Source organism: Thauera sp. SWB20 (assembly GCF_000831325.1).
In the GTDB taxonomy this organism is placed as follows: Bacteria; Pseudomonadota; Gammaproteobacteria; order Burkholderiales; family Rhodocyclaceae; genus Thauera; species Thauera aminoaromatica.
The window spans coordinates 847,264-904,707 of sequence record NZ_JTDM01000021.1 but is presented as its reverse complement, the minus strand read 5'-3'; the positions used below and the strand labels follow the sequence as shown (position 1 = coordinate 904,707).

47 protein-coding genes and 8 tRNA genes (2 of these 55 cut by a window edge) are annotated in these 57,444 nt (G+C 66.6%); 46 read left to right on the top strand and 9 right to left on the bottom strand.

Annotated elements, in window-relative coordinates; translation table 11 throughout:
• From tnpB (PO78_RS21455) to PO78_RS21395, 13 genes are all read left to right on the top strand, one after another.
• A protein-coding gene (gene tnpB / locus PO78_RS21455) for an IS66 family insertion sequence element accessory protein TnpB (protein ID WP_052484476.1) crosses the window boundary here: on the top strand, positions 1–289 show its 3' portion. 14 nt of this gene lie to the left of the window's left edge; only the last 289 of its 303 coding nucleotides appear in the window; its start codon lies off the left edge, out of view; the stop codon is at positions 287–289.
• A gap of 40 nt (positions 290–329) precedes the next feature.
• The gene (gene tnpA, locus PO78_RS21450) at positions 330–647 is read left to right on the top strand and encodes an IS66 family insertion sequence element accessory protein TnpA (protein WP_012584785.1); all 318 of its coding nucleotides are present in this window, start codon (positions 330–332) and stop codon (positions 645–647) included.
• The gene (tnpB, locus tag PO78_RS21445) at positions 647–1,006 is read left to right on the top strand and encodes an IS66 family insertion sequence element accessory protein TnpB (protein ID WP_012584784.1); all 360 of its coding nucleotides are present in this window, start codon (positions 647–649) and stop codon (positions 1,004–1,006) included. Before tnpA ends, tnpB (PO78_RS21445) begins: the two co-directional genes overlap by 1 nt.
• Before the next feature lie 22 nt (positions 1,007–1,028).
• Positions 1,029–2,774 (top strand): IS66 family transposase, encoded by a 1,746-nt coding sequence (gene tnpC, locus PO78_RS21440; RefSeq protein ID WP_012584783.1) that lies wholly within the window; start codon positions 1,029–1,031, stop codon positions 2,772–2,774.
• Positions 2,775–2,939: 165 nt separating this feature from the next.
• Entirely contained in the window at positions 2,940–4,754 is a 1,815-nt protein-coding gene (tnpC, locus tag PO78_RS21435; protein WP_043741453.1) for an IS66 family transposase, read from the top strand.
• A 637-nt stretch (positions 4,755–5,391) separates the two neighbouring features.
• A complete protein-coding gene (locus PO78_RS21430; protein WP_082047936.1) occupies positions 5,392–10,500 on the top strand; it encodes a RecQ family ATP-dependent DNA helicase in 5,109 nt (1,702 codons plus the stop codon).
• Positions 10,501–10,564: 64 nt separating this feature from the next.
• A complete protein-coding gene (locus PO78_RS21425) occupies positions 10,565–12,061 on the top strand; it encodes a type I restriction-modification system subunit M (protein WP_004298176.1) in 1,497 nt (498 codons plus the stop codon).
• The gene (locus PO78_RS21420; RefSeq protein WP_043746742.1) at positions 12,058–13,584 is read left to right on the top strand and encodes a type I restriction-modification system subunit M; all 1,527 of its coding nucleotides are present in this window, start codon (positions 12,058–12,060) and stop codon (positions 13,582–13,584) included. The genes PO78_RS21425 and PO78_RS21420 overlap by 4 nt, the downstream gene beginning before the upstream one ends.
• Entirely contained in the window at positions 13,577–15,412 is a 1,836-nt protein-coding gene (locus tag PO78_RS21415; protein ID WP_043746739.1) for an ATP-binding protein, read from the top strand. Before PO78_RS21420 ends, PO78_RS21415 begins: the two co-directional genes overlap by 8 nt.
• Positions 15,405–16,583, top strand: coding sequence for a restriction endonuclease subunit S (locus PO78_RS21410; RefSeq protein WP_004298171.1), 1,179 nt, complete (start codon positions 15,405–15,407; stop codon positions 16,581–16,583). The genes PO78_RS21415 and PO78_RS21410 overlap by 8 nt, the downstream gene beginning before the upstream one ends.
• Positions 16,584–19,586, top strand: a complete 3,003-nt coding sequence (locus tag PO78_RS21405; protein ID WP_043746736.1) for a type I restriction endonuclease subunit R — start codon at positions 16,584–16,586, stop codon at positions 19,584–19,586.
• Positions 19,587–19,754: 168 nt separating this feature from the next.
• Positions 19,755–20,033 carry a VF530 family DNA-binding protein gene (locus PO78_RS21400; RefSeq protein WP_004298167.1) on the top strand — a complete coding sequence of 93 codons (279 nt, stop codon included), beginning with the start codon at positions 19,755–19,757 and terminating at the stop codon, positions 20,031–20,033.
• On the top strand, positions 20,030–20,887 hold the full coding sequence (locus PO78_RS21395) for a PA4780 family RIO1-like protein kinase (protein ID WP_004298165.1): 858 nt from the start codon (positions 20,030–20,032) through the stop codon (positions 20,885–20,887). The genes PO78_RS21400 and PO78_RS21395 overlap by 4 nt, the downstream gene beginning before the upstream one ends.
• 235 nt (positions 20,888–21,122) lie before the next feature.
• Here the strand turns inward: PO78_RS21395 and PO78_RS21390 are convergent, their stop codons facing one another.
• Complete coding sequence (locus PO78_RS21390) at positions 21,123–22,028, bottom strand: pirin family protein (RefSeq protein ID WP_004298163.1); 906 nt, start codon at positions 22,026–22,028, stop codon at positions 21,123–21,125.
• 214 nt (positions 22,029–22,242) lie between these two features.
• Here PO78_RS21390 and PO78_RS21385 point away from each other — a divergent pair, with 214 nt between their 5' ends.
• The 3 genes from PO78_RS21385 (at position 22,243) to PO78_RS21375 (ending at position 24,729) form a co-directional block, all read left to right on the top strand.
• Positions 22,243–22,578: a hypothetical protein gene (locus PO78_RS21385; protein ID WP_040828243.1), complete on the top strand. Its 336-nt coding sequence runs from the start codon at positions 22,243–22,245 to the stop codon at positions 22,576–22,578.
• Positions 22,579–22,822: 244 nt separating this feature from the next.
• Complete coding sequence (locus PO78_RS21380; RefSeq protein WP_004298158.1) at positions 22,823–23,737, top strand: mechanosensitive ion channel family protein; 915 nt, start codon at positions 22,823–22,825, stop codon at positions 23,735–23,737.
• Between the two features lie 71 nt (positions 23,738–23,808).
• Positions 23,809–24,729, top strand: a complete 921-nt coding sequence (locus PO78_RS21375) for a PEP-CTERM sorting domain-containing protein (protein ID WP_231570781.1) — start codon at positions 23,809–23,811, stop codon at positions 24,727–24,729.
• 78 nt (positions 24,730–24,807) lie between these two features.
• On the opposite strand, the gene PO78_RS21370 is transcribed toward PO78_RS21375, so the two are convergent.
• The gene (locus PO78_RS21370; RefSeq protein WP_004298155.1) at positions 24,808–26,685 is read right to left on the bottom strand and encodes a GGDEF domain-containing protein; all 1,878 of its coding nucleotides are present in this window, start codon (positions 26,683–26,685) and stop codon (positions 24,808–24,810) included.
• A 171-nt stretch (positions 26,686–26,856) separates the two neighbouring features.
• Here PO78_RS21370 and PO78_RS21365 point away from each other — a divergent pair, with 171 nt between their 5' ends.
• Entirely contained in the window at positions 26,857–28,485 is a 1,629-nt protein-coding gene (locus tag PO78_RS21365) for a tetrathionate reductase family octaheme c-type cytochrome (RefSeq protein WP_082047934.1), read from the top strand.
• Positions 28,486–28,487: 2 nt separating this feature from the next.
• Complete coding sequence (locus PO78_RS21360) at positions 28,488–29,144, top strand: cytochrome b/b6 domain-containing protein (RefSeq protein ID WP_004298151.1); 657 nt, start codon at positions 28,488–28,490, stop codon at positions 29,142–29,144.
• A 54-nt stretch (positions 29,145–29,198) separates the two neighbouring features.
• On the opposite strand, the gene PO78_RS21355 is transcribed toward PO78_RS21360, so the two are convergent.
• On the bottom strand, positions 29,199–29,531 hold the full coding sequence (locus tag PO78_RS21355) for a hypothetical protein (RefSeq protein ID WP_043746731.1): 333 nt from the start codon (positions 29,529–29,531) through the stop codon (positions 29,199–29,201).
• Between the two features lie 234 nt (positions 29,532–29,765).
• Here PO78_RS21355 and PO78_RS21350 point away from each other — a divergent pair, with 234 nt between their 5' ends.
• Entirely contained in the window at positions 29,766–30,224 is a 459-nt protein-coding gene (locus PO78_RS21350; protein WP_004298148.1) for a ProQ/FINO family protein, read from the top strand.
• Positions 30,225–30,236: 12 nt separating this feature from the next.
• On the opposite strand, the gene PO78_RS23280 is transcribed toward PO78_RS21350, so the two are convergent.
• Positions 30,237–30,401, bottom strand: a complete 165-nt coding sequence (locus PO78_RS23280) for a hypothetical protein (RefSeq protein WP_004298146.1) — start codon at positions 30,399–30,401, stop codon at positions 30,237–30,239.
• A gap of 145 nt (positions 30,402–30,546) precedes the next feature.
• Here PO78_RS23280 and PO78_RS21345 point away from each other — a divergent pair.
• Positions 30,547–30,622, top strand: a tRNA-Thr gene (locus PO78_RS21345).
• Between the two features lie 77 nt (positions 30,623–30,699).
• A tRNA-Met gene (locus PO78_RS21340) sits at positions 30,700–30,776 on the top strand.
• Positions 30,777–31,170: 394 nt separating this feature from the next.
• Here the strand turns inward: PO78_RS21340 and PO78_RS21335 are convergent.
• On the bottom strand, positions 31,171–32,103 hold the full coding sequence (locus PO78_RS21335; protein ID WP_043746726.1) for a helix-turn-helix transcriptional regulator: 933 nt from the start codon (positions 32,101–32,103) through the stop codon (positions 31,171–31,173).
• A 374-nt stretch (positions 32,104–32,477) separates the two neighbouring features.
• Here PO78_RS21335 and PO78_RS21330 point away from each other — a divergent pair, with 374 nt between their 5' ends.
• The 6 genes from PO78_RS21330 (at position 32,478) to PO78_RS21305 (ending at position 38,720) form a co-directional block, all read left to right on the top strand.
• Positions 32,478–34,064 carry a benzoate-CoA ligase family protein gene (locus tag PO78_RS21330; protein ID WP_004266041.1) on the top strand — a complete coding sequence of 529 codons (1,587 nt, stop codon included), beginning with the start codon at positions 32,478–32,480 and terminating at the stop codon, positions 34,062–34,064.
• A 61-nt stretch (positions 34,065–34,125) separates the two neighbouring features.
• The gene (locus PO78_RS21325; RefSeq protein ID WP_004266037.1) at positions 34,126–35,313 is read left to right on the top strand and encodes an ABC transporter substrate-binding protein; all 1,188 of its coding nucleotides are present in this window, start codon (positions 34,126–34,128) and stop codon (positions 35,311–35,313) included.
• 113 nt (positions 35,314–35,426) lie between these two features.
• Positions 35,427–36,293, top strand: a complete 867-nt coding sequence (locus PO78_RS21320) for a branched-chain amino acid ABC transporter permease (protein ID WP_004266034.1) — start codon at positions 35,427–35,429, stop codon at positions 36,291–36,293.
• A 4-nt stretch (positions 36,294–36,297) separates the two neighbouring features.
• Positions 36,298–37,266: a branched-chain amino acid ABC transporter permease gene (locus PO78_RS21315; RefSeq protein WP_004266032.1), complete on the top strand. Its 969-nt coding sequence runs from the start codon at positions 36,298–36,300 to the stop codon at positions 37,264–37,266.
• Positions 37,259–38,014 (top strand): ABC transporter ATP-binding protein, encoded by a 756-nt coding sequence (locus tag PO78_RS21310; protein WP_012585823.1) that lies wholly within the window; start codon positions 37,259–37,261, stop codon positions 38,012–38,014. The genes PO78_RS21315 and PO78_RS21310 overlap by 8 nt, the downstream gene beginning before the upstream one ends.
• Entirely contained in the window at positions 38,007–38,720 is a 714-nt protein-coding gene (locus PO78_RS21305) for an ABC transporter ATP-binding protein (protein ID WP_043746721.1), read from the top strand. The genes PO78_RS21310 and PO78_RS21305 overlap by 8 nt, the downstream gene beginning before the upstream one ends.
• A 90-nt stretch (positions 38,721–38,810) precedes the next feature.
• Here PO78_RS21305 and PO78_RS21300 read toward each other — a convergent pair whose 3' ends face one another.
• Positions 38,811–39,206 carry a RidA family protein gene (locus tag PO78_RS21300; RefSeq protein WP_012585822.1) on the bottom strand — a complete coding sequence of 132 codons (396 nt, stop codon included), beginning with the start codon at positions 39,204–39,206 and terminating at the stop codon, positions 38,811–38,813.
• Positions 39,207–39,497: 291 nt separating this feature from the next.
• Here PO78_RS21300 and PO78_RS21295 point away from each other — a divergent pair, with 291 nt between their 5' ends.
• The gene (locus PO78_RS21295; RefSeq protein ID WP_004266022.1) at positions 39,498–41,681 is read left to right on the top strand and encodes a malate synthase G; all 2,184 of its coding nucleotides are present in this window, start codon (positions 39,498–39,500) and stop codon (positions 41,679–41,681) included.
• A 189-nt stretch (positions 41,682–41,870) separates the two neighbouring features.
• Here the strand turns inward: PO78_RS21295 and PO78_RS21290 are convergent, their stop codons facing one another.
• On the bottom strand, positions 41,871–42,680 hold the full coding sequence (locus tag PO78_RS21290) for an outer membrane protein assembly factor BamD (protein ID WP_012585821.1): 810 nt from the start codon (positions 42,678–42,680) through the stop codon (positions 41,871–41,873).
• A gap of 13 nt (positions 42,681–42,693) precedes the next feature.
• On the opposite strand from PO78_RS21290, the gene rluD reads away from it, so the two are divergent.
• Positions 42,694–43,677: a 23S rRNA pseudouridine(1911/1915/1917) synthase RluD gene (gene rluD / locus PO78_RS21285; protein ID WP_012585820.1), complete on the top strand. Its 984-nt coding sequence runs from the start codon at positions 42,694–42,696 to the stop codon at positions 43,675–43,677.
• On the top strand, positions 43,674–44,456 hold the full coding sequence (gene pgeF / locus PO78_RS21280; RefSeq protein WP_043746718.1) for a peptidoglycan editing factor PgeF: 783 nt from the start codon (positions 43,674–43,676) through the stop codon (positions 44,454–44,456). The genes rluD and pgeF overlap by 4 nt, the downstream gene beginning before the upstream one ends.
• A 49-nt stretch (positions 44,457–44,505) precedes the next feature.
• Here the strand turns inward: pgeF and PO78_RS21275 are convergent, their stop codons facing one another.
• Positions 44,506–44,727, bottom strand: coding sequence for a hypothetical protein (locus PO78_RS21275; protein ID WP_004266012.1), 222 nt, complete (start codon positions 44,725–44,727; stop codon positions 44,506–44,508).
• 106 nt (positions 44,728–44,833) lie between these two features.
• Here PO78_RS21275 and PO78_RS21270 point away from each other — a divergent pair, with 106 nt between their 5' ends.
• From PO78_RS21270 to PO78_RS21210, 13 genes are all read left to right on the top strand, one after another.
• On the top strand, positions 44,834–46,579 hold the full coding sequence (locus PO78_RS21270; protein WP_004266009.1) for a PHA/PHB synthase family protein: 1,746 nt from the start codon (positions 44,834–44,836) through the stop codon (positions 46,577–46,579).
• 115 nt (positions 46,580–46,694) lie between these two features.
• Positions 46,695–47,435: an acetoacetyl-CoA reductase gene (phbB, locus tag PO78_RS21265; protein WP_004266007.1), complete on the top strand. Its 741-nt coding sequence runs from the start codon at positions 46,695–46,697 to the stop codon at positions 47,433–47,435.
• 237 nt (positions 47,436–47,672) lie between these two features.
• Positions 47,673–48,413 carry a beta-ketoacyl-ACP reductase gene (locus tag PO78_RS21260; RefSeq protein ID WP_004266003.1) on the top strand — a complete coding sequence of 247 codons (741 nt, stop codon included), beginning with the start codon at positions 47,673–47,675 and terminating at the stop codon, positions 48,411–48,413.
• A 130-nt stretch (positions 48,414–48,543) separates the two neighbouring features.
• Positions 48,544–49,137 carry a polyhydroxyalkanoate synthesis repressor PhaR gene (gene phaR, locus PO78_RS21255; protein WP_004266001.1) on the top strand — a complete coding sequence of 198 codons (594 nt, stop codon included), beginning with the start codon at positions 48,544–48,546 and terminating at the stop codon, positions 49,135–49,137.
• Between the two features lie 54 nt (positions 49,138–49,191).
• Positions 49,192–50,523, top strand: coding sequence for a 30S ribosomal protein S12 methylthiotransferase RimO (rimO, locus tag PO78_RS21250; RefSeq protein WP_004265999.1), 1,332 nt, complete (start codon positions 49,192–49,194; stop codon positions 50,521–50,523).
• A gap of 30 nt (positions 50,524–50,553) precedes the next feature.
• Positions 50,554–51,528: a patatin-like phospholipase RssA gene (rssA, locus tag PO78_RS21245; RefSeq protein WP_004265997.1), complete on the top strand. Its 975-nt coding sequence runs from the start codon at positions 50,554–50,556 to the stop codon at positions 51,526–51,528.
• Between the two features lie 7 nt (positions 51,529–51,535).
• Positions 51,536–52,945 (top strand): FAD-binding oxidoreductase, encoded by a 1,410-nt coding sequence (locus tag PO78_RS21240; RefSeq protein WP_004265996.1) that lies wholly within the window; start codon positions 51,536–51,538, stop codon positions 52,943–52,945.
• Positions 52,946–53,008: 63 nt separating this feature from the next.
• Positions 53,009–53,084: transfer RNA gene (locus tag PO78_RS21235), tRNA-Ala, on the top strand.
• Positions 53,085–53,098: 14 nt separating this feature from the next.
• Positions 53,099–53,174, top strand: a tRNA-Glu gene (locus PO78_RS21230).
• A gap of 60 nt (positions 53,175–53,234) precedes the next feature.
• Positions 53,235–53,311: transfer RNA gene (locus PO78_RS21225), tRNA-Asp, on the top strand.
• A 99-nt stretch (positions 53,312–53,410) separates the two neighbouring features.
• Positions 53,411–53,486 (top strand) — tRNA-Ala (locus tag PO78_RS21220).
• A 28-nt stretch (positions 53,487–53,514) separates the two neighbouring features.
• A tRNA-Glu gene (locus tag PO78_RS21215) sits at positions 53,515–53,590 on the top strand.
• A 59-nt stretch (positions 53,591–53,649) separates the two neighbouring features.
• Positions 53,650–53,726 (top strand) — tRNA-Asp (locus PO78_RS21210).
• A gap of 113 nt (positions 53,727–53,839) precedes the next feature.
• On the opposite strand, the gene PO78_RS21205 is transcribed toward PO78_RS21210, so the two are convergent.
• The gene (locus tag PO78_RS21205) at positions 53,840–55,507 is read right to left on the bottom strand and encodes a sigma-54-dependent Fis family transcriptional regulator (RefSeq protein WP_043746713.1); all 1,668 of its coding nucleotides are present in this window, start codon (positions 55,505–55,507) and stop codon (positions 53,840–53,842) included.
• Between the two features lie 485 nt (positions 55,508–55,992).
• On the opposite strand from PO78_RS21205, the gene PO78_RS21200 reads away from it, so the two are divergent.
• The 3 genes in view from PO78_RS21200 to PO78_RS21190 are tightly spaced (at most 33 nt apart) and all read left to right on the top strand, a layout consistent with a single transcriptional unit that may run on beyond the window.
• Positions 55,993–56,262, top strand: coding sequence for a phenol hydroxylase subunit (locus tag PO78_RS21200; protein WP_043746710.1), 270 nt, complete (start codon positions 55,993–55,995; stop codon positions 56,260–56,262).
• Positions 56,263–56,295: 33 nt separating this feature from the next.
• Positions 56,296–57,291, top strand: a complete 996-nt coding sequence (locus tag PO78_RS21195; protein ID WP_043746707.1) for an aromatic/alkene monooxygenase hydroxylase subunit beta — start codon at positions 56,296–56,298, stop codon at positions 57,289–57,291.
• A 12-nt stretch (positions 57,292–57,303) separates the two neighbouring features.
• On the top strand, positions 57,304–57,444 hold the 5' portion of the coding sequence (locus PO78_RS21190) for an MmoB/DmpM family protein (RefSeq protein WP_004265988.1). 129 nt of this gene lie beyond the right edge of the window; only the first 141 of its 270 coding nucleotides appear in the window; it begins with the start codon at positions 57,304–57,306; its stop codon lies off the right edge, out of view.

Sequence of the window (57,444 nt, the reverse complement as noted above, 5' to 3'; positions counted from 1 at the left end):
CACCATCGGCGCGGTGTATCTGTACCGGTCGGCGATCGACTTTCGCAAATCCATCGGCGGGCTGTCGGCGCTGGTCGAGCAGGAACTGGGATTGAACCCGTTCGGCGACGCGCTGTACCTGTTCATCAACCGCCGCCGCGACAAGCTCAAGGCGCTGTACTGGCACCGCAACGGCTTCTGCCTCTGGTACAAGCGGCTCGAAGCCGAGCGCTTCGCCTGGCCGGCGGCCGAGGCGAGCCAGCCCACCGTAAGCGCTCCACGAACCCCATCCTTACGTAGCCCCCGTTGAGCCCTCATGCTTCGGCTTCCGTTTTTCGGGGAGCACGAGCATGTCGGAGCGCAGTACGTTCTGGTTGTCGCACCTGTCGGCAATCGAAGCCGAGGGCATCACCACGAAGGCGTACGCCGAGCGCGAGGGGCTGTCGCCGCAGGCGCTCTACCAGTGGCGCAAGCGCCTGGTGGCCGGTGGCCGTCGTAGCCGCGCCAAGCTTGGCGGATTCGTCCCGATCCAGATCGAACCCTCGATGACGCCCCGCGCGGGCTGCACGGTGGTGATCGACGCGCAGTTGCGGCTCGAATGCGCGATGCTGCCCGGCGTCGACTGGCTGGCCGCGCTGTCGGTGGCCCTTGCCGAGCGGGGGCGCTGATGCACCCGGGGCATTCGATCGGTGCGGTGTATCTGTACCGGCCGGCGATCGACTTTCGCAAATCCATCGGCGGACTGTCGGCACTGGTCGAGCAGGAGCTGGGGCTGAACCCGTTCGGCGACGCACTGTACCTGTTCATCAACCGTCGCCGCGACAAGCTCAAGGCGCTGTACTGGCACCGCAACGGCTTTTGCCTCTGGTACAAGCGGCTCGAAGCCGAGCGCTTCGCCTGGCCGGCGGCCGAGGCGGGCGAGCCCACCTGCGTACTGACGATGAAGGAGCTCGAATGGCTGCTTGAGGGCTTCGATCTGTGGGCGGCAAGGCCGCATAAAACGCTGCAATACCAATCAGTTACGTAGCGTGATCGGGTATAATTCCGGCATGCCGCAACGTACCGCCGCCCCTCGCTCGAACCCTTCCGTTGGCGTGTGCGCATCCGTCCTGGCCGAGCTGTTGCCCGACGATCCAGCAACGCTCAAAGCCTTGTTGCTGGCACAGCAGCGTGCCTTCGAGACGCGTGAAGCCGAACGGCAGGCAGCCTTCGAGGCCCGTGAGGCCGCACTCCAGAAAGTCTTCGATGCGCGGGAGGCTGAACGCCAAAGAGCCTTCGATGCGCGGGAGGCTGAACTGCAAAAGGCCTTCGAGGCACGCATCCTCGAGCTCTACGAGCAGCTTCGCCTGGCGCGTCGGCGCATGTTCGGGCCCAGCAGCGAATCGCACGCGGGCCAGGCCTGGCTCTTCGACGAGGCCGAGGCGCTGGCCGAGTCCGCACCCGAGGCGCTCGACACCGCAACCTTGCCGCCGCCGGCCACCGAGACGACGGGTGAGGCGTCCGCCGACACCGGCAAGAAGAAGGCGCGTGGTAAGCGCAAGCCCTTGCCCATCGAGCTGCCGCGCATCGACGTCGTCCATGACGTCCCCGAGGCCGAGCGCACCTGCGCCTGCGGCACGCCCATGGTCGAGATCGGCCAGGACGTCAGCGAACAGCTCGACATCGTCCCGATGCAGGTGCGTGTGCTGCGCCATATCCGCAAGCGCTACGGCTGCCCCGAGGGCGACCAGGCGCCGGTCACCGCCCGCGCCCCGGCGCAGGTGCTGCCCAAGAGCAACGCCAGCAACGACCTGCTGGCCTTGCTGATCGTCATCAAGTACGTCGATGGGCTGCCGCTGGCGCGTTTCGAGTACGTGCTCGCTCGCGCAGGCGTGCTTGTGCCGCGCCAGACCCTGGCGCGCTGGGTGATCGGTACCGCCCAGGCGCTGCAGCCGCTCGCCAACCTGATGCGCGACGTGCTGCTCGGGCACGACGTCATCCACATGGACGAAACCCCGGTGCAGGTGCTCAAGGAGCCTGGCCGGGCAGCCACGAGCAAGAGCCAGATGTGGGTGCAGCGCGGCGGACCGCCGGGCAAGCCGGTGGTCCTCTTCGAGTACGATCCGAGCCGCGCGCAGGCGGTGCCCTTACGCCTGCTCGAAGGCTGGAAGGGGCATCTGATGGCCGACGGGCTCGAGAGCTACGGCGCAATTGCCTTCACCGAAGGGGTGACCCGGCTCGGTTGCTGGGTGCACGCGCGACGTCGTTTCGTCGATGCCAGCAAGGTGCTGCCTGCCGGCAAGCGCGGCCGCGCCCACGAAGCGCTGGCCCTGATCGGCAAGCTCTACGCCATCGAGAAGGACGCGCGCGAACTGAACGACGCCCAGCGCCTGGCGCTACGCCAGAGCAGAAGCCGCGCCGTCATCGACGAACTGCGCCGTTGGCTCGACCAAGTGCTCCCCACCGTGCCGCCCACCTCGGTGCTCGGGGGTGCCCTGGGCTACCTGCATCGGCAGTGGCCGCGTCTGACGCGCTACCTCGAGCGCGGCGATCTGCCGATCGACAACAACCCCGCCGAAAACGCCATCCGTCCCTTCGTGGTCGGGAGAAAGGCATGGCTCTTCTCGGACACTCAGGCCGGTGCGCGTGCCAGCGCACTCCTCTACTCGCTGGTCGAAACCGCCAAGGCCAACGGCTTCGAGCCGTATCTGTGGCTGCGCCACGTGCTGCGCGCCTTGCCCACCGCGACCAACGTCGAACATTTCGAGGCCCTCCTGCCCTGGAATCTCAAGGCTGAGCAGTTGATCACGGCGTAAAGAGCCCGGGAAGGATGGGGTTCGTGGAGCGCTTACAGCCCACCTGCACGCTGACGATGAAGGAGCTCGAGTGGCTGCTCGAAGGCTTCGACCTGTGGGCGGCAAAGCCTCATAAAACGCTGCATTACCAATCAGTTACGTAGCGTGATCGGGTATAATTCCGGCATGCCACAGCGTACCGCCGCCCCTCGTTCGAATGCCAATGTCGGCGTGTGCGCGTCCGTCCTCCCCGCGCAGTTGCCCGACGATCCGGCGGTGCTCAAAGCCTTGCTGCTGGCCCAGCAGCGTGCCTTCGAGACGCAACTCAATACCCAACTTACAGTCCAGTTCGAGACGCTTCGACGCGCGCAGGAAGCCACCCTCAAGGCGTACGAGGCCGACCTCCAGAAAGTCGTCCATACCCGCGAAGTCGAACTCCAGAAAGCGTTCGATGCGCGTGAGCTCGAGCTTCAGAAAGCGTTCGATGCCCGCGAGGCCGAACTGCAAAAAGGCTTCGAGGCACGCATCCTCGAGCTCTACGAGCAGCTGCGCCTGGCGCGTCGGCGCATGTTCGGGCCCAGCAGCGAATCGCACGCGGGCCAGGGCTGGCTCTTCGACGAGGCCGAAGCGCTGGCCGCATCCGCATCCGAGGCGGGCGATACCGCGACCCTGCCGCTCTCGGCCACTGAACCGTCTGGCCAGACGCCCGTCGACGCCGGCAAGAAGAAGGCGCGCGGCAAGCGCAAGCCCTTGCCGATCGAGCTGCCGCGCATCGACGTCGTCCACGACGTCCCCGAGGCCGAGCGTACCTGCGCCTGCGGCACCCCCATGGTCGAGATCGGCCAGGACGTCAGCGAACAGCTCGATATCGTGCCGATGCAGGTGCGCGTGCTGCGCCACATCAAGAAGCGCTACGGCTGCCCCAAGGGCGATCAGGCGCCGGTCAGTGCCCGCGCTCCGGCGCAGGTGCTACCCAAGAGCAACGCGAGCAACGACCTGCTGGCGATGCTGCTCGTCACCAAGTACGTCGATGGGCTGCCGCTCGCGCGTTTCGAGTACGTGCTCGCCCGTGCGGGCGTGCTCGTGCCGCGCCAGACCCTGGCGCGCTGGGTGATCGGCACCGCGCAGGCGCTGCAGCCGATCGCCAACCTGATGCGCGACGTGCTGCTCGGGCATGACGTCATCCACATGGACGAAACCCCGGTCCAGGTGCTCAAGGAACCCGGTCGGGCGGCAACCAGCAAGAGCCAGATGTGGGTGCAACGCGGTGGCCCGCCGGGTAGGCCGGTGATCCTCTTCGAGTACGATCCGAGCCGCGCGCAGGCGGTGCCCTTGCGCCTGCTCGAAGGCTGGAAGGGGTATCTGATCGCCGACGGGCTCGAGAGCTACGGCGCAATTGCCTTCACCGAAGGGGTGACCCGGCTCGGTTGCTGGGTCCATGCACGCCGTCGTTTCGTCGATGCCGGCAAGGTGCTGCCCGAAGGCAAGCGTGGTCGCGCCCACGAGGCGCTGGCCCTGATCGGCAAGCTCTACGCCATCGAGAAGGAGGCGCGCGAACTGAGCGACGTCGAGCGTCTGGCGCTACGCCAGAGCCGAAGCCGTGCCGTCATCGGTGAGCTTCGCGCTTGGCTCGACCAGGTGCTCCCCACCGTGCCGCCCACCTCGATACTCGGCGGTGCCCTGGGCTACCTGCATCGGCAGTGGCCGCGACTGACGCGCTACCTCGAGCGCGGCGACCTGCCGATCGACAACAACCCCGCCGAAAACGCCATCCGCCCCTTCGTCGTTGGGAGGAAGGCATGGCTCTTCTCGGACACCCAGGCCGGTGCGCGTGCCAGCGCACTCATCTACTCGCTGATCGAGACCGCCAAAGCCAACAACGTCGAGCCGTACCTGTGGCTGCGCCACGTGCTGCGCGCCTTGCCCACCGCCACCACCGTCGAACACGTCGAGGCCCTCCTGCCCTGGAATCTCAAGGCTGAGCAGTTGATCACAGCGTAGCGAGCCCCGGAAGGATGGGGTTCGTGGAGCGCTTACTGTGAATCGGCTTCATGAAGCCGGTCTTTGCGGCAGATTCCCGGAGCAGGCGCTAGACTTTTTGAGCTTGGTGATAGGCGACCAAACCCAATGGCCACCGAGTGACCTTGGCGCCTGTTTAGAAGCGATCCGGACAGCGGCACCAGCACTGGAAAGCGACCAGCGGTTTGAGCAGTTGATGTCGTATTTGCGTCACCACGGGCGAGGATGAAATTCGATTGTTTGCGGAATTCCGCAGCAACCCTCGCCAGTGCCCATAAGCTCGGGAGGCCAGTCAGCACGTGGTCAACCACCCGCCACCAAGAATTTCTAGCAAAAACAGCGCATTACACTTTGCAGTGTGATGCGCTGTTTTGCTTTGTATGGCAGGTTTTTGCTGAGTCAGTGTGGCAAAGTTGTGCCGGGTAGTGCCTTTGCCAAGTGCATAGCAAAGCCGTGCCGCTATCATGCGGACTACGCCGCAGTGGTCTTCCGTCCCTTCCTGCAGTCGGTTTGTCGTCTGCTGCGTGCTTGACGACCTCATCCAGGTCGCGTTGGCCAAACGCAGCAAGCGACAGATTTCCGGATGGCGCAGACACCGCAAACCCTCCAGCCAAAGTGCTTGATCTTCGATCTTGAGACGGTTCCGCGAGCAAACGGTGGCCGGCAGCAGATCATCAAGATCGGAGCATTGCGACCGGATACCGGTGAAAGGCTCGAGCTGAATACCGGCGCGGGGCTTCGTGCGGCGCTCGTCCGCCTCGATGCGATGTCCGCGGGGGCGAGCTTCGTGCTCGGGCACAATGTGTTGGCTCATGACTTGCCCGTGTTGCGCGAGGTTGCGCCCAACTCTGCGCTGCTGCAGCTTCCGGTGATCGACACACTGCACCTGTCGCCGCTCGCCTTTCCGCAGAACCCCTACCACCGGCTGATCAAGGACTACAAGCTGATCCGCGACAGCCTGAACTCGCCGCTGTCCGACTGCCGCTCGACACTGACGCTGTTCGCCGACCAGCAGAACGCTTTCGACAAGCTGTTCGAGGCGAATCCCGAGGAACTGCTGTGCTACCAGGCCTTGATCGCGCCGCGCACCGGAGCGGGGCTGGGTAATTTCCTGTTTGCGCTGACCCGGCGGGCTCCATTGTCGCTCGAGGACGTTGCCGGTCGTCTGCCGGCCTTGCTGGCAGAATCCGATCCCGGGATCGAGCGTGAGCTCACGGTCTGCCGCACCCGGCTGAAAGGTCTGCTAGAGGACGATCTGCGACGGCCCGAACTGCATTGGCCGATCGCCTACGTGCTGGCATGGCTGCGGGTGTCGGGTGGTAATTCGGTGCTCGCCCCTTGGGTGCGCCACCAGTTCCCGGCGGTGGGGCAGCTGATCGCCGAGTTGCGCGATCGGCCTTGCGACGACCCCGGCTGCACCTACTGCCGCACGACGCACGACCCCCGGCGGGAACTCAAGCGCTACTTTGGCTTCGACGATTTTCGCTACGAGGCGGAAGGCCGCAGCATGCAGCACGACATCGTCCTGGCCGGCATGCGAAGCGAGCCGGTGTTGGCCGTGCTTGCCACCGGTGGCGGCAAGTCGATCTGCTATCAACTGCCGGCGCTGAATCGCTATCACCGCAACGGCAGCCTCACAGTGATCATCTCGCCGCTGCAGTCGCTGATGAAAGATCAGGTGGACGGCCTGCTCGCGCGCAACGTCCAGTGTGCGGCCGCATTGAACGGCTTGTTGACCATGCCCGAGCGGGCCGACGTGCTGGAGAAGATCCAGTTGGGCGATGTGGGCATGCTGCTGGTGTCGCCCGAGCAGTTCCGAAACAACGCTTTTCGCAAAGCGATCGCCAATCGGCAGATCGGTGCCTGGATCTTCGATGAGGCGCACTGCCTGTCGAAGTGGGGCAACGATTTCCGACCGGACTACCTTTACGCGGCGCGTTTCATCCGTGAGTTCACCGGCGAGGGTGAGCTCGCCCCGATCGGGTGCTTCACCGCCACCGCCAAGCAGGATGTGCTGGACGATATCCGCAAGCATTTCCTCGATGAGTTGGGCGTTCGCTTCAAGTCCTTCATCGGCACGCCCGAGCGCCCGAACCTGCATTTCGAGGTCTTTCCGGTAGCGGCCGGCGAGAAGTTTGCGCGCACCCACGACTTGCTCCGCGACGAACTCGAGGGGCGTGAGGGCGGTGCCGTGGTGTTCGTCGCCAGCCGCAAGAAGGCGGAAGAGTTGGCCGATTTCCTCATCGGGCAGAACTGGACCTGCAGGCATTTTCACGCTGGACTGCAGCCACACGAGAAGAAGGACATCCAGGACGCTTTCATTCGTGGCGAGCTGCGCGTGATCGTCGCCACCAACGCCTTCGGTATGGGCGTGGACAAGCCGGATGTGCGCCTGGTCGTCCACGCTGATATCCCCGGCTCCTTGGAAAACTACCTTCAGGAAGCAGGCCGTGCCGGGCGGGACCAGGACGATGCCCGTTGCGTCTTGCTTTACGACCCGCAGGACATCGAAACCCAGTTTGGGCTCAGCGAGCGTTCACGGCTGAGCTATAAGGACATCCAGCAGATCCTGAAGAAGCTCCGATTCGAAGCCGCCAAGCGCAAGGGCGGACAGGTGGTGATCACCGCGGGCGAAATTTTGCAGGACGAGACCGTCCAAACCAGCTTCGAGTCGGATGACCGGGATGCGGAAACCAAAGTCGTTACCGCCATCGCCTGGCTGGAGCGTGGGCAGTTTCTACGGCGACAAGAGAACCACACGAAGGTTTTTCCCGCCAAGCTGTGCCTGACTGAGGAAGAGGCGGCAAAGCGGCTCGACAACGCCCGCCTGCCTCAGCGGCGTCTCGAGGAATTCCGCGCGATCCTGCGCTACCTGTATTCAGCCGACGCAGACGAGCGCATCAATACCGACCAGTTGATGTTGCTGACCGGGCAGACGAACGAGGAGGTCAGCGCTGCGCTCAGGCAGCTCGAGGCGCTTGGCCTGCTGGAGAACGATTCTCAGCTTACGCTTTACCTGCGTCACGGGATTGCCGGGGCGTCGAGCGAGCGCCTGCAGCGCTGCCTGGCGCTGGAGGCGGCGCTGTTCAAGGTCTTGCGCGAGCTCGCGCCGGACGCGGACGACGGGTCGTGGCAGGACGTCAACCTGCCGCCGCTGACGGCTGCCCTGCGCGAGCGCTGTGGCCAGGCCGAGCTGCTGCCCCTGCATGTCTCCCGCCTGCTTCACAGTCTCGCGCTCGATCGCGACGGCGACAGCCAGCAGCGCAGCAGCTTCGAGCTCCGGCAGGTCAACCGCGACCATCTCAAGCTGCGCATCCGCGGCGGATACAGCTGGTCGCAGGTCGAGGGGCTGGGCGACAAGCGGCGGCGCATCGCCGCGGCGGTGCTGCCCTTCCTGTTCGGCAAGTTGCCACCCGGGCAGCGCGGCAAGGACTTGCTGGTGCAGACCACCTTTGGCGAGCTTCAGCATCTCCTCGCAGCGGACCTGGAACTGTCCACCACGATCAAGCCGGAACAGCGTCTCAAGGCGCTGGAGCACGTGCTGCTCTACCTGCACCACCAGGAGGTGCTGACTCTCAACCACGGCATGACCGTGATGCGGCGGGCGATGACGATCGACATCAACCCGGACAAGCAGGGCCAGCGCTATGTGAAGGACGACTTCCAGCGCCTGGACGAGCACTACCGGGAGCGCCGCATCCAGGTGCATGTGATGCGCGAATACGCCGAGATCGCGCTCAGGGAGATGGCCGACGCCTTGCGGCTGGTCATGCATTACTTCACCCGCAGCAAGGACGATTTCCTGCGCCACTACTTTCCGGGCAAGGAAGAGATCCTGCAGCTTGCCACCAGCGAGGGCTCGTGGAAGGCGATCATCGACGCGCTGAACGCCACGCAGAAGGCCATCGTCACGGACCACCGGGACCAGAACCGGCTCGTGCTCGCCGGCCCGGGTTCAGGCAAGACGCGGGTCGTAGTGCATCGCATCGCTTACCTGTTGCGTGTGCGGCGCGTGCCGGCCGCGGCGATCATCGCGCTCACCTTCAACCGGCATGCGGCCAACGAGATCCGCAAGCGCCTGTTTGCCTTGGTCGGCAACGATGCGATCGGGATCACTGTGCTCACCTATCACGCCATGGCCATGCGGCTGACCGGCACCAGTTTCGATCGCCGCGACAAGGTGGAAGAGGGCGAGCTGGATGCCGTCCTCGACCGCGCTGCGGAACTGCTGGAAGGCCGTGCATCGGTCGAAGGCGAGGACGATCTGCGCGAGCGTCTGTTGCAGGGCTATCGCTACATTCTGGTGGACGAATACCAGGACATCGACGACCGCCAGTACCGGCTCGTCAGCGCGCTCGCCGGGCGGCACGACGAACAGGAGGGTGACCTGTGCATCCTCGCCGTCGGTGACGACGACCAGAACATCTATCAATGGCGGGGCGGCAGCAACCGCCACATCGCACGTTTCTGCGAAGAATACGACGCGCAGATCAGCTATCTGGTCGAGAACTACCGTTCCAGCCGGGCCATCATCGGCGCCGCAAATCACCTGATTGGCCAGAATGCCTCGCGGCTCAAGGTGCAGCATCCCATCCGCATCGATCCGGCGCGTGCGACCGGGCCGGCGGGCGGCGCGTGGGAAGCGCTCGATCCCGAGCGGCGCGGCAGCGTGCTCCGGCTTCGCATTCCGGGGGCGGACCGCAACTGCGGCAACCTCCAGGCCCAGGCTGTAATCGCAGAGTTGGACCGGCTCCGGGCACTGGAGGTGCGGGATCACTGGCAGGGTGTGGCAGTGCTGGCGCGCAGTCACCGCTACCTGTGGCCGGTGCAGGCCTTGTGCGAGCGCAAAGGCATTCCGTATTTCCTTGCGGCGGACAAGCAGAACGGCTTGCCGCTCACCCGGCAGCGTCCCTTCGTCCGCCTGGTCGCGCATCTGCGTGCCCTTGCCGTGCCTTCGCTCGCTGCTGCGGCGCTAGCGCAGCACGCCAGCGAGCTGACCGCGGATCCGGTCTGGCGGGATTTCTTCGCGACCGCGCTTGAGCAACTCGGCAGCGAGTATGGCGATTGCCTTCTTGCGCCGGGAACGATGGTCGACTGGCTCTACGACTACGCCCGCGAGATTCGGCAGCAGCCGCGCCCGGGGCTGTTCCTCGGCACGGTGCACTCGGCAAAGGGGCTCGAGTTCCGCCACGTCGCCGTGCTGGATGGAAACTGGGAGGCGTCGGCCGAGCAGATGGAAGAGGCCCGCAGGCTCTACTACGTAGGCATGACACGGGCGGAGGAAACGTTGACGCTGTGCGACTTCGAGCCCGGCAACGCATTCGTCACGACGCTCAGCGCCGCTACGCAGCACCGCCGTTTTGAAGGCGATCATGACCCAGCGCTGGACGTGCAGTATCAGTTGCTGAGCCTCGGCGATGTCGACATCGGCTTTGCCGGCCGGCAGCGTCCCGGTGCATCGGTGCATGAGGCGATCAGCCGGCTCGAGCCCGGCGATCCGCTGGCGTTGCGCGCCGACGGTGATCGCTACGTGCTCCTCGACCTTCGCGGCAACATGGTCGGACGCACTGCAAAGGCCTTCAAGCTGGCGCTCGAGCCCGAGAGGTGCGAGGTCGCCGGCATCGTCGTGCGATACAAGGAGGAAACCGAGCCCGCGTACATGGATGCGGTCAGGTGCGAGCAGTGGGAGGTCGTCGTTCCGCGGTTGCGCGGCAGCCAGAAGGCCTGACCCCCTGCTGTGCGCGTCTCATCTGCGATAATCCAGCCCAGTTTTCCACCTGCGAGTACGCGCCTTGCATCAACCCAGCATCACGCTCGCCCAGCTCGAATCGCACCTCTGGGAGTCGGCCAACATCCTCCGCGGGCCGGTCGACGCGGCCGATTTCAAGACCTACATCTTTCCGCTGCTCTTCTTCAAGCGCATCTGCGACGTCTGGGACGAGGAATACCAGGAGATCGTCGACGAGACCGGCGACGAGCAGCTCGCGTGGTTCCCCGAGTCGCACCGCTTCCAGATCCCCGACGATTGCCACTGGAACGACGTCCGCGCCAAGGCTGCCAACGTCGGCGCGGCGCTGCAGCACGCGATGCGCGAGATCGAGAAGGCCAACCCCGACACGCTCTATGGCGTGTTCGGCGATGCCCAGTGGTCGAACAAGGAGCGCCTGTCCGATGCGCTGCTCAAGGATCTCATCGAGCACTTCTCGAAGCTGCCGCTCGGCAACGGCAACGTCACGTCCGACCTGCTCGGCGACGCATACGAATACCTGATCAAGAAGTTCGCCGACGCCACCAACAAGAAGGCCGGCGAGTTCTATACGCCGCGCAGCGTGGTGCGGCTGATGATCGACATGCTCGACCCGCGCGAAGGCGAGACCATCTACGACCCCGCCTGCGGCACCGGCGGCATGCTGCTGGCCGCGGTGCAGCACGTGCAGGAGATGCACGGCGACGTGAAGCGCCTGTGGGGCAAGCTCTACGGGCAGGAGAAAAACCTCACCACCTCGTCCATCGCGCGGATGAACCTCTTCCTGCACGGCATCGAGGACTTCAAGATCGTTCGCGGCGACACGCTGCGCAACCCGGCCTTCTTCGACGGCGACCGCCTGTCCGCCTTCGACTGCGTCATTGCCAACCCGCCGTTCTCGTTGGAGAAATGGGGCGAGGATCTGTGGCTCAACGACCCCTTCGGCCGCAACTTCGCCGGCCTGCCGCCCTCGTCGAGCGGCGACTTCGCCTGGGTGCAGCACATGGTCAAGTCCATGGCCGACGGCACCGGCCGCATGGCGGTCGTGCTGCCGCAAGGTGCGCTGTTCCGCAAAGGCGCCGAGGGCGGCATCCGCCAGAAGCTGCTCGAGCTCGACCTCATCGAAGCGGTGATCGGCCTGGCGCCCAACCTGTTCTATGGAACCGGTCTGGCCGCGTGCATCCTGGTGCTGCGCAAGAAGAAGCCGGCCGCGCGCCGGCGCAAGGTGTTGGTCGCCGACGCCTCTCGCCTCTTCCGGCGGGGTAGGGCGCAGAACTATCTAGAGGCCGAGCACGCCGCGCAGATCCTCGGCTGGTATCGCGACTTCCAGGACGTGCAGGACGCGGTGAGGGTCGTCGCGCTCGACGAGATCGAGGCCGAGGACTGGACACTCAACATCTCGCGCTACGTGCTGCCGCCGCTGCAGGAAGACATCCCGCCGCTGCCCGAGGCGATCGCCGCCTTCAAGGACGCGCTCCAGCGCTGCCGCGAGGCCGAAGAGCGCCTCGCCCAGGTCATGGCGGAAGGGGGCTGGCTGAAATGAGCAGGCGCATCACCCAGCAAGAACTCGAAAGCTACCTCTGGGGCGCGGCCGTGTTGCTGCGCGGGCTGATCGACGCCGGCGACTACAAGCAGTTCATCTTCCCGCTGCTGTTCTTCAAGCGGGTCTCCGACGTCTGGGACGAGGAGTACGAGGTCGCGCTGGCCGAGTCCGATGGCGACCTGTCCTATGCCAAATTCGCCGAGAACCATCGCTTCCAGATCCCCGCGGGCGCGCACTGGAACGACGTGCGCCAGACGCCGCGCAACGTCGGCGCCGCCATCCAGCAGGCGATGCGGGCGATCGAGTCTGCCAACCCGGACCTGCTCGACGGCATTTTCGGCGACGCGCCGTGGACCAATCGCGAGCGCCTGCCCGACGAAACGCTCAAGAACCTTATCGAGCACTTCTCCACGCAGACGCTCTCGGTCGCCAACGTGCCCGAGGACGAGCTCGGCAACGCCTACGAATACCTCATCAAGAAGTTCGCCGACGACTCCGGTCACACCGCGGCCGAGTTCTACACCAACCGCACCGTCGTCCACCTGATGACGCAGCTCCTCGCCCCGCAGGCGGGCGAGTCCATCTACGACCCCACCTGCGGTACCGGCGGCATGCTGATCTCCGCGCTGGACGAGGTGAAGCGCTCGGGCGGCGAATACCGCACGCTCAAGCTCTACGGTCAGGAACGCAATCTCATCACCTCGTCGATCGCGCGCATGAACCTCTTCCTGCACGGCGTCGAGGACTTTCAGATCATCCGCGGCGACACCCTCGCCGAGCCGCGCCACATCGAAGGTGACCGGCTGCGCCGCTTCGACGTCATCCTCGCCAACCCGCCGTACTCCATCAAACAGTGGGACCGCGAGGCGTGGACGCAGGACAAGTGGGGCCGCAACTTCCTCGGCACCCCGCCGCAGGGGCGGGCGGACTACGCCTTCCAGCAGCACATCCTCGGCAGCCTGTCCGACCGCGGTCGCTGCGCCATCCTGTGGCCGCACGGCGTGCTGTTCCGCAACGAGGAACAGGCCATGCGCAGCAAGATGATCGAGCAGGACTGGGTGGAGGCGGTCGTCGGCCTCGGTCCCAACCTGTTCTACAACTCCCCCATGGAGTCCTGCATCCTGATCTGCAACCGGCGCAAGCCGGCCGAACGCCAGGGCAGGGTGCTGTTCATCGACGCGGTGGGCGAGGTCACGCGCGAGCGCGCGCAGAGCTTCCTCAAGCCCGAGCACCAGCAGCGCATCCTCGGTGCCTTCAAGGCCTTCGCCGACGCGCCCGGCTTTGCCCGGGTGGCGACGCTCGCCGAACTGCACAAGAACGCCGGCAATCTGTCGATTCCGCTGTACGTGAAGCGCCCGTCGGCCAGTGCCGCCGCCGCGGCGGCCGGCGGCGACCAGCCGGCCAGCCTCGCCGAGGCCTGGGACGCCTGGCAGGAGAGCGGGCGGGCGTTCTGGCAGCAGATGGATGCGCTGGTCGAGACGCTGGACGGGCTCGGCGTGGCGAAGGAGGCAAGCGATGCGTAGCGCGCAGGAACTGCTCGACGAGCTCAATGCCAGCGACGAGTCGCCGCGCATCGAGGCCAAGCGTGCGCGGGAGGTCGGCAAGTCGGTGCTGGAGACCGTCATCGCCTTTGCCAACGAGCCCGGCATGGACGGCGGCCACTTGCTGCTCGGCGTCGATTGGTCGATCAACGACAAGGGCGACACCGTTTATCGCCCCGAGGGTGTGCCCGACCCCGACAAGCTGCAGCAGGATCTGGCCTCGCAATGCGCGAGCATGCTTAGTTTTCCATTGCGTCCGGAAATCAGCGTCGAGCGTATCGACGGCAAGACCCTGGTCGTGGTGTATGTGGCCGAGGTGGATAGCGGGCACAAGCCGGTCTATCTCAAGGCCACCGGCCTGCCGCGCGGAGCCTTCCGCCGCATCGGATCGACCGACCAGCGCTGCACCGACGAGGATCTGTGGGTGCTGCGCGGCGACTCCCGCCCGCAGAAGGGGCCGGACCAGAGCATTCTCACCGATGCACGCCTGGACGATTTCGACCCCGCCGCGCTGGCCGAATACCGCCGCGTGCGCAGCCGCTTGAACGCCAGCGCCGAGGAGCTCGGCTACAGCGACGATGATCTGCTCGAGGCGCTCGGCGTGGTGCGCCGCGTCGATGGCGAGCCGCGCCCCACGTTGGCCGGCATCCTGCTGTTCGGCAAACCGATGGCGCTGCGCCGCATGCTGCCGATGGTCAAGATCGACTACATCCGCGTGCCTGGCATCGAGTGGATGGAAGACCCGCACGAGCGCTTCCAGTCCATCGAGATCCGCAAGCCGCTGCTGCTGGCGCTGCCCCTGGCCGAAGCCAGCATCATCGACGAGCTGCCCAAGGGTTTTCATCTGCCCGAGGGCGAACTGCACAGCGTCCAGGAGCCGATCGTCCCGCGCAAGGTGATCCGCGAGGCGCTGGCCAATGCGGTGATGCACCGCAGCTACACGCAGCACAGCCCGATCCAGATCATCCGCTACAGCAACCGCATCGAGATCCGCAACGTCGGCCACTCGCTCAAGCCCGTGGCCGAGCTCGGCATTCCGGGTTCCCGGCTGCGCAACCCCACCCTGGCCGCCGTGCTCCACGACCTGAACCTGGCCGAAGCCAAAGGCACCGGCATCCGCAGCATGCGCAGGCTGGCCGCCGAGGCGGGACTGACGCTGCCCGAGTTTCACTCCAGCCGCGAGTCGGACGAGTTCCGCGTCACGCTTTTCCTGCACAACCTGCTCACCGAGGACGACCACGCCTGGCTGCGCTCGCTGAGCAGCGAGCCGCTGGATGCCGACGAAACCAAGGTGCTGATTTACGCTCGCGCCACCGGTGCGGTGGACAACACGGCGTGCCGCGACTTCAGCGGGCTGGACACGCTGACCGCCAGCCGCGTGCTGCGCCGCCTGCGAGACAAGGGCTTGCTGGAAAAACATGGGGGCGGCAGCCACACGTATTACGAACTGGCCAGCCCAACAATCCCCCCACCGCTTGCAATCCCCCCAAGCTCCAGTGCGCCAGCAGGGGAGGCTTGCAACCCGAAGCATGCAACCTTGCCTCTCGAGCTTGCAACCTTGCTTGCAACCCTACAGGGCCGCGTCAGCACGGAAGCCTTGCGTGGCGCCATTGTGCGCCTGTGCGCATGGCAGGCTTTGGGCGTGGACCAGCTTGCAAGCTTTCTGAACAAAGACCGGCACTACTTGCGCAACAAGCACCTGATTCCAATGGTGCGAGAGGGGCAGCTGCGCTTTCGCTACCCCGAAAGCGCTAAGCACCCGCACCAGGCCTATGTCGCCGCCGGGGCTGAGGACAAGAACAATGGCTGAGAAGCAACTGAAACCCGGCTGGAAGGTGTGGCGCTTCGACCAGATCGCCACCAACGTCAACGAGCGGGTCGACAACCCTTCCGAATCCGGCATGGAGCATTACGTCGGCCTCGAGCACCTCGATTCCGATTCGCTGAAGATCCGGCGCTGGGGCAGTCCGGACGACGTCGAGGCGACCAAGCTCGTCTTCCGCAAGGGTGACATCATCTTCGGGCGCCGCCGGGCGTATCAGCGCAAGCTCGGGGTAGCGGAGTTCGATGGCATCTGTTCGGCGCATGCCATGGTGCTGCGGGCGAAGCCTGACGTCGTGTTGCCGGAGTTCCTGCCGTTTTTCATGCAGAGCGACGTGTTCATGAATCGGGCGGTGGAGATCTCGGTTGGGTCGCTGTCGCCGACGATCAACTGGAGGACTTTAGCGGTACAGGACTTTGCTCTACCACCACTTGATGCTCAGGGTGCAATAGTTGAATTACTCAACGCGTGCGCGGAAAGTACCCGGCGTTCGGAAGATGCACTTAACGCCGCAAGGCATGTCCTCCAAGCGTACAAAGACACTCTGGTTGGCAGAGCAGGGCCCGGCAAGTCAGAGAGTTGCCTATTGAGCGGCCTGTTGCTTCAGTCTCCAGAGAGTGGATGCAGTGCGCCACCGCGGGACGCAGTTACCGGCCACTTTGTGTTGGGCTTGGCATCATTGTCCCGCACCGGATACGTGTCGGGAGACTTCAAATCAGTTGAGCCGACCAGCAGAATGCTCGCTGCGAGGCTTGCTGTCGGCGACCTCCTGATATCTCGATCGAATACAGCAGATCGTGTCGGATACGTGGGGATCTTCACTGACGAACGAAATGACGTTTCTTTCCCCGACACAATGATGCGGTTGAAGCCGAACCCTTTCCTGATCGATCCTCGCTACCTCGAAGCATTGATGCAAGCGACTCCCGCACGGGAATATCTCATGAGGATTGCTGCAGGAACGAGCGCGAGCATGAAGAAGATAAATCGCGCCAATCTGCTCAATATGCCACTGAGGGTGCCACCGCTTGAGGACCAGCGAGTGTTTCTGGCAACTCTGGGTACGCTCAGGAAAGCTATGAATGCGCAGTTGGAACGACTCGAGACGGCGCGTAGTTTTGCGAGAAAAGCTGCGGCAACGGCGCTGGATGGAGGTTAGATGTTCACTGAATCCAACACCGTCGAGGCCTACCTGTCCGACCTCCTGGCGGACTTAGGCAACCCCCTCGCTAATAAGGCCGAAGAGCCCTCTCCCAACTACCTCCGCAAGCCAAGGCGCACTGGTTGGCACTTCGCAGCCCCCGCCGACATCCCCCGCCAGCCGCATGAGCTCCTCGTCGAACCCTGGCTGCGCGACGCCCTCATCCGCCTCAACCCCGAAATCGCGGCCCGGCCCGATCTGGCCGACGAAGTCCTCTACAAGCTGCGCGCCATCGTGCTGTCGGTGCGTTCCGACGGCCTGATCCGCGCCAACGAGGAAATGGCCGCCTGGATGCGCGGCGAACGCTCGATGCCGTTCGGGCCGAACAACGAGCATGTGCCGGTGCGGCTGATCGACTTCGACGACCCGGCGTGCAACGACTTCGTCCTTACCCGTCAATTCACTTTCCGCGCCGGCTCCGCCGAGCGTCGGGCCGATCTGGTGCTGCTGGTCAATGGCCTGCCGCTGGTGCTGATCGAGGCCAAGACGCCGGTGAAGAAGTGCATCAGCTGGGTCGACGGCGCGCTGCAGGTGCATGAGGACTACGAGAAGTTCGTCCCCGAGCTGTTCGTCTGCAACGTGTTCTCGGTGGCGACCGAGGGCAAGGAATTCCGCTACGGCTCGATCGGCCTGCCGGTGAAGGACTGGGGGCCGTGGAACCTGGATGGCGGGGTGGACGACGCGCGCGGCCAGACGCATCCGCTCAAGTCGCTGCGGCAGTCGGTGGAGAGCATGCTGCGTCCGCAGGTGGTGCTCGACATCCTCGCCAGCTTCACGCTGTTCGCCACCGACAAGAAGAAGCGCCGCATCAAGATCATCTGCCGCTACCAGCAATACGAGGCGGCCAACAAGATCGTCGAGCGCGTGCTGGCGGGCCAGCCGAAGAAGGGCCTGATCTGGCATTTCCAGGGCTCGGGCAAGTCGCTGCTGATGGTGTTCGCGGCGCAGAAGCTGCGTATGCACCCGCGGCTGAAGAACCCCACGGTGCTGATCGTGGTGGACCGGATCGACCTCGACACACAGATCACCGGCACCTTCACCGGCGCCGACATCCCCAACCTGGAAAAGGCCGATTCGCGCGAGAAGCTGCAGCAACTGCTGGCGCAGGACGTGCGCAAGATCATCATCACGACGATTTTCAAGTTCGGCGAGACGCCAAACGGGAAAGCCGGGGCGCTGAACGAGCGCAGCAACATCATCGCCCTGGTCGATGAGGCGCACCGCACCCAGGAAGGCGACCTCGGCCGCAAGATGCGCGAGGCGCTGCCCAACGCCTTTCTGTTCGGCCTCACCGGCACCCCGATCAACCGCGCCGACCGCAACACCTTCTACGCCTTCGGCGCCGACGAGGATGAGAAGGGCTATCTGAGCCGCTATGGCTTCGAGGAGTCGATCCGCGACGGCGCCACGCTGCGGCTGCACTTCGAGCCGCGGCTGGTGGACCTGCACATCGACAAGGCCGCGATCGACGAGGCCTACAAGGACCTGACCGGCGGCCTGTCCGACCTCGACCGCGACAACCTCGCCAAGACTGCCGCCAAGATGGCGGTGCTGGTAAAGACGCCCGAGCGCATCCGCCGCATCTGCGAGGACATCGTCCAGCACTACCAGAGCAAGGTCGAGCCCAACGGCTTCAAGGGACAGATCGTGACCTTCGATCGCGAGTCCTGCCTGCTGTTCAAGGCCGAGCTCGACAAGCTGCTGCCCGCCGAGGCCACCGATATCGTCATGTCGGTGCAGCCGGGCGACCGCAAGGAACGCCCCGAATACGCCCGCTACGACCGCAGCCGCGACGAGGAAGAGCGCCTGCTCGACCGCTTCCGCGACCCGGCCGACCCGCTCAAGCTGATCATCGTCACCGCCAAGCTGCTCACCGGCTTCGACGCCCCCATCCTGCAGGCGATGTACCTCGACAAGCCGCTGCGCGACCACACGCTGCTGCAGGCGATCTGCCGGGTGAACCGCACCTATTCCGAGCAGAAGACGCACGGCCTCATCGTCGATTACCTGGGTATCTTCGACGACGTGGCTGCCGCCCTGGAGTTCGACGACCAGAGCGTGAAGCAGGTCATCAGCAACATCCAGGAGCTGAAGGACACGCTGCCTGAGGCGATGCAGAAATGCCTTGGCTTCTTTCCCGGCGTCGACCGCAGCCAGCAAGGCTACGAAGGCTTGATCGCCGCCCAGCAGTGCCTGCCGAACAACGACACCCGCGACGCCTTCGCCGCGGAATACAGCGTGCTCGCGCGCATCTGGGAAGCACTGTCGCCCGACCCGCTGCTTGGACAGTACGAGACCGACTACAAGTGGCTGTCGCAGATCTACCAGTCGGTGCAGCCGTCGAGCGGCCACGGCAAGCTGATCTGGCATTCGCTCGGCGCCAAGACCATCGAGCTGATCCACCAGAACGTGCATGTCGACGCCATCCGCGACGACCTCGACACCTTGGTGCTCGACGCCGACCTGCTCGAGGCCGTGCTGTCGAACCCTGACCCGAAGAAGGCGAAGGAACTCGAGATCAAGCTCAACCGCCGGCTGCGCAAGCACCAGGGCAATCCGAAGTTCAAGGATCTATCCGAGCGGCTGGATGCGCTCAAGGAGCGCTTCGAGTCCGGCCAGATCAACAGCGTCGACTTCCTCAAGCAGCTGCTGCAGATCGCCAAGGAAACCCTGCAGGCTGAAAGGGAGACCCCTCCCGAGGAAGACGAGGACCGCGGCAAGGCCGCGCTGACCGCGCTATTCAACGAGGTGAAGACCCCCGAGACGCCGATCATCGTCGAGCGCGTGGTGACGGACATCGACGAGATCGTGCGCCTGGTGCGCTTCCCGGGATGGCAGGGGACGCAGGCGGGGGAACGGGAGGTGAAGAAGGCGCTGCGGAAGGCCTTGTTCAAGTACAAGCTGCACGCGGACGAGGAGCTGTTCGAGAAGGCGTTCAGTTATATCCGGCAGTATTACTGAGCGACCCGAGCATCAACGGGCAAAACGACACATGACCACGCAGACCCATTTCAGCCTTCTGCCGCCCGTTACACCCCGGATTGACAACGCGCGCCAGCGCGGAGTATCAGTCACTCCCCCTGCAGCAAGCGATCCGCACAACCGTCAGTCTCGACGCGAGAAGACCCGATGACCGCAGCACAACCCAAGAATCCGCTCCATGGCCTGACGCTCGAACGGATCGTGACCGACCTGGTCGCCTGCTTCGGCTGGGCGGGCCTGGGGCGGCGGATCGACATCCGCTGCTTCAACCACGAACCGAGCATCGCCTCGAGCCTCAAGTTCCTGCGTCGCACGCCGTGGGCGCGCGAGCAGGTGGAGGCGCTGTATCTCGATACCCTGCGTGCGGCCGCCCGGCCGGGCGCGGCAACGGACCCCGACACCCCGCGGAGCACCCCGAACACGTGAAGACCCCGAGCAGAATTGAACCGCTGGTGGCCGACGGCCTCGTCGACCACGTCCTGCGCCAGCTCATGAGCGGCAAGGAGGCCATGGTCTATGTCGTGCAGTGCGGCGACGAGCTGCGCTGCGCCAAGGTGTACAAGGAGGCCAACAAGCGCGGCTTCCACAAGGCGGCCGACTACACCGAGGGGCGCAAGGTCAAGAACAGCCGTCAGGCGCGCGCGATGGCCAAGGGCTCGCGCTACGGCCGCCAGGAGCAGGAGGCGGCGTGGCAGCACGCCGAGGTCGACGCGCTGCGGCGGCTCGCCGCGGCCGGGGTGCGCGTGCCCGTGCCCTACGACTTCCACGAGGGCGTGCTGCTGATGGAGCTGGTGGCCGACGAGGACGGCGAGCCGGCGCCGCGGCTCAACGATGTGGTGCTCGACGAGGCGGATGCGCGGCGCTTCCATGCCGAGCTGGTGCGCCAGGTCGTGCGCATGCTGTGCGCCGGCATCGTCCATGGGGATCTGTCGGAATACAACGTGCTGGTCGATCGCGACGGGCCGGTGATCATCGACCTGCCGCAGGCGGTGGATGCGGCGGCCAACAACAACGCCCGCGCCATGCTCGAGCGCGATGTCGGCAACCTCGCCGCCTACTTCGGGCAGTTCGCCCCCGACCTGCTCGACACCGCGTATGGCAAGGAGATCTGGGCCTTGTACGAGTCGGGCAAGCTGCAGCCCGAGAGCGCGCTCACCGGGGTCTTCGAGGTGGAGGCCGGGCACGCCGATGTCGATGAGGTGATGCAGGTGATCGAGGCGGCGCGTCGTGAGGAGGCCGCGCGCCAGGCGGGCCGGGCAGAGGCCGCCGGCCAGCGCTGAGCGGCGAGGCGGACTCCGATGCGCGCTTGCCCGGGCGTCTCGCCCGACGGGGTCGAGTGCGATCGGCCGATCCGATGTTCCATTGGTCGGTCCGGATCGTCGGTGACGTGCGTCGCAGACTCGACAGCATTCGTACGCGCGCGGACCGCGCGCAGGCTGCCCGGCTCGAGGGCTGGCTGGGGGCGGTGCTTGCCGACCGCTCGGACCGGAGTCCGGGTTTCGACCTCGACTGCGCTCAGGTGTGGGGGAGGCGCGTGTCGCCCGGCCCCCGCCATGGCAGAGGCGGCGCCACGAGGCGTCGCGCCCGGCCGTCACCGACCGCGCCGAAGCGCTCGTCGCCGCGCTCCCACGCGGCCTGCGCCTGCGCGATGTCGGCTCTGCTGAAGCCGACGAAGTTCCACCACATCTGCACCGGTTCGTCGAACGGCTCGCCACCCAGGAACAGCACCCGCGCGCCTGCGGGCAGGGCCAGGTGCAGCTCGCCGCGTCCTTTGCCGAGGTAGGCGAGCTCGTCTGTACGGATCGTCTCGCCGTCGATCTTCAGATCGCCCACGAGCGCCATCAGCCCGTACTCGAAACTGGGGTCGAGCGCGAGCGTGAGCGCGCTCGCCTCGTCGCAGGCGATGTCGATGCCGACCAGCGCGGAGTGGATGCGCGCCGGCGCGGTCCGTTGGCCGTAGCGGCCGGCGAGCAGGGTGAGTTCGGCGCCGCCTTCGCGCCATTGCGGCAGCGTGGGGTAGTGGTCGAAGGCCGGGGCGCAATCCTGGTGCTCCGGCGGCAGGGCGATCCACAGTTGCGCGGCGTGCAGCCGCACGCCGTCGTGCAGCGAATCCTCGGTATGGGTGATGCCGTGGCCTGCGGTCATCAGGTTGACCTGTCCCGGGCGGATGAGCTGCTCGTTGCCCAGGCTGTCGCGGTGCAGCACCTCGCCCTCGATCAGCCAGGTGAAGGTCTGCAGGCCGATATGCGGATGCGCGCCGACGTGCAGGCCCTTGCCGGGCTCGAAGTGCACCGGCCCGGCGTGGTCGAGGAAGCACCACGCCCCAACCATGCGCTGCTGGCGATTGGGGAGGGTGCGGCGGACGCGCATGCCGTCGCCGAGGTCGGCGCTGCGGGGCTGGATGCGGACGAGCGGGTTCATGGTCGGTGTCCTCGTGGGGCTGCTGCCTTGGGCGTCGTGGGGATTCCCCGTGGAGAGATTCTTGCGGCGCGTCGACCGCGGTGGGCTGTTCGGGTGCCGAGTCCCGGCGGGGTTCTTCAGTACAATGACCAGAGGCTCGACAGATCGATGTGTCGAGGCGCCGCTCGCTGGAAAAGTGGACAGCGCGTGACGAGATCGACGAATGAGGATTTCCATGAATTGGATCATGGCAGTGTCGATCGGTTTCTGTGTCCTCCTTTCGAGTGGCACGGCCATGGCCGCGGGCGCCGGACAGGAAGGGGGGATGGCGAGCGTGCAGGCGCCCGCGCAGCAGCAGGAGAAGAAGGAAGGCGCGAAGACGGCAGTGACGGAGGCGGACCCCGGCAATCGAGCTTCGTTGCTGTATATCGTGCTGATCGGTGGGGTGATGGTCGTGGCCATGAAGATGGCGATCGCTTACGGCAAGAAGAAGCTGGACGAGGAGCGCGAGGCCGCCCGAGAGAAAGCTGCGCGTGAGGAGCGACAGAACAAGTCGCAAGCGCAGGGGTGAGGCAGGCGGGGCCCTGCGTTTGAAAACGCGGAATCGATCCCCATATAGAAACGATTGGCCATCCTGGCCACCCACCCCCAGGAACTTCCGGAGACCATGTGATGGGCTGCTGCGGCCGCGCGAGATTCGCCTTGTGCATCGACCAGGCACATGCCTGGCCCCGGCCTCGATAGCGCCTTGCCGGCGCGGATCGGCAGGCCGGGGTCGGTGGAGTGTCTTTTCCTCTCGTCTCGAAGGTCCTGCCATGGTTCGCGCGCTGTACTCCCGCGCCGGCTCGCATGCCGGCGTCGGTCTCCTCCTCCTGGTGTTGTTCTTCCTGTATGCCGAGCGGGCGTTCGGGTTGCTGCCGGCCGATCATGCCGTGCAGGCCTGGCTCGATCCGGTGCGCAATGCGGCGCTCGCGCTCGCCCTGTTCACCGGCGCGCATCTGCTGCACGCGCTCGCGTCGGCGCGGCTGTCGCAGCGGCGCAAGGGGCGCAAGCCGGTGCCCAAGGTGCTGCTGGACCTGCTGCGGGTGTTCCTGTTCGCGCTGGCGGCGCTGGGCGGGCTGTCGCTGCTGTTCCGCCAGGACCTGTCGGGGATCCTGACCGGCTCGGGCCTGGTGCTGGCGGTGCTGGGCTTCGCGATCCGCAACGTGGTGGCCGACACGCTGTCGGGGATCGCGCTCGGGATCGAGGCGCCGTTCCGCATCGGCGACTGGGTGCGCATCGAAAACCTGGCCCAGGGGCGGGTGCAGGAGATCGGCTGGCGCACGACGCGGCTGGTGACCGGGGACAGCACCTACGTGATCCTGCCCAACAGCCAGATCTCGCGGCAGCGGATCACCAATTTCAGCGCGCCGAAGAAGGAATATCGCGACCATGCCGAGCTCACCCTGCCGGTCGCGCTGCCGGTGGCCGAGGCGCGGGAGCTGATGCGCGCGGCGCTGACGCATGCGGCGAGCATCGCCGAGGACAAGCCGCCCGAGGTGCAGCTGGTGTCCTATGGCCCTGGGGGCATCACCTATCGGGTGAAGTACTGGGTGCCGCAGCACGACCGCGAGCCGGTCTGCCGCGACGAGGTGCTCGGGCTCGTCGATGCGGCGCTGCGTGCGCGCGGGGTCGTGCTGGCGCAGCCGCTGGCGGTGTCCGCGTGCCAACATGCGGAAGCCGCGTCCTAGGAACAGGCTTGCCTGCGCGGCTCGTCGGGGCGGGGTGTGGCGCTGTCGGTCTTTTTTACACTCGGAGACGGGTGTCGACGGAAGTCGTCGATAAATCAGCGGCTTACGGTTTGGTTCGGTTCTTGCTTGAGTCTTTTCGGGGAGTGTTGGATACCGGGGAGGAGCGAATCATGAGGCAGGCTTGCGCATCGATCCTTGCAACTGCGGCGCTGGTCACGGCGCTCGGTTCCGGCACGGCAGAGGCGGCCGTGCTCGATGTCACGGTTCGCGGCAGCGACGCGATCTTCCTGGCGGGGAGAACGGACATCACGATTCCGCTGGCGTCTGCGCCTTGGAGCTCTCCCACCGGCATGCAACGCCACGGGGGGGCGACGCCCGAGGAGATCCAGGAGACCTTCCCGCCATACCTCGGCGTGGCTGCGGGCGACGTCATCCGCCTCGCGGATCCCTCGATCGGCGGCATCAGCTACTTCAACGGGGTCGGTGCGCCGTTCTATGGCCCCGAGGGCAACAACGCCGATTGCGCGGGGTCGAGCTGCAGCGATCTCTCGTCCTTCGGCGGCATCAGTGGCTACTTCGGTCCCGAGGGGGCACTCGTCGGCGTCTTCCTGGACAACAGCATCCCCAGCGCTGGCGCACCCGCGCGCCTCGACTTCAGCACGACCGGCCTGGGCCGCAACTTCACGACACTGAGCCCCGGGCTCGGGCAGATCTTCTATATCGGCAACGGCGTGACCACGTCCTCGATTTTCCAGGAGTTCATCGCGCCGAGCGGCGCCACGAGGCTGTTCCTGGGGATCCCGGACGGCTTCGGCTTCGATGGCGTGCCCGGTGCCTACGACGACAACGATGGCGCCTACCGCGTCCGCATCGGCGTCAACGAGGTGCCCACCGTGCCGGAGCCGGGCGTGCTCGCGCTCCTCGGGCTGGGCCTCGTCGGCCTTGCCGCCGCGCGCCTGCGCACTCCTCAAGGGAGCAAGGTGCCGGGCTGAGCACGCCGCCGCGCCGGCTTCGCCACGGGCTCGGCGCCCTTGGCGAAGCCGGCGGGTTTCGTGTGCTCCGGAGCGCTTTCAGTCGTGTAGCGGCGCGACCATCACGCGGTTGCGGCCGGCCTGCTTGGCTTGATACATCGCGCCGTCGGCGCGCTTCAGCGCGCTCTCCAGGCTTTCGCCCTCGGCCAGGCGGGTGACGCCGGCGCTGAAGGTGATCACGATCTTCTGCATTTCGGCCATGAAGAATTCGCGGGTGAGCTCGCGCTGCAGGCGCACGAGCGCCTGTTGGGCGTCGGTGTCGCCGGTCTCGGGCAGCAGGATGACGAACTCCTCGCCACCATAGCGGGCGAGCACGTCCTGGGGGCGCAGGTGCTGGCGCACGACCTTGGCGAGGTGTACCAGGGCGTCGTCGCCACCTTTGTGGCCGAGGCTGTCGTTGAGCTTCTTGAAGTGGTCGATGTCGAGCAGCGCGACGGCGAGCCGCGTGCCGCGACGCTGGGCGCGCGCGGATTCGGTCTGGAACATCTCGTCGAGGCCACGGCGGTTGAGCGCGCCGGTGAGCTGGTCGTGGCGCATCAGGCGGCTGGCTTCCTCGAGCTCGTTCTGCAGCGTGACGACGCGCTCCTGCGCCGCCGTGGCCTCGCCGCGGGCGACGATGAGCTCGTCGCGCGAGCGGCGTGCCTCGTCCTGGATGCTGCGAGTCTCGGTCATGACCTCGTCGAGCAGGGGGCCGATCTCGGTGATGTCGTTGGCCTGGGCGATACGCTGGGCGCACTGGCCGATGCGGTCGTGGTAGGCGCCGGTCGATTCGGAGAAGCGCGCGAGCTGGTCGACGAAGCCGGCGAGCATGTCGCGTAGGTGGCGCTGGGACTGGGCCAGGGTGTGCTTGAGCTGGCCCTGCTTGTGGATGAGTTCCTTGAGGCGGCGGCCGGCGTCGTCGATCTTGCGCGGGTCGGGACGGCTGTCGACGATCTCGCGCAGCATCTCGATCTGGCCGGCGAGCCAGCGATCGTCGAGCACCAGTTCGTCGATGTTGCGAAGCAGCATGCGCAGCAGCTCGAGCATGCCGGCGCGGATTTCGGCCTCGTCGGCGGCGGCCAGCTCGAGCTCGTGTGCGAAGGCGCGCAGGCGCGTGCCGACCTCGCGCAAGCCAGCGGCCTCGCTGCGACTGGCAGCTTCGGCGCAGAGCGTGGCGGCGGTCTCGCGCAGCGGCGGTTGTTCCTCCAGCAGCGGCGGCAGGGCCTCGCCCAGGCTGATGGTGACGAGCTCGCGCAGGGCGTCGATGGTGGCGGAGTCGACGCCTGGAGTGGAGGCAGGGGGGGGCGCGGCAGCGGCGGTGCGCGCGGGCGTGGCGGGCCTTGCGGTGCTTGCGTCGGCACGGGGCGAAGCGCTGGCGTCGGGTTCGTCTGCCGCGTCGGGCACCTCGACGGCGAGCGCATCGGCATCGGTCATGGCCTGCGTCCAGCTCTTGAGCAGGCCCTGCAGGCGGGTGTACAGCGCCGCCGGGTCGGCTGCGCCCAGCACGCGGTCGAGGGCCTCGCGCTTGCGCGCCGGGGTCCAGCCGGTCTGACGCGCCTCCCACTGGCGCAGCAGGTTGCCGATGAGCTCGTTCCAGGCCTGCGGTTCGCCCAGCTTGAGGCTGTCGAGGTAGCGCTCGAGTGCGGCCTCGGCGGCCTTGTCGCGACCGTCGGCGAGCGCTTGGTCGAGCTGGTGGCCGTGGCGCTGGCGCTCGGCGCTGTCGCGCGGCAGGCGGCGGGCGAGTTTGCGCACGAAGGCTTCGGGCAGGGCGTCGTCGTCGGGCCGGGTGCCGGCGATCTCGTGATAGAGCTTGCGGTAGTTGTCCGGCGTGGGGGCAATCCGGCGCAGCGCGAGCTGGCGCAGGGTTTCGCGGGCGATCTCGGAGGGATTGCTGGGCGTGGACATGTTGAGCGGTGGAAATTCCTGGGTCTGGCGCATGTTTCCGGCATTCTGACAGGACTTCCCGTGCTTTCGGTGAGGAAGTTCCGAGGGCGGGCACGGAGGGAGTCGAGCCCCGGTGATCTGCCGATCCGTAGATATTAATCAAATGCTTATATTTCTGGCTGGCCTAGACTGGAAAAGCAGGTCGTCTCGGCGGAGGAACGGAAAATGGGCAGGCGGACATTCGACTGGCGGCGCTGGATCGGCGGGGCCTTGATCCTCGCGACGAGCATCATGGCGGGTGCGGCAAGCACGCCCGCAGGGGGGGATCTTCCGGTGGCTGCGGCCGGCGGCAAGGCGGCGAGCACGGCGGACCACAGCAGGTTCAAGGAACTGCAGGGCCCGTTCGAGAGCGGGCCGGAGGTCACCAAGGCCTGTCTCGCCTGTCACAACGAGGCCGGGCACCAGGTGATGAAGAGCGTGCACTGGACCTGGGAGGCGATCAGCCCGACCACCGGCAAGAAGCTGGGCAAACAGCACGCGGCCAACAACTTCTGCGGCTCCATCCTTTCCAACGAGCCGCGCTGCACGAGCTGCCACGCCGGCTACGGGTGGACGGACAAGAACTACGATTTCACCAACCAGAACAACGTGGATTGCCTGGCCTGCCACGACACGACGACGACCTACAAGAAGATCGCCACCGATGCCGGCCATCCGCTCTACGCGCCGCGCGAGCTGCCCAAGGGCAGCGGCAGGATCGTGCAGCCGCCCGACCTGGCCAGGATCGCGCAGGCGGTGGGCAAGCCGGGGCGGCACAACTGCGGCGCGTGCCACTTCAACGGCGGTGGCGGCGACGCGGTCAAGCATGGCGACCTCGACTCCTCGCTGGTCAAGCCGCCGAAACACGTCGATGTGCACATGTCGCCCGATGGCGAGAACATGAGCTGTGCGGACTGCCACACCTTCAACGCCCACCAGCCCTCCGGCAGCCGCTACGCGGCTACCGCCAAGGACACCAAGGGCCTGGACATGAAGCATGAGGACCACAAGCGCGCGACCTGCGAGTCCTGCCACGACCTTCGCCCGCACAAGAACGAGCGCCTCGACAACCACGCCAGGCGAGTGGCTTGCCAGACTTGCCACATCCCCGAGTTCGCGCGCGGCGGCATCGCCACCAAGGTGCTGTGGGACTGGTCGACCGGCGGCAAGCGCGGTCCGGACGGCAAGCCGCTGTTCATCCAGGACGACCACGGCCACCTGATCTACTCGGCGGAAAAGGGCGACTTCAAGTACGGCGAGAACGTGCGCCCGACCTACAAGTGGTACAACGGCGTGGTCCATCAGATCGCGCTCACCGACAAGATCGACGACAGCAAGATCCTCGAGCTGAACCGCGTCGAAGGCTCGGCGAGCGACCCGAACGCGCGCATCTGGCCCTTCAAGGTGATGGTCGGCAAGCAGCCCTACGACCCGGTGAACAAGACTCTGGTGGTGAACCACGTATACGGCCAGGACGACACCGCGTTCTGGGGAAACTTCGACTACGCCAAGTCGATCAAGGCCGGCATGGACTACGCCGGCCTGCCCTACAGCGGCCAGTTCGGCTTCATCGAGACGCGCATGAACTGGTTCATCACCCACATGGTGGCGCCCAAGGAAGACGCGCTCAAGTGCAGGGACTGCCACACCCGCTCGGAAGACGGCCGCCTCGCCGGGATCACCGACCTCTACCTGCCCGGTCGCGACCGCAACGGCTGGGTCGATCTCCTCGGTGGGCTGGCGATCATCGGCGCGATCGGCGCCGGCTCGATCCACGGCATCGCCCGCATCCTCACCCGTCGCAAGGGGCACTGAAAATGAGCGCGAACCGCATCTACATCTACAAGCGCTATGAACGCTTCTGGCACTGGTCGCAGGCGCTGCTGATCATCGTCATGATGATCACCGGCTTCGAGATCCACGGCAGCTATACTCTTTTGGGCTTCAGGAAGGCCGTGGATGCGCACACGATCGCGGCATGGACGCTGCTGGTGATCTGGGCCTTCACGATCTTCTGGCAATTCACCACGGGCGAGTGGCGGCAGTACGTCCCGTCGATGAAGAACGTGTCGGCGATGGTCCTCTACTACACGGTGGGGATCTTCAAGGAGATGCCGCATCCCTTCCGCAAGACGACGGTGCAGAAGCACAACCCGCTGCAGCGCCTGGCCTATCTCGCGCTGCTTGCGTTCATCTCGCCGCTGATCTGGGGCTCGGGCCTGCTTTACCTGTTCTATGGCAACTGGGCGCAGCTCGGCATCGACGAGATGTTCTCGCTCGAGGGCGTGGCGCTCGTGCATACCGCAGGTGCGTTCATGATCACCGCGTTCTTCTTCATCCACGTGTATCTGACGACCACGGGGCACACGATCTTCGCGCACATCAAGGCGATGATCACCGGCTGGGAAGAGGTCGATGACGACCACCCGCCCGCCGCGGCCGAGCAAGGCGGGCGCACACCCGGCGCGGCTTGAGTGCTTGCGCCGTATCGCGGCACCACCAAGGGACGCAGACGCCTCGCGGCGGATTCAGCGCGGGGCGTCTTCGTCCGGGAGTTCGTAGCGGTCGGCGATGTAGGCCGGGCCCTTCATCACGAACACGATGAAGGCACCGATCGCAACGGTGAACACCACCGTCCAATGCAGGATCACTGCCGCCAGCACCCAGATGTCGACCATCTGCAGCGCGCGCACCGCCTCGATGCTCTCGTCGCCCCACCAGTGCAGCCGGGCGAGCAGAGACACGGCCACGCAGGCCGCGGTGCCGACGAGCGCGACCATGGGCAGGCGCGCCAGCACCTTGCGTTCGAATCCTGCCGGTTCGGTGCGCGAGCCGGGCAGGCGGCGCCAGCGCTTTTCCATGATGTTTCCCCGAGGTGTGTGGTGCGGCAGCAAGCCGGTTCCGTTCGATCCGATGCCTGGGTGCCAGACCGATGCGATCCGTGGCAAAAATCACCACGTCCGGCAGAAGCCCGGCGGACCGGGGGTAGAATGCCGGAACAGCACTCGACTCGCACAGTTCGCGGCACCGCTCCGGACGCGAGGTTTCCGGACTGCTGTTCAGACACCGATCCGCGTACCAGAGTTCTCCCCGAAATGACCCTTCAGCAAGCCGAAACCGCCGCCCCCGCGCCCCTCAGCACCAACGCGCAGGACCAGGCCAAGCAGCCGCGCATCGAACCGCGTGCCATCCTCAAACGCCTGCAGGCCGAATCGCCGGCATTTCGCGACAGCAAGCCGTTGGCGCTGAAGATCGACACGAGCATCCTGGCCCGCTTTCCCGATTTCGACCGCAAGAACCTGCGCATCGCCCTGCGCATGTACACCGCCTCGACCAAGTACCTCAAGGCGGTCGAGCGTGGCGGCGAGCGCTTCGACCTCGACGGCAACGCCTCCGGAGAGGTTACCGAAGAGCAACGCCAGCACGCGGCCACCACGCTGAAGGAACGCTTCGCCGCGGTGGCCAAGCAGCAGCGCGAGAAGCGCGAGGCCGAGGAGGCCGAACGCCGCCGCACCGAGAAGCTCCAGCAACTGGTGAGCAAGTTCGGCCGCTGAACCCGGGCGGGCCTACGCTCGGCGCAGATCGCGCCGTACCGAGTCGGCCCGCGCCATCCAGATCCCTGCCCCGGCCGCGACCGCCACCACGAGCGCCCCGCCAGGATGGCCGGTTCCGATCATCAGGCCGGCGAGCAGGCCGAGTGCGAGCAGCACCCTGGAAGTGATGGTTTGCATGGTGGTCTCCTGAGCTTTTCGACTGTGCGAAAACTGTATATATAAACAGTTGTCCGTGCAAGTTCGCGTGCATGCAGGGGCTGCCCGTGCGTTTCCTCCGACGCGATGGCTGAGTGGCGTCTTGCGCTATAATCCGCACCGCCTTGCCGGCATAGCTCAGTTGGTAGAGCAGCTGATTTGTAATCAGAAGGTCGTGGGTTCGATTCCTATTGCCGGCACCAGAATTCCTCCGGTGCTTGTGCGGCGCAAAAAGTTCTTGCCTTCTCGTAGTTCACCGTTTATAGTTCTGTTTCTCCGACGCGGGGTGGAGCAGTCTGGCAGCTCGTCGGGCTCATAACCCGAAGGTCGCAGGTTCAAATCCTGCCCCCGCAACCAAAAAAGTCATTAAAGCCAATCACTTAGCGGTGATTGGCTTTTTTGCGTCTGGAGTGTCGTGCCCACGCCGATCGGGTCTTAGCGTCCTGAGCGCCGACATTCATGGCTCTTTGTGTCACGTGCCGCCATGTTTTCCTGTCAAGTCAGGGTGTTGCCCGCGTGGAGCTTTTCACTCCCCAGTTCTCCGATCGAGCAGGTCGGTTCGCAGGCAGCTGGCGGCGACGGGCGAGGCCTGGGCACGGCGTGCGGATCGGCACTCGTTGCCGATCGCGTGGCTGGCGCGCCGGGGTTGAGAGTCCGAGGAGAGTGCGGGTGGTGCGGATGCCCTCGACAGGCTTGCGACCGGCGGGCTTGACGTCTTGCCGATCAAGCCGATCACGCGCGACGCCTTCGCTCAGCGGCCGCGGTCCTCCACGGCGGCGCGCAGCGCGCGGAAGCTCTCGTCCTCGCCCTGGCCCGAGGTATCGACCACATGGTCGGCGCGCAGGTACTGCGGTTCACGCGCGGCGAGGATGCGGCGCAGGTCTTCCATCGCTTCCGCGCTACCGGCCATCGGACGCAGGTCGCCCTGCGCGCTGACGCGCTGCATGTGCTCCTCGGGCGAGGTGCGGAGCCAGATCGTCAGACAGCGCGACAGCAGCAGGTCGTAGGTCTCGGTCTGCGAGACGATTCCGCCGCCCGTGGCGAGCACCGTGCGTTCACCGCTGTCGAGTGCGCGCCGCAGGCAACGCTGTTCGATGCGGCGATATCCCGACTGGCCGTAGAGGGCGAAGATCTCGCCCATGGGCATGCCGGTCTCGCGTTCGATCTCGGCATCGAGCTCGACGAAACGGAAGCCGAGTTCGGCCGCCAGCCTGCGGCCCAGTGTGGTCTTGCCGGCGCCGCGCAGGCCGATGAGGGCGATCCGGTTGCGCCGCGCGGCCTCTTCCTGGCCGTAGTCGCGCATCAACCGGAAGACCACGTCCTCCAGCCGGTGGCGCGGCAGTTGTTCGAGGATGCGCCGCACCAGGCGCTGCTCGACCGACTCCTCGGCGCCCAGGTTCAACATCTCCGGCAGCGACAGCCCCAATGCGCTGGCGATATGGCGTAGCAGCACGATCGAGACGTTGCCCTCGCCGGCCTCAAGATGGGCGAGATGCCGCTCCGACACCCCCGCGTCGCGAGCCAGCTGCTTGCGAGTCAGGCCACGCCGGTCGCGCGTCTCGCGCACGCGCCGGCCGAGCGCGAGCAGGAACTCCCCGTCGCTGCGCGGATCGGGTCGCACCGCCGGGTGCGCGACCGATACAGGCGCGTCGGAGGCTGCGAGGGTCGGATTCTGGTCGCTCATTACGGAGCGGAGGTCGGAGATTCGTGTTTATGGTGCCGCTGGCGATGCGCTGTCAACGGCGTGACATCGGAGGCTCCCGGCCGGTGTGCGGGGAGTGCATTCAAGCATAGCGGCAAGTGCAGTATATTGCACCTTAGACTTTATCTAAATAATTGAATTTCCTTGTTTTTGGTGCGATGCAGGGTTGACAGCATCCGGATTGGGGGTATTCTTTTGCATGTCTCGCCGAAAGATGCACTTTAGTGCACTTTTTTGGATGGCTTGTGCGGTACCCCAGCCAGTCCGCTCGGCGATCGTGCCAAGGTTCTCTCGCGTCGTACCGTTCCGTGTGCATGCCGGTCGGTACGGTCCGGGATCAGGATGGAGACAGGACGATGCACACCCTCAGCACCGCAGATCACGGCTGCACGCCGCCCCGGATCGTGATTCCGGATCCCTACAACGCCGCCGACGACCTGCTCGGGCGCAACCTCGTCGCCGGGCGCGGCAGCAAGGTCGCCTACATCGACGATGCCGGCAGCTACACCTACGACCAGCTCGCGGCGCGTGCCAGCCGCTGTGGCAATGCGTTGCTCGGCACCCTCGGGCTGGCACGCGGCGACCGCGTCCTGATGTGCGTGCTCGACTGCATCGATTTCCCCGCGATGTTCCTCGGCGCGATCAAGGCCGGGGTGGTGCCGATCGCAGTCAATACGCTGCTCACCGAACGCGACTACGAGTACATGCTCTCCGACAGCGGTGCGCGTGTGGCGGTGGTATCGCAGGCGCTGTTGGCCAATTTCGCCGCGCTGCCCGGGCGCGTGCCGACGCTCGAGCGCCTGGTCGTCGCCGGTGGTGACGACGACGACGGTCTCGAGGCGCTGCTCGCCGCGCAGTCCGAGCAGCTCGATGCCGCGCCGACGCGTGCGACCGACCCCTGTTTCTGGCTCTACTCCTCCGGTTCCACCGGTGCGCCGAAGGGCACGGTGCACATTCACTCCAACCTCATCCATACCGCCGAGCTGTACGGACAGGAGGTCCTGGGCATCCGCGAACAGGACGTGGTGTTCTCGGCCGCGAAGCTCTTCTTCGCCTACGGCCTCGGCAACGGCCTCACCTTTCCGCTTTCGGTGGGCGCCACCGCCATCCTGATGGCCGAGCGGCCCACGCCGGATGCGGTGTTCAAGCGCCTGCGCGAGCACCAGCCCGACATCTTCTACGGCGTGCCCACGCTCTACGCCGGCATGCTCGCGCACACCGGCTGCCCGACCGCGGGCGAGATGAAGCGGCTGCGCGCCTGCACCTCTGCGGGCGAGGCGCTGCCCGAGGGCGTGGGGCGGCGCTGGAAGGAGCGCATCGGGGTCGACATCCTCGACGGCATCGGCTCCACCGAGATGCTGCACATCTTCCTGTCCAACCGCGCCGGCGACGTGCAGTACGGCACCAGCGGCACGCCGGTGCCGGGCTACCGCGTGCGCCTGATCGACGAGGGCGGCGACGAGATCACCGCGGCCGAGGAGCCGGGCGAACTGCAGATCTCCGGGCCGAGCTCGGCGGTGCAGTACTGGAACCAGCCGGAGAAGAGCCGTGCCACCTTCCTCGAGGGCTGGACGCGCAGCGGCGACAAGTATTACCGCAACCGCGACGGCTACTACGTCTACTCCGGGCGCAGCGACGACATGCTCAAGGTGAGCGGCATCTACGTGTCGCCGATCGAGGTCGAGTCGGCGCTGATCGCCCACGAGGCGGTGCTCGAGGCGGCGGTGGTCGGCATCGAGGACGAGGAACGCCTGATCAAGCCCAAGGCTTTCGTCGTGCTCAAGCCCGGCTACGGACCCGGCGAGGCGATGCGGCAGGAGCTGCAGGCGCACGTCAAGGGCATGCTCGCGCCCTACAAGTATCCGCGCTGGATCGAATTCGTCGAGGATCTGCCCAAGACCGCCACCGGCAAGATCCAGCGTTTCAAGCTGCGCGGCATCTAGTGCTTTGGCGGCGCTCGGGGGCGCCGCCCGTGTTCACACCATCAAAAGAGAGGAGACGGACATGGTCGGAAAGGACAGGAAGCTGCGCCTCGCAGTGAGCGCGCTCGGGCTCGGCCTGGGCATGTTGCTGGCGCAGGGCGCGGCGGAGGCGGCGGACAAGGTCAAGGTGGGGCTGATGCTGCCCTACACGGGCACCTACGCCTCGCTGGGCAACGCGATCACCAACGGCTTCAAGCAGTACGTGGCGGAGCAGGGCGGCAAGCTCGGCGGTCGCGAGGTCGAGTATTTCGTCGTCGATGACGAGTCCGATCCGGCCAAGGCGACCGAGAACGCCAACAAGCTGGTCAAACGCGACAACGTCGACGTGCTGGTCGGCACCGTGCATTCGGGCGTGGCGCTGGCGATGGCCAAGGTCGCGCGTGACTCCAAGACCCTGATGATCATCCCGAACGCGGGCGCGGACGAGCTTACCGGTCCGCTGTGCGCGCCGAATGTGTTCCGCACCTCGTTCTCGGCCTGGCAGCCGGCGAATGCGATGGGCAAGGTGGTCGCCGAACGCGGCCACAAGAACGTGGTCACCCTGGCCTGGAAGTACTCCTTCGGCGAACAGTCGGTCGCCGGCTTCAAGGAGTCCTTCGAGCAGGCCGGCGGCAAGGTGGTCAAGGAGCTCTACCTGCCCTTCCCGAACGTGGAGTTCCAGCCCTTCCTGACCGAGATCGCCAACCTCAGGCCGGATGCGGTGTTCGTATTCTTCTCCGGCGCCGGGGCGGCGAAGTTCGTCAAGGACTACGAGGCGGCAGGCCTGAAGGCGGGCCTCCCGCTCTACGCCCCGGGCTTCCTCACCGACGGCACGCTGGAGGCCATGGGCGGCGCCGGCGAGGGCGTGCTGACCACGCTGCACTACGCCGACGGCCTCGACAACGCCAGGGAGAAGTCCTTCCGCAGCGGGTATGTCGCGGCCTACAAGGCGCAACCCGACGTCTTCGCGGTGCAGGGCTACGACAGCGCGCAGCTGCTCGCCGCGGGGCTCTCGGGCGCGCCGGCCGGAGCCTTCGACAAGGAGGCGGTCATGAAGGCGATGAGCGCCGCCACCATCGACAGTCCGCGCGGTAGCTTCACCCTGTCCAAGGCCAACAACCCGGTGCAGGACATCTACCTGCGCAAGGTCGAGGGCGGGCAGAACAAGGTGATCGGCGTCGCCGCACCCAAGCTCGCCGACCCGGCGCGCGGCTGCAAGCTCATGAACTGATTCCGTCGCGGAGGCGGTGGCGGGCCCTCCGCCTCCGCGTCGCAGCCCGCTTCCACCCGTCTGTCCATCGCATCCCGGCGTGTTCCGCATGTCTGGGAGGGAAGGGTTCAATCATGGATTTCACCTCGTTCCTGATCCAGATCCTGAACGCGCTCCAGTACGGCCTGCTGCTTTTCCTGGTGGCGAGCGGGCTGACCCTGGTGTTCGGCATCATGGGCATCATCAACCTGGCGCATGGCAGCTTCTACATGATCGGCGCCTACCTGGCCTTCGCGCTCACCAGCCTGACCGGCAACCTGATGCTCGCGATCGTGCTCGGCATCCCGCTCGCCTTCGGCTTCGGCGCGCTGCTCGAGAAGCTGCTCTTCGTGCATCTGTACAAGCGTGACCACCTGCAGCAGGTGCTGCTGACCTACGGGCTCATCCTGATCTTCGAGGAGCTGCGCAGCCTCACGGTCGGCGACGACGTCCACGGCGTGGCCATCCCCGACCTGTTCTCGGCTTCGATCGCGCTCTCCGACAACCTCTCCTATCCGGTGTACCGGCTGGTGATCTCGGTGGTGTGCATCGCGCTCGCTGTCGGCTTGTGGTGGCTGATGCAGCGCACCCGACTGGGGATGATGATCCGCGCCGGCTCGTTCAACCGCGAGATGGTGCAGTCGCTCGGGGTGAACATCGACCTGCTTTACCGCACCGTGTTCGCGCTCGGCGTGGCGCTGGCCGCGCTGGCCGGCATGCTCGCGGCGCCGATCTCCTCGGTGTACCCGGGCATGGGCGGCAATGTGCTGATCATCTCCTTCGTGGTCGTGGTGATCGGCGGCATCGGCTCGGTGTGGGGCGCGCTGGTGGCTGCGCTGCTGGTGGGGTTCGCGGACACGTTCGGCACGATCCTGCTCCCCGAGCTCGCCGGACTGGCGGTCTATCTGCTGATGGCGGTCGTGCTGCTGTGGCGCCCCGAAGGCATCTTCAGGAAGGGGTGAGGCGATGAACCCGCGAGTCGTGCTGTCTTTCAAGCTCGCCGTGCTGGCAGGGCTGGTGCTGTTTCCGGCGATCGGATCCAGCTTCTATGTCGAGTTGGTGGCGAAAATCCTCGTGATGTCGATCTTCGCGATGAGCCTGGCGCTGCTGGTCGGCTTCACCGGCCTGGTGAGCCTCGGCCATGCCGCATATTTCGGCATCGCCGCCTACACGGTCGCGCTGATCGCGCCCGAATACGAGGCGGCCAACCTGTGGTTCGTGCTCGCGGCCTCGGTGCTGGCGGCGGGCGCCGCGGCGTTCTTCATCGGGCTGTTCGTGCTGCGCACCAAGGGCATCTATTTCATCATGGTGACGCTGGCCTTCGCGCAGATGGCCTACTACATCTTCCACGACACCGCACTCGGGCGCAGCTCGGACGGCATCTATCTCAACGTCAAGCCGGATGCCAGCCTCTTCGGCTGGATGCCGTTCAACCTCGACGAGCCGCTGCACCTGTACTACTTCATCCTCGCCGCGATGGTCGCGGTGTTCGTGCTGCTGGCCTTCGTGCTGCGCTCGCCCTTCGGTCGCGTGCTCGCCGGCATCCACAGCAACGAGCACCGCATGAAGTCGCTCGGCTACGCCACGCAGCGCTACAAGCTTGCAGCCTTCACCCTGGCCGGTGCGCTGGCCGGGGTGGCGGGCTTCCTGTACGCGGTGCTGTTCGGCTTCGTGACCCCCGATTACCTGTCGTGGCATCAGTCGGGCAACGTGTTGCTGATGGTCATCCTCGGCGGCCTCGGCAGCCTGGCGGGGGCGGTCGCGGGCGCGTTCGCCTTCATCGGCCTGCAGGAGATGTTCTCGGACTGGACCAAGCACTGGCAACTGCTGATGGGCCTGGTGATCGTCGCCGCGGTGCTGTTCATGCCGAGCGGACTGGCCGGACTGCCGCGACGCATCTTCCGCACGGTCAATTGGGGAGAAGACGATGAGTGAGGCGATGCTGGTGGCGGACCGCCTGACACGCCATTTCGGCGGGCTGACCGCCAACCTCGAGGTGTGCATCACGCTCGAGCGCGGCAAGCTGCATGCGCTGCTCGGCCCCAACGGTGCGGGCAAGTCGACCTGCATCAACATGCTCTCGGGCGACCTGCCGCCTTCCGCGGGGCGCATCCTGCTCGAAGGGCAGGACGTGACCGGGCTGGATTCGGCGGCACGCTCGCACCGCGGCATCGGCCGCAGCTACCAGCGCACCAACATCTTTCCGCAATTCACCGTGCTGGAGAACTGCCGGCTCGCCGCGCAGTCGCGCAGGCCGCGGCCGTGGCGGATCTTCACCGACGCGATGAAGACGCGCGACACCGTCGAGCGCGCGCAGGCGGCGATCGTCGAGGCGGGCCTGGGCGGGCGCGAGCTGCGCAAGGCCGGCCTGCTCTCGCACGGCGAGCAACGCCAGCTCGAGATCGCGATGGTGCTGGCCACCGACGCGCGCGTGCTGCTGCTCGACGAGCCGCTCGCCGGCATGGGCTCGGAGGAGTCGGCGCAGATGGTCGAGCTGTTGCGCAAACTCAAGCAGAACCGCGCGATCCTGCTCGTGGAGCACGACATGGATGCGGTGTTCGCGGTGGCCGACACGATCACCGTGATGGTCGAGGGCTCGGTGCTCGAATCCGGACCGCCCGAGCAGATCCGTAACAGCGAGGACGTCCAGGCGGCCTATCTCGGGGAGGATGAACATGGCTGAGATGCTGCTCGAAGCGCGCGACCTCCACACCTACTACGGCTCGAGCCACATCCTGCACGGGGTGAGCTTCTCGATCCGCAAGGGTGAGGCGCTCGGCCTGATGGGGCGCAACGGCATGGGCAAGACCACGCTGATCCGCAGCATGCTCGGCCTGGTGCGGCCGCGCCACGGCACGGTGCGCGTGAACGGCGACGACATGACGCGCGCCAAACCGCACCGCATCGCGCTCGCCGGGGTGGCCTACGTACCCGAGGGGCGCGGCATCTTTCCCAACCTGAGCGTGCGCGAGAATCTCGTCATGGCGGCGCGCGCGGGCGTGGACGGGCGGCGCGAATGGACCTTCGAGCGCGTCATGGAGACCTTCCCGCGCCTGGGCGAGCGTATCGACAACGGCGGCGGCCAGCTCTCGGGCGGCGAGCAGCAGATGCTCACGATCGGACGCGCGCTGATGACCAACCCCGACCTGCTGATCCTCGACGAGGCCACCGAGGGCCTCGCGCCGCTGATGGTCAAGGAGATCTGGAAGGTCATCCGCACCATCCGCGACACCGGCATCGCCACGGTGGTGGTGGACAAGAACCACTCGGCGGTGACTGCGCTGACCAACCGCTCGGTGATCCTGGTCAAGGGCGAGGTGGTGTTCGACGGTCCGAGCGAACAGGTGCGCCAGGACCCGGCCTTGATCCGCAAGCACCTCGGGGTGTGATGCTTCGATACGCGGGCGCGGCCCGGCAGGCCCCGTCCGCGCGTTGTGCGCCGCCCGCGGCGGCGCTGCGCCCGTCCCGGTCCGTCCTCCTCAATCGTCCGGCAGCACCGCCGTGACCTCGATCTCCACCTTCGCGCCGGCCTCGACGAAGCCAGCCACCTGCACGGCGCTCATCGCCGGGTAGTGGTGGCCGATCAGGTCGCGATAGACCGTGCCGATCTCCTCGAGGCGGGCGTTGTACTCGGCGGCGCTGCCCAGGAACCAGGTCATGCGCACGATGTCGGTCGAACGCGCGCCGCCGGCGTCCAGGATGGCGAGCACGTTGCGCAGCGCCTGGCGGATCTGCTCGACGAGGTCCTCGCTGCGGAAGACCTCGTCCGCGTCCCAGCCCACCTGGCCGGCGACGAACAGCATCCGTCCGCTCGCGGCCACTCCATTGGCGTAGCCCTTCGGCCGTTTCCAGCCCGCGGGTTGAAGAATCTGCATGTCTGTCTCCTCGAGTGCGTTTCTGGCGCTGCGCGTACGCGCTTGATGCGCGACCGGGCAGCATGTCAAATAGTGCAGTTCGCGGACGTATTCTGCAATAAAATGCAGAACTTGGGCGGCTGACGATGCGATGGTGTCCGCTTTGGCGGCGTGCCGAGCCATAGCGCAAGTCTTATAGAGGACTTTTGCTTCGCACCCTTGACCCACGCCGCGATCGAAAGCATTCTTCAAAGGTTATGCGCCCCTTCATGCGGGCGTGTTCCTCAACAACCGAGCCAGTGAGTGCGAAAGATGACCGAACGAGTGAGTGTCCAGCGTCTGCAGGTCGCAGCGAACCTGAAGCGTTTCATTGAAGAAGAAGCCCTGCCGGGCAGCGGTGTCGACGCTGCCGCCTTCTGGTCCGGGTTCGATGCGCTGGTACACGATCTCGCACCGAAGAACGCCGCTCTGCTCGCCGAACGCGATCGCATCCAGGCCGAGATCGACGCCTGGCATCGCGCCCACCCGGGGCCGATCGCCGACATGGCCGCGTACAAGGCCTTCCTGTCCTCGATCGGCTACCTGCTGCCGGTGCCCGCCGGTGCCAAGGCCACCACCACCAACGTCGATGACGAGCTCGCCGTGCAGGCCGGCCCGCAGCTCGTGGTGCCGGTGATGAACGCGCGCTACGCGCTCAACGCCGCCAACGCGCGCTGGGGCTCGCTCTACGACGCGCTCTACGGTACCGACGCCATCCCGCAGAAGGACGGCGCCGAGCTCACCAAGGGCTACAACCCGGTGCGCGGCGCGAAGGTCATCGCCTTCGGCCGCCAGGTGCTCGACCAGGCCGCGCCGCTCGCCGGTGCCTCGCATGCCGACGCCGCGGGCTACGCGGTCGAGGCCGGCCGCCTGGTGGTGAAGCTGCAGAGCGGTGCCAGCACCGGCCTGCAGCAGGCCGAGAAGTTCGTCGGCTTCCAGGGCGAGGCCGCCGCGCCGCGCGCCGTGCTGCTGAAGAACAACGGCTTGCACATCGAGATCCAGATCGACCGCAGCGGCGCCATCGGCAAGTCCGATGCCGCGGGCGTGAACGACCTGCTGATGGAAGCCGCGCTGTCGACCATCATGGACTGCGAGGACTCGGTCGCCGCGGTGGATGCCGACGACAAGGTCGTGGTGTACCGCAACTGGCTCGGCTTGATGGACGGTACGCTGGAAGACACCTTCGACAAGGGCGGCAAGCCGATGACGCGGCGTCTGAACGCCGACCGCGAGTACACCGGTGCCGACGGCAAGCCGGTAAAGCTGCACGGTCGCGCGCTGCTCTTCGTGCGCAACGTCGGCCACCTGATGACCAACCCGGCCATCCTTTGGGGCGAGGGCAAGGAAATCCCCGAAGGCATCATGGATGCGGTGGTCACCACGCTGATCGCCAAGCGCGACCTCGAGCGCCGTGGCAACTCGCGCAAGGGCAGCATCTACATCGTCAAGCCCAAGATGCACGGCCCGGCGGAGATCGGCTTCGCCGACGAGCTGTTCACCCGCGTCGAGCAGCTGCTCGGGCTGCCGGCCAACACCGTCAAGCTCGGCATCATGGACGAGGAGCGCCGCACCAGCGTCAACCTGCGTGCCTGCATCGCCGCCGCGCCGGCGCGCGTGGCCTTCATCAATACCGGCTTCCTCGATCGCACCGGCGACGAGATGCACACCTCGATGGAGGCCGGCGCGATGATGCGCAAGGGCGACATCAAGAACAGCAAGTGGATCGCCGCCTACGAGCGCCGCAACGTGCTCATCGGTCTGGCCGCCGGCCTGCGCGGCCGCGCCCAGATCGGCAAGGGCATGTGGGCCATGCCCGACCTGATGGCCGCGATGCTCGAGCAGAAGATCGGCCATCCCAAGGCGGGCGCCAACACCGCCTGGGTGCCGTCGCCGACCGCCGCCACCCTGCATGCGCTGCATTACCACCAGGTCAGCGTGGCCGCGGTGCAGCAGGACATCGAGAAGCTCGACCTCGACAAGGAAGCCGAGGCGCTGCTCGACGACCTGCTCACCATCCCGGTGGTGGCCAAGGCCGAGTGGAGCGAGACCGAGCGCCAGCAGGAACTCGACAACAACTGCCAGGGCATCCTCGGCTACGTGGTGCGCTGGGTGGAGCAGGGCGTGGGCTGCTCGAAGGTGCCCGACATCAACGACATCGGCCTGATGGAAGACCGCGCCACGCTGCGCATCTCCAGCCAGCACATCGCCAACTGGCTGCGCCATGGCGTGGTGCCCGCCGAGCAGGTCGAGGCCACGCTCGAGCGCATGGCCGCGGTGGTCGATGGCCAGAACGCGGGCGACCCGCTGTACCGCCCGATGGCGCCGAACTTCGACGACTCGGTGGCCTACCAGGCCGCGCGCGCGCTGATCTTCGAGGGCTGCGCCCAGCCGAGCGGCTACACCGAGCCGCTGCTGCACCGCTATCGCCAGCAGTTCAAGGCCAAGGTCGGCGCCTGAGCGTCGTCCACGCTCGGCGCGAGTCGCGTCGCTCCTGTGCTCCTGCAGGAGCGACGCGACTCGCGATCCGGCGATGGAGAGCTGCACGCGTGCATCGCGGCGACGGCACTGGAAATGTAAAAAGGCGCCTCGCAGGGCACCTTTTTACATCTTGCTCCGCCCGATCTGCATGATCGGGGGATCAGACCCTCACCACAGCTGCCACCACGGCCGCGTGTCTTCCGGGCCACCGCGGAAATACACGCTGTCGGGGAAGTTCTTGCGCATGACGCGGTCGGCGTCGTCGCGCAGCTGCGCCATGCCGAGCTTGTCGTAGCTCATGACCATCAGGAACAGCGCCTCCTCGATCGCCGGTGCCTGCGGGAAGTTATTCACCGCGGTCTGCGCGCGGTTGATCGCCGCGACGTAGGCGCCGCGGTTGTAGTAGTAGCGCGAGACATGCACCTCGTGCGAGGCGAGCGAGTTGATCAGGTACTGCATGCGCGCCCGCGAGTCGTCGGCGTAGCGGCTCTCGGGGAAGCGCTCGACCAGTTCGCGGAAGCTGTCGAAGGCCTCGCGTGCGCCCTTGGGGTCGCGCTCGGAGAGATCCTGGCGCGACAGGCCGGCGAGCAGGCCGAGGTCTTCGTTGAAGTTGACCAGGCCCTTGAGGTAGTAGGCGTAGTCGACGTTCGGGTGATTGGGATGGAGCTTGATGAAGCGGTCGGCCGCGGCGAGCGCGAGCGCCTGCTCGCCCTGCTTGTAGTACGCGTAGGCCACCTCAAGCTGGGCCTGCTGGGCGAAGCGGCCGTAGGGATAGCGTGCCTCGAGCTTCTCGAATAGCGTCACCGCGCGATCGTAGCCGCCCTCGCTCATCGAGGCCTTGGCCTCGGAATACAGCTTTTGTGCGTTCCAGCCGGCGGTCTCGTCGACCTGCTCGGGCAGGAGGCCGCAGCCGCCGAGCAGCAAGGCGCCAATCAGCGCGGCTTTTGCCGTTAAACTTCCGGGGGTGAACCTGGCCATCGAAGACACTCGCGTGAATGAACACGCCGATTATATCCCAGCCGCCCTCCCAGCCGATCTTCCCGCCGACGACGCCGATGCGTGGGAGGCGCTGACGATTCCCGTCGAACTGGGTGGGCTGCGCCTCGATCAGGCCCTGGCACGGCTTCTCCCCCAACACTCGCGCAGCCGCTTGCAGGGCTGGCTCAAGGAGGGCTGGATCCGCGTCGATGGCGCGAGCCCCGATGCGCGCCGCAAGGTGTGCGGCGGGGAGTGCGTCGAGATCGACGCGCCGCCGCCGCCCGAGGTCACCGCCGCGCTGCCCGAGGACATCCCGCTCGCGGTGGTCTACGAGGACGAGGACCTGCTGGTGATCGACAAGCCCGTCGGCCTCGTCGTGCATCCCGGCAGCGGCAACTGGAGCGGGACCCTGCTCAACGCCTTGCTGCACCGCAACCCCGCGCTCGCCGGGGTGCCGCGGGCCGGTATCGTGCACCGGCTCGACAAGGACACCAGCGGGCTGATGGTGGTGGCGAAGACGCTGGCCGCGCAGACCGAGCTCGTGCGTCAGCTCCAGGCGCGCACGGTCGGGCGCCACTACCGCGCGCTGGTGCAGGGCGCGCTGACGGCCGGCGGCACGGTCGATGCGCCGATCGGGCGTCACCCTACGCAGCGCACGCGCATGGCAGTCGTCGGCAACGGCCGTCCGGCGGTCACGCATTACCGCGTCACCGAGCGTTTCCCGCGTGCGACCCTGGTCGAATGTCGTCTGGAGACCGGGCGTACCCACCAGATCCGCGTCCACATGGCGCACATCGGCCATGCGCTGGTCGGCGATCCGCTTTATGGGGCGCGCCGCTGCGGCGATGTGCGCCTCGATGCGTTCCCGCGCCAGGCCCTGCATGCCTTCCGGCTGGGGCTCACGCATCCGCGCAGCGGCGAGGCGATGCGTTGGGAGGTGCCGCTGGCGGCGGATTTCGCCGCGCTGCTGGACGAGCTGCATGGAGCGCCGCGATGAGCCTGCCGCCCGGCTACCGCTTTTTCGCCCCTGGCCTGCTGTGCCCGCAGTGGAGCCTGCCGCCCGGGGTACGGGCCGTGGTGAGCACCCGCGAGGGCGGCGCAAGCTTGCCGCCATGGGCGAGCTTCAACCTCGGCAGCCATGTTGGCGATGATGCGCGCGCGGTGGCGGCCAACCGCGCACGCCTGGGTGCGGCGATCGGCGCCGAGCCGGTGTGGCTCGAGCAGGTGCATGGCTGCGCGGTGGCGGACGCCGATCGCGCGGCCGGAGTGCCCGAGGCCGATGCGGCCGTGGCGCGCATGCGCGGGCGGGCGTGTGCGGTCATGGTCGCCGACTGCCTGCCAGTGCTTTTCTGCGACGACGACGCCACCGTGGTCGCCGCCGCCCACGCGGGCTGGCGCGGCCTGGCCGCCGGGGTGCTGGAGCGCACCGTGGAGCGCATGGGCGTGACGCCGGGGCGTGTGCGCGCGTGGCTCGGGCCCGCGATCGGGCCGACGGCCTTCGAGGTCGGGGACGAGGTGCGCGCGGCCTTCGTCGGCGCGGACCCGGGCGCGACCGCCGCCTTCGTCGCGGGTGGCGTGCCCGGGAAATGGCTGGCCGATCTCTGCGCGCTCGCGCGTCGACGGCTCACGCTTGCGGGCGTGGGGCGGATCGACGGCGGCAGCGTGTGCACCGTGGCCGATCCGGCGCATTTCTATTCTTACCGGCGTGATGGGACGACCGGGCGTTTCGCCGCGCTGATCTGGCTGGAGGAGGGGCGGCCCGGCGCGATCGCGTGAGCGCGGCGTTGCCGCGATCCGTCTCGCATGACCGTCTTAGGGATTGCGGCTATTGATCGGCGTCAGTTTCGGCTCTATCGTTGCGTTCGAGTGCTTCTCGCTCCTGCTGCAGGCGGCGACGTCGGCGGGCCGGGGTGCCGAACAGCCAAAGAAACAAGGCCAGGGGCGCGAGCCCCCAGAACACGAAGGTCAGGACGGCGGCAACGATCGAATCCTCCGCCGCGGCGACGAGGACGACGACGTAGAGCCAGGCGATCGGGATCAGATACATGGGTGGATTCTAGCGCGCGCCGCGAGCCGGCGCCGGAGGATCACGGACAGGGCAGGAAACCGCGGCCCCGGCCCGGAGCGGGCGGACGCGGCCTCAGGAGAAAGGGATGTCGGATACGACGGGCAAGCAGGTGCCGCCGGGAATGCAGGCGATCCTCGCCGCGGGACAGGCGATGGCGCAGGGTTTCTTCGATGCGCTCGCACGCCAGCATGTGGCGATGCAGGATTCCTCGGGGGTGGCGGCGCAGAAGCTGCCGATGCCCGAGACCGAGGTGATGGCCTCGCTGCAGAAGGTCTTCGCCGAGAAGCACGCCGAACTGTGGTCGTCCATGCTTGCGCGCACGCCGGGGGCGGCAGGCCCCGCGGTGGTGCAGCCCGAGCCGGGCGACAAGCGCTTCGCGGCGCCGGAGTGGTCCGAGAGCCCGGTGTTCGACTACATGCGCCAAGCCTACCTGCTCAACGCCGGCTTCCTGCGCCAGATGGCGGATGCGATGCCGATCGCCGACGGCCGCGCCAAGGCGCGCATGCAGTTCCTCACCCGCCAGTACATCGATGCGCTGTCGCCGAGCAACTTCGCGGCGACCAACCCCGAGTTCATCAAGACCGCGGTCGAGACCAAGGGCGAGAGCATCGCGCGCGGCATCCAGAACCTGCTCGGCGACCTCGAGAAGGGGCGCATCTCGATGACCGACGACGCGGCCTTCGAGATCGGCCGTAACCTCGCGCTGACCCCGGGTTCGGTGGTCTACGAGAACGAGCTGATGCAGCTGATCCAGTACGCGCCGCTGACCGAGAAGGTCGCGCAGACGCCGCTGTTGATCGTGCCGCCGTGCATCAACAAGTTCTACATCATGGACCTGCAGCCCGAGAACTCGCTCGTGCGCTTCGTCGTCGAGCAGGGCTTCACGGTCTTCCTGGTGTCGTGGAAGAACCCCCGTCCCGACACCGGCGGCCATTACACCTGGGACGACTACCTCGACAAGGGACCGCTCGCGGCGCTCGAGGTGGTGCGCTCGATCACCCGCGTCAAGAAGCCCAACGTGCTCGGCTTCTGTGTCGGCGGCACCATCCTCACCTCGGCGCTCGCGGTGGCGCGCGCGCGCGGCGAGGAGCCGGTGGCGAGCCTCACCTTGATGACCACGCTGCTGGATTTCTCCGACGCCGGCGAGCTCGGCTGCCTGGTCGACGAGGCGAGCGTCACCGCGCGCGAGGCCGCGATCGGCAAGGGCGGGGTGCTCAAGGGGCAGGAACTCGCCAACGTGTTTTCCTTCCTGCGCGCCAACGACCTGGTGTGGCAATACGTGGTCGGCAACTACCTCAAGGGCAACAAGCCGGTCGCCTTCGACCTGCTGTACTGGAACTCCGATTCGACCAACCTGCCGGGACCCTTCCTCACCTGGTACCTGCGCAACATGTACCTCGAGAACAACCTGCGCGTGCCGGGCAAGCTCAGGATGCTCGGGCACAAGGTCGACCTCGGCAAGGTCGACGTGCCGGCCTACCTGATGGCGGCGCGCGAGGACCACATCGTGCCGTGGAAGAGCGCCTACCTGGCGCGCAACGTGCTGGGCGGCGACACCACCTTCGTGCTCGGTGCAAGCGGCCACATCGCCGGCGCGATCAACCCGGCTTCGAAGAACCGCCGCAGCTACTGGACCGCCGATGTGCGCCCGGCCGACCCCGACGAATGGTTCGAGAGCGCGGCCGAGCACAAGGGCAGCTGGTGGCTGCACTGGGCCGAGTGGCTGCGCGGCCATGGCGGCAAGGAGGTGGCCGCGCGCGGGCGCCTGGGCAGCACGAAGTACGAGCCGATCGAGCCGGCGCCGGGGCGCTACGTCAAGGAGCGTTCCTGACCCGGAACGAGGAGGTTTTCAGTGTTCGACGGCAGCGGATCGGGCGGTCGCTGCCGTCGTGTTCAAGGTCCGTCCAGCACTACGAAAGTACCCCGCATAGGGAGAGGAGAAGAAGATGGCAAGAGTTGCACTGGTAACCGGCGGCATGGGCGGTCTCGGCGAGGCGATCTGCATCAAGCTGGCCGCGCTCGGCTACAAGGTGGTGACGACCCATTCCCCGGGCAACACCAAGGCCCAGGAGTGGCTGCAGACCATGAACAACATGGGCTACGGCTTCAAGGCCGTTCCCTGCGACGTGGCGGATTTCGACTCGTGCAAGGCCTGCGTCGAGCAAGTGGTCAAGGAGGTCGGTCCGGTCGACGTGCTGGTCAACAACGCCGGCATCACCCGCGACATGACCTTCAAGAAGATGACCAAGGCCGACTGGGATGCGGTCATCAGCACCAACCTCGACTCCGCCTTCAACATGACCAAGCAGGTCATGGACGGCATGGTCGAGCGCAAGTGGGGCCGCGTGATCAACGTGTCCTCGGTCAACGGCCAGAAGGGCGCCTTCGGCCAGACCAACTACGCCGCGGCCAAGGCCGGCATGCACGGTTTCACCAAGGCGCTGGCGCTGGAAGTGGCGCGTAACGGCGTCACCGTCAACACCATCTCGCCGGGCTACATCGGCACCAAGATGGTTATGGCGATCCCGCAGGAGATCCTCGACTCCAAGATCCTGCCGCAGATCCCGGTGTCTCGCCTGGGCAAGCCGGAAGAGATCGCCGGCCTGGTGGCCTACCTGTCCTCCGACGAGGCGGCCTTCGTGACCGGTGCCAACATCTCTATCAACGGCGGCCAGCACATGTTCTGACCCGTCGGCGGCCGGTTCCGGCTCCGCAACGTGGCGCGCTCCGGTGGAGCGCGCTTTTTTTGTGCTCGCGGGGCGCGGGAATGGGGCTATTGCATCGCAACATGAGTTGTGAAACAGGGGCTATAATCCGCGCGTGAGGTGGCTGATGCGCTGCCGCATCCGCGACCGAAGCGCAAGCCGGCTATCCCGGCCCGCAGGCGGCCTCGGTTTCTACAAATGCTCCTGAAGGATTTCAAGATGTCCAAGAAAATCGCTCTTGTCACCGGCGCCATGGGTGGTCTCGGCACGGCGATCTGCCAGTCGCTCGCCAAGGACGGCTTCAAGGTCGTGGCCAACTGCCTGCCGAACTTCGAGCTAAAGGACGCCTGGCTGTCCGCTCAGCGCGACCTCGGCTTCGACTTCGCCGCCGCCGAAGGCGACGTGTCGAACTACGAGTCGTGCGCGGCGATGGTTGCCAAGATCGAAGCCGACGTCGGTCCGATCGATGTGCTGGTGAACAACGCCGGCATTACCCGCGACAAGTTCTTCCCCAAGATGGAGAAGGGCCAGTGGGATGCGGTGATCAACACCAACCTGAACAGCCTGTTCAACGTCACCCACCACGTCTCCGCGAAGATGGCCGAGCGCGGCTGGGGTCGCATCATCAACATCTCTTCGGTCAATGGCGTCAAGGGTCAGGCGGGCCAGACCAACTACTCGACCGCCAAGGCCGGCGTGCTGGGCTTCACCAAGGCGCTCGCCGCCGAGCTGGCGACCAAGGGTGTGACGGTCAACGCGATCGCCCCGGGCTACATCGGTACCGACATGGTGATGGCGATCCGCGAAGACATCCGCCAGGGCATCATCGACACCGTGCCGATGAAGCGCCTCGGCCGTCCGGACGAGATCGGCGACCTGTGCGCCTACCTCGCCTCCGACAAGGCTGCCTACATCACCGGGGCGACCATCAACATCAACGGTGGCCTGCACATGTGCTGATGTTGCGCCGTGTCATGCGCGAAATCACGCAACCCCGTCGAAAGACGGGGTTTTTTCGTGGTTTCGATGTCGCAGCGCGATATAATTTTTTCGCACAGAGCGAAGACACCGCCGCCGAGGAGACGGAGAAATGCCGGAACAGCAGCGACTGATCAAGAAGTACCCGAACCGCCGTCTGTACGACACGCGGACCAGTTCCTACATCACCCTGGCCGACGTCAAGGACTTGGTGCTCGGTCACGAGCACTTCCAGGTGGTCGATGCGAAGACCGGCGAGGACCTGACGCGCAGCATCCTGCTCCAGATCATCCTCGAGGAAGAGGCGGGGGGCGCGCCGATGTTCACCAGCGACCTGCTCGCGCACATGATCCGCTTCTACGGCAATGCCATGCAGGGCATGATGGGCAAGTACCTCGAGAGCAACATCAAGGCCTTCACCGAGATGCAGGTCAAGCTCCAGGACCAGGCGCGCGCGATCTATGGCGAGAACAGCCCGGTGGGCCAGGACCTGTGGGCGCAGTTCCTCAACTTCCAGGGGCCCGCGCTGCAGAGCATGATGGGCGCCTACGTCGACCAGTCGAAGAAGATGTTCGAGCAGATGCAGACGCAGCTCGAGAGCCAGACGCGCAACATGTTCACCGGCTTCCAGTTCCCGGGCTACGTCCGTCCCGAGGACGCCGAATCCGCCGCGCCCGCCGCGCTCAAGGGCGACGGCAAGAAGTGAGCGGCGCCGCGCGCCGCTGAGGCCGCCGCCGCCCCGACCCGACAGGTTCTTTGCATGACCACCTTCAAGACTTCCGACCTGCCGCGCGTCGGCTTCGTTTCCCTCGGCTGCCCCAAGGCGACGGTCGACTCCGAGCACATCCTTACCCGGCTGCGTGCAGAGGGCTATGCGATCTCGGGCAGTTACGACGACGCCGACCTGGTCGTCGTCAATACCTGCGGCTTCATCGATGCCGCGGTCGAGGAATCGCTCGACGCGATCGGCGAGGCGCTTGCCGAGAACGGCAAGGTCATCGTCACCGGCTGCCTCGGCGCCAAGGACGATGTGATCCTCGCCGCGCATCCGCAGGTGCTCGCGGTCACCGGCCCGCACGCCACCGAGGAGGTCATGCACGCGGTGCATCGCCACCTGCCCAAGCCGCACGACCCGTTCACCGACCTCGTGCCGCCGCAAGGCATCCGCCTGACACCGCAGCATTACGCCTATCTCAAGATCTCCGAGGGCTGCAACCACCGCTGCAGCTTCTGCATCATCCCGTCGATGCGCGGCGACCTCGTCAGCCGTCCGATCCACGAGGTCATGCGCGAGGCCGAGGCGCTCGCCGACGCGGGCGTCAAGGAACTGCTGGTGATCTCGCAGGACACCTCGGCCTATGGCGTGGACGTCAAGTACCGCACCGGCTTCTGGGGCGGGCGCCCGGTGAAGACGCGCCTGCTCGACCTGGCGAAGGCGCTCGGCGAGCTCGGCATCTGGATCCGGCTGCATTACGTGTATCCGTATCCGAGCGTGGATGATCTCATCCCGCTGATGGCCGAAGGCAAGATCCTGCCCTACCTCGACGTGCCCTTCCAGCACGCCAGCCCGCGTATCCTCAAGGCCATGAAGCGCCCGGCCAATGCCGAGAACGTGCTCGAGCGCGTGCGCAAGTGGCGCAGCATCTGCCCCGAGCTCACCATCCGCTCGACCTTCATCACCGGCTTCCCCGGCGAGACGGAGGAAGACTTCGAGATGCTGCTGAACTTCCTCGAAGAGGCCCAGCTCGACCGCGTCGGCGCCTTCGCCTATTCGCCGGTCGAGGGCGCGACTGCCAACGAGCTGCCCGGCGCGGTGCCGGACGAGGTGCGCGAGGAACGCCGCGCGCGCCTGATGGACTTCCAGGAGGACATCTCCACCCAGCGCCTCGAGGCCAAGATCGACCGCGAGATGACCGTGCTGGTCGACGAGGTCGACGAGGAGGGCGCGCTCGCGCGCTCGCCGGGCGACGCGCCCGAGATCGACGGCCTGGTCGTCATCCCCGAGGGCGACGGCCTCGCGCCGGGCGACTTCGTGCGGGTGCGCATCACCGACTGCGATGTGCACGACCTCTACGCCGAGCGCATCGAGTAAGGCCGGCATTTCCGTGCCGGAGCCCTCGCCGTGCTGAGTGGGGCGGGCTCTGTCGGGCTGGCCTGCGCCGAGCCCTCGGGTGGCGGGCCGGTGATCGGCCTGGCGCTCGGCAGCGGTGCCGCGCGCGGCTGGGCGCACCTGGGCGTGTTGCTCGAACTCGCGCGTGAAGGCGTGGTGCCGCAGATCATCACCGGCTGCTCGATCGGTGCCTTCGTGGGCGCCGCCGCGGCCTCGGGCGACCTCGACAAGCTGGTGCGCTGGGCCGAGACCCTCAAGTGGCAGGACGTGGTGTCGCTGCTCGACGTGTCGCTGCGCGGGGGGCTCATCAAGGGCCAGAAGCTGATCGACTTCTTCGAGCGCAACTTCGTCGACCGCGACTTCACCGAGCTCGACCAGCGCTTCGCCTGCGTTGCCACCGAACTCTCCACCGGACGCGAGATCTGGCTGCACGAGGGCAGCGTGTCGGCCGCGGTGCGTGCGTCGATCGCGCTCCCCGGGCTGATGACGCCGGTGCTGCACCAGGGCCGCATGTTGGTCGATGGCGGCCTGGTCAATCCGGTGCCGGTGTCGCTGTGCCGCGCGATGGGGGCCGACGTCGTGATCGCGGTGGATCTCGGCTCGGACATGGTGGGGCGCGCCTTCCGGCGCTCGGCGGTCGAGCCTGCGCCGGTCGAGGAGACCGAGGCGGGGTGGACCGAGCGCCTGCTCGCGCGCTTCGGCTTCGCCGCCGAAGCCGAGTCCGGCATGCCCTCGCGGCCCCTGGCTGCGGCCGACAGCCTTCCCTCGCTGGTCTCGGTGATCAGCTCCAGCATCAACATCATGCAGGTGCGCATCGCGCGCAGCCGCCTCGCCGGCGAGCCCGCGGACCTGCTGGTGTCGCCGCGGGTGAGCCAGCTCGGCTTGATGGACTATCACCGCGCCGACGAGGCGATCGCCGAGGGCGTCGCGGCGGTGGCGCGGGTGCGCCCGTTGTTGCGCGAGCTGCTCGGCGGCGCCAACGAGTGAGGATCGGATGAGCGATGAACTGAATGCGCGCCTGCGCGCGATCGTCGGCGCGGCCAACGTGCTCGACGGCGAAACCGACATGGCACCCTTCCTGAGCGACTGGCGCGGGCGCTACCACGGCCGCGCGCGCGCGGTGGTGCGTCCGCGCGATACCGCCGAGGTGGCCGCGGTGGTCGCCGCCTGCGCGCAGGCGGGCGTGGCGATGGTGCCGCAGGGCGGCAACACCGGCCTGTGCGGCGGCGCGACCCCGCTCGCCGATGGCGCGGCGGTGGTGATCAGTCTCGCGCGCCTGGACCGTGTTCGTGCGCTCGACCCCGACAACGACACGCTCACCGTCGAGGCCGGTTGCACGCTCGCCGCGGTACAGGAGGCGGCGCAGGCCGCCGGGCGCCTGTTCCCGCTCTCGCTCGCCTCGGAGGGCAGCTGCCTGATCGGTGGCAACCTGTCGACCAACGCCGGCGGCGTGCAGGTGCTGCGCTACGGCAACACGCGCGACCTGGTGCTCGGGCTTGAGGCGGTGCTGCCCGACGGCCGGGTCTGGGACGGGCTGCGTGCTCTGCGCAAGGACAACACCGGCTACGACCTCAAGCAGCTCTTCATCGGCGCCGAGGGCACCCTGGGCATCGTCACCGCCGCGGTGCTGAAGCTCTTCCCGGCCATCCGCACTCGCGCCACGGCCTGGGTGGCGGTGGCCGACCCGCGCGCGGCGGTGCGCCTGCTCGGGCTCTTGCGGGCAGCCTGCGGCGACCGCGTGAGCGCGTTCGAGATTGTCGGCCGCACGGCGCTCGGGCTCGTGCTCCGGCACATCCCGGGCGCGCGCGATCCGCTCGCCGGTGCGCCGGCGTGGACGGTGCTGGTCGAGCTCTCCGATCCGGCCGTCGATGCGCCGCTCGAGGCCCAACTCGAGGCGGTGCTGGGCGAGGCCGTCGCGCAGGGCCTGGCCAGCGACGCCGCGGTGGCGGCGAGCGTGGCGCAGGCGCGGGCCTTGTGGGCGCTGCGCGAGGACATCTCCGAGGCGCAGCGCATCGAGGGCGTCAGCATCAAGCACGACGTCTCGGTGCCGGTCAGCCGCATCCCCGAGTTCCTCGAACGCGCCGGCGCGGCGCTTGCCGCGCGCTGGCCGGACATTCGCGTGGTGGCCTTCGGGCACATCGGCGACGGCAACCTGCACTACAACCTGTCCAAGGCGGTGGCCGACGACAACGCCACCTTCATTGCACGCACCGCAGAGGTCAATGGCATCGTGCACGACCTGGTTTGCGAACTCGGTGGCTCGATCTCTGCCGAGCACGGTCTCGGCCAGCTCAAGCGCGAGGAGGTGCTGCGCTACAAGCCGGCGCTCGAGATGGAGCTGATGCGGCGGGTGAAGCAGGCCTTCGATCCGGCCGGTTTGATGAATCCGGGCAAGGTGCTGTAGAAAGTTCGGAGAGGGGGTTTACAGGTCCCGGGGAGCGACCTATAATGCGCGCTCTTTGGTGCCGGGGGTATAGCTCAGCTGGGAGAGCGCTTGCATGGCATGCAAGAGGTCAGCGGTTCGATCCCGCTTACCTCCACCAAACTGAAGAATGCAGTCCCCATCGTCTAGAGGCCTAGGACACCGCCCTTTCACGGCGATAACCGGGGTTCGAATCCCCGTGGGGACGCCATACAAGGCGGTCCGGCCAATGGCTGGAAAGCAAGCCGGTGAAAGCCGGGCAGGTCAGCGCGGAGTGGTAGTTCAGTCGGTTAGAATACCGGCCTGTCACGCCGGGGGTCGCGGGTTCGAGTCCCGTCCACTCCGCCAGTTTCAAGAGCAGGGCTTCGGCCTTGCGATGTTTCGGAAGTGACGCTCCGGGGCAGTTGCGGTGGGCTTTTTCAGAAGCTATAATCGCCGACTCGTTGTGGGGGTATAGCTCAGCTGGGAGAGCGCTTGCATGGCATGCAAGAGGTCAGCGGTTCGATCCCGCTTACCTCCACCAAAGGTTTTTTGCAGTAGATAGGCTTGCAGTCCCCATCGTCTAGAGGCCTAGGACACCGCCCTTTCACGGCGATAACCGGGGTTCGAATCCCCGTGGGGACGCCAGAAAAGGCGGTCCGATGTTGCTCGGGTCGCAACCGGCGAAAGCCGGAGCAGGTCAGCGCGGAGTGGTAGTTCAGTCGGTTAGAATACCGGCCTGTCACGCCGGGGGTCGCGGGTTCGAGTCCCGTCCACTCCGCCACCAAAAAAGCCACCGTACGGTTTCCGTGCGGTGGCTTTTTTCCGTCTGCGGCCGCAACGGGCATGCTTCCGTTGGTCCTAGGGGAGGGGCCCGCATGCGCCCCTCCTCGCGCCTTACGCCCCCTGCTTCTTGATGCGGTAGTTCAGCTGCGGCCGCGTCATGCCCAGCAGTCGCGCCGCCGCCGACAGGTTGCCGTTGGCGCGCTCGACCGCGTGCTGCAGCAGGCGCTGCTCGAAGGCGTCGAGCGACATCCCCGAGTCGAGTACCGCCGCGGCGAGATCCTGCTGCGCGCGTCGCGCGGTTTCGAGCCCGCCCTGGGCGCTGAGCGAGTGCTCGCGGGCGTGCTCGTCGAGCGTGCCGATGAAGAGGTGCTCGACCTCGATCTGGCCGTTCTGGGGCGCGAGGATCACGCCGCGCTCGAGCACGTTCTCGAGCTCGCGCACGTTGCCCGGCCAGGCGTGCAGCTTGAGTGCGTGCATCGCCTTGTCGCTGAGGCCGGCGATGCGCTTGCCGTGCAGGGTTTCGAAGCGGCGCACCATGGCCTCGACCAGTGCGGGAATGTCGCCGGTGCGCTCGCGCAGCGGCGGGATGGTGACCGGATAGACGTTGAGGCGGTAGTACAGGTCGCGCCGGAAAGTGCCGGCATTGACCGCCTTCTGCAGGTCGACGTTGGTCGCGGCGACGAGGCGGACGTTGACCTTGCGCGTGCGCTCGTCGCCGAGGCGCTCGATCTCGCCTTCCTGCAGCGCGCGCAGCAATTTGGCCTGCGCGGGCAGCGGCAGCTCGCCGACCTCGTCGAGGAAGAGGGTGCCGCCATGCGCGCGTTCGAACTTGCCCGCGCGCGAGGTGTGCGCGCCGGTGAAGGCGCCGCGTTCGACGCCGAAGAGCTCGGATTCGATCAGCTCGTCGGGCAGCGCGGCGCAGTTGACCGCGACGAAGGCCTCGTCCTTGCGCGCGCTCATCTCGTGCAGGGTACGGGCGAAGCGCTCCTTGCCGACGCCGGTCTCGCCGAGCAGCAACACCGACACGTTCGTGGACGCGGCGCGACCGATGAGGTCGTAGGCGTGCAGGAAGGCGGCGGAGCTGCCGATGAGGTCGGGGGTGCGGCGCGGACAGGAGATCGTGCGGCGCATGGCCTCGATCTCCTCACGCAGCTCGAGCAGGCGGCCGACGATCGAGTCGGCCTGGAAGTAGGGCAGGAGGGTGTCCGCGTCCGGCCAGTCCTCGGCCGGCCGGCCGACGATGCGGCAGTGCTCGTGCCCGGTCGCGGCGCATTCGGTCTCGCGGAAGAGGATGAAGCGTCCGGTGAAGGCGCTGGTGTAGCCGGAAGCGTAGCTGATCATCATCCAGCACACCGGCTCGGCGGACTCGCCGAAGGCCTGCACGTGCGCTTCTGCCTCCCAGGCGTTCTCCCACAGGAATTCGGCGTAGAAGCCGTTGTCCGCACCGCCGAACTCCAGCCGTACGGGCTCGACGCGGGCACAGCCCTCGAGCATGTGCAGCTGCGGTCCCATCACGAAAGCGTCGGCCAGGCCGCTTGCGCTGCGCGTCTTGCGTGCGAGTTCGGCGTCGCGCATGCCCGAGGCGAAGCCCATGCGGGTGAGGATGCGGCGCGCCTGCTCGCGGCCGACCGATTCGATCAGCTCCTTGCGCAGCTCGGCCATCGCGCCGGCGTGCAGCAGCAGCATGCGGTGCTCGCCGAGCCAGATGAGGCCGTCCTCCGCGGCGAAGCGCAGCAGGCTGCGCAGGTCGGCGTTCTCCGGGTATTGGATGCTGGCCAAGGGTCTCCTCCAGGCTGGTTTCGCTCCCGCTCTGCGGCGGTTGGTGTCCGGGATCGTCGTGGTGGCCGGGCGAAGCGCACAGGTTACCTCACGCGGCTGCGCTTCGGGTGGCGAGGAATTCCAACGATTATGTGGAAAATCTCGAGAAAAAGGAATGGGCTGCGGGAATCAAGCGGACCTTTCATCATCCAGCCGATCTTGTCGCTCATCCACGCGCGTCGGGTCCGGCGTCCATCACCGCCCGGGGCGGGAGGATGCGCAAGCGAGGGCGAATGCTGCGCAGCAATAAATAGACTGAATCAAATAATCAACCAGACACTGGGTTTGATCATTTGATGAAGCCGGAAATCCTTGCTTCGGTAGGGCGAATATCGAGAAAGGGGCTAAATCCGGCAATAAGCCGGATTTTTCTGAAATTGGCACGGAACTTGTTAGGTAGTCCCCTGCGGCCAGCCCGTGTTGATCAATCCGAAGGAGTGTGGGCCATGAAGAACAGCGAACCGGCGGTGGACCTGAACCGGAAGTTCGTCCGCCTGATCGAGCGTCGTCCGGACGGTTTCGTGGAATTCGAGTTCGCCATCGGCGATCCCGAGCTGTTCGCGGAGATGTTGCTGCCGTCCGAGGCCTATGAATCCTTTTGCCAGTCGAACCACGTCGTCTTCCTGGAGCCCCGCGTGGAGGAGTCGAAGGGCGAGGACGAGTCCGGGGGCTGGAACTGGAACCTGCATCAAGCCACCCACCAGCGCTTCCGCTGAGCGCCGACAGACGAGTACACAGGAGGAGATTCCATGCAGATCGATTTGCGCACCGTCACCATCAAGCCGCTGCGGCAGACGTTCGACAACATCGCCCGCCGCATCGGCGCGGACAAGCCCGCGTCGCGCTACCAGGAAGGCACCCTGGACATGCAGCAGACGGAGAACTTCCATTACCGCCCGACCTGGGATCCCGAGCACGACATCTACGATGCCTCCCGCACCGCGATCAAGATGGCCGACTGGTACGCCTTCAAGGATCCGCGTCAGTTCTACTACGGCGCCTACACCCTGGCGCGCGCCAAGCAGCAGGACACCGCCGAGGCCAACTTCGACTTCGTAGAGAACCGCGGCCTGGCCGCAACCCTGCCCGAGTCGGTGCGCAAGACCGTGCTCGAGCTGCTGCTGCCGCTGCGCCACGTGGCCTGGGGCTCGAACATGAACAACGCGAGCGTCTGTGCCTACAGCTACGGCACGGGCTTCTCGCAGCCGCACATCTACCAGGCGATGGACCAGCTCGGTATCGCCCAGTACCTCACCCGCGTCGGCCTGCTGCTCGGCGACGTCGAGTCGCTGGACGAGGCCAAGCGCGCCTGGATGGACGATGACGCCTGGCAGGGCCTGCGCCGCTACGTCGAGGATTCCTTCGTGATCAAGGACCCGGTGGAGCTCTTCGTGGCGCAGAACGTCGCGCTCGACGGCCTGCTCTACCCGCTGGTGTACGAAACCATCATCGACGACGTGCTGTCGTCCCAGGGGGGCACGCCGGTGGCGATGCTCACCCAGTTCATGACCGACTGGTTCACCGAGACCCGGAAGTGGGTCGACGCCACGGTGAAGATCGCCGCGGCCGAGTCGCCCGAGAACAAGGAAGTCATGGCGCGCTGGCTGAGCCAGTGGCGTGATCGCGCGGCCGCAGCGCTGCTGCCGGTCGCGCGCATCGCCCTCGGCGACCGCTCGGACGAAGTCCTCGGCGAAGTCGTCCAGCAATTCAACGCGCGCATGGCCAAGGCCGGCGTCGCCCTCTGAGCGGAGCATTCAATGTCGACCGTATTTCTCGCATTGCAGACCAACGAAGACACCCGCCCGATCATCGAGGCGATCCTGCAGGACAACCCCGGCGCCGTCGTGGATGAGCAGCCGGCGATGGTGAAGATCAACGCCGACGGCCGCCTCGTCGTG

Bases quoted from the DNA above. Each gene is read 5' to 3' on its own strand.
- PO78_RS21400 (WP_004298167.1), top strand. From the start codon at position 19,755: ATGACCGCAGCACAACCCAAGAATCCGCTCCATGGCCTGACGCTCGAA.
- PO78_RS21325 (WP_004266037.1), top strand. From the start codon at position 34,126: ATGGTCGGAAAGGACAGGAAGCTGCGCCTCGCAGTGAGCGCGCTCGGG.
- PO78_RS21355 (WP_043746731.1), bottom strand. From the start codon at position 29,531: ATGGAAAAGCGCTGGCGCCGCCTGCCCGGCTCGCGCACCGAACCGGCA.
- PO78_RS21195 (WP_043746707.1), top strand. From the start codon at position 56,296: ATGCAGATCGATTTGCGCACCGTCACCATCAAGCCGCTGCGGCAGACG.
- PO78_RS21330 (WP_004266041.1), top strand. From the start codon at position 32,478: ATGCACACCCTCAGCACCGCAGATCACGGCTGCACGCCGCCCCGGATC.
- PO78_RS21240 (WP_004265996.1), top strand. From the start codon at position 51,536: ATGAGCGATGAACTGAATGCGCGCCTGCGCGCGATCGTCGGCGCGGCC.
- PO78_RS21300 (WP_012585822.1), bottom strand. From the start codon at position 39,206: ATGCAGATTCTTCAACCCGCGGGCTGGAAACGGCCGAAGGGCTACGCC.
- phaR (WP_004266001.1), top strand. From the start codon at position 48,544: ATGCCGGAACAGCAGCGACTGATCAAGAAGTACCCGAACCGCCGTCTG.
- PO78_RS23280 (WP_004298146.1), bottom strand. From the start codon at position 30,401: ATGCAAACCATCACTTCCAGGGTGCTGCTCGCACTCGGCCTGCTCGCC.
- rimO (WP_004265999.1), top strand. From the start codon at position 49,192: ATGACCACCTTCAAGACTTCCGACCTGCCGCGCGTCGGCTTCGTTTCC.
- PO78_RS21370 (WP_004298155.1), bottom strand. From the start codon at position 26,685: ATGCGCCAGACCCAGGAATTTCCACCGCTCAACATGTCCACGCCCAGC.
- PO78_RS21260 (WP_004266003.1), top strand. From the start codon at position 47,673: ATGTCCAAGAAAATCGCTCTTGTCACCGGCGCCATGGGTGGTCTCGGC.
- PO78_RS21270 (WP_004266009.1), top strand. From the start codon at position 44,834: ATGTCGGATACGACGGGCAAGCAGGTGCCGCCGGGAATGCAGGCGATC.
- tnpC (WP_043741453.1), top strand. From the start codon at position 2,940: ATGCCACAGCGTACCGCCGCCCCTCGTTCGAATGCCAATGTCGGCGTG.
- tnpB (WP_012584784.1), top strand. From the start codon at position 647: ATGCACCCGGGGCATTCGATCGGTGCGGTGTATCTGTACCGGCCGGCG.
- PO78_RS21200 (WP_043746710.1), top strand. From the start codon at position 55,993: ATGAAGAACAGCGAACCGGCGGTGGACCTGAACCGGAAGTTCGTCCGC.
- PO78_RS21335 (WP_043746726.1), bottom strand. From the start codon at position 32,103: ATGAGCGACCAGAATCCGACCCTCGCAGCCTCCGACGCGCCTGTATCG.
- PO78_RS21315 (WP_004266032.1), top strand. From the start codon at position 36,298: ATGAACCCGCGAGTCGTGCTGTCTTTCAAGCTCGCCGTGCTGGCAGGG.
- PO78_RS21350 (WP_004298148.1), top strand. From the start codon at position 29,766: ATGACCCTTCAGCAAGCCGAAACCGCCGCCCCCGCGCCCCTCAGCACC.
- PO78_RS21360 (WP_004298151.1), top strand. From the start codon at position 28,488: ATGAGCGCGAACCGCATCTACATCTACAAGCGCTATGAACGCTTCTGG.
- PO78_RS21295 (WP_004266022.1), top strand. From the start codon at position 39,498: ATGACCGAACGAGTGAGTGTCCAGCGTCTGCAGGTCGCAGCGAACCTG.
- PO78_RS21405 (WP_043746736.1), top strand. From the start codon at position 16,584: ATGTTCACTGAATCCAACACCGTCGAGGCCTACCTGTCCGACCTCCTG.
- pgeF (WP_043746718.1), top strand. From the start codon at position 43,674: ATGAGCCTGCCGCCCGGCTACCGCTTTTTCGCCCCTGGCCTGCTGTGC.
- PO78_RS21380 (WP_004298158.1), top strand. From the start codon at position 22,823: ATGGTTCGCGCGCTGTACTCCCGCGCCGGCTCGCATGCCGGCGTCGGT.
- PO78_RS21310 (WP_012585823.1), top strand. From the start codon at position 37,259: ATGAGTGAGGCGATGCTGGTGGCGGACCGCCTGACACGCCATTTCGGC.
- tnpC (WP_012584783.1), top strand. From the start codon at position 1,029: ATGCCGCAACGTACCGCCGCCCCTCGCTCGAACCCTTCCGTTGGCGTG.
- PO78_RS21365 (WP_082047934.1), top strand. From the start codon at position 26,857: ATGGGCAGGCGGACATTCGACTGGCGGCGCTGGATCGGCGGGGCCTTG.
- PO78_RS21290 (WP_012585821.1), bottom strand. From the start codon at position 42,680: ATGGCCAGGTTCACCCCCGGAAGTTTAACGGCAAAAGCCGCGCTGATT.
- PO78_RS21275 (WP_004266012.1), bottom strand. From the start codon at position 44,727: ATGTATCTGATCCCGATCGCCTGGCTCTACGTCGTCGTCCTCGTCGCC.
- PO78_RS21410 (WP_004298171.1), top strand. From the start codon at position 15,405: ATGGCTGAGAAGCAACTGAAACCCGGCTGGAAGGTGTGGCGCTTCGAC.
- PO78_RS21420 (WP_043746742.1), top strand. From the start codon at position 12,058: ATGAGCAGGCGCATCACCCAGCAAGAACTCGAAAGCTACCTCTGGGGC.
- PO78_RS21390 (WP_004298163.1), bottom strand. From the start codon at position 22,028: ATGAACCCGCTCGTCCGCATCCAGCCCCGCAGCGCCGACCTCGGCGAC.
- tnpA (WP_012584785.1), top strand. From the start codon at position 330: ATGTCGGAGCGCAGTACGTTCTGGTTGTCGCACCTGTCGGCAATCGAA.
- PO78_RS21305 (WP_043746721.1), top strand. From the start codon at position 38,007: ATGGCTGAGATGCTGCTCGAAGCGCGCGACCTCCACACCTACTACGGC.
- phbB (WP_004266007.1), top strand. From the start codon at position 46,695: ATGGCAAGAGTTGCACTGGTAACCGGCGGCATGGGCGGTCTCGGCGAG.
- PO78_RS21415 (WP_043746739.1), top strand. From the start codon at position 13,577: ATGCGTAGCGCGCAGGAACTGCTCGACGAGCTCAATGCCAGCGACGAG.
- PO78_RS21320 (WP_004266034.1), top strand. From the start codon at position 35,427: ATGGATTTCACCTCGTTCCTGATCCAGATCCTGAACGCGCTCCAGTAC.
- PO78_RS21385 (WP_040828243.1), top strand. From the start codon at position 22,243: ATGAATTGGATCATGGCAGTGTCGATCGGTTTCTGTGTCCTCCTTTCG.